Source organism: Acinetobacter sp. GSS19 (assembly GCF_028621895.1).
Classification (GTDB): Bacteria; Pseudomonadota; Gammaproteobacteria; order Pseudomonadales; family Moraxellaceae; genus Acinetobacter.
Map to the genome: position 1 here is coordinate 807402 of NZ_CP117520.1, position 57671 is coordinate 865072.

Consider the following 57671-nt stretch of genomic DNA (forward strand, 5'->3'; position numbering starts at 1 on the left):
GAACGTTATGTCTTGGCGATCCGTCCGGAATCTTTGGAACTATTTGAATCGATCTGTGCCCGTGAACGTTGTCCGTTTGCGGTGTTGGGTGAGGCGACTGAAGCTCGTCAATTAACCGTAAAAGATCCGTTGTTTAATAACAACCCGGTGGATATCCCGATGCAGGTGATGCTCGGTGGTACGCCACGCATGCAGCGTTCGTATGAAACCCAGCCACGTCAAGGCAATGACTTTGATGCAGCACAAGTGGATTTGAAAGATGCGATCTTCCGCGTGTTGAAAAACCCGACGGTTGCATCAAAATCCTTCCTGATCACCATTGGTGACCGTTCGATTACCGGTATGGTCGCACGTGACCAGTTTGTGGGCCGTTGGCAGGTGCCGGTTGCCGATGCTGCTGTGACCACAACGAGCTTGCAAGGTTTCACTGGTGAAGCCATGGCGATGGGTGAACGTCCACCAGTCGCTTTGTTGAATCCAGCTGCATCTGCACGTTTAGCCGTGGCAGAAGCCATTTCCAACATCATGTGTGCCAACATTGAACAGATCAGTGACATCAAATTGTCGGCGAACTGGATGGCCGCTGCAGGTCAGAAAGGTGAAGATCAGGCCTTGTTTGAAGGGGTAAAAGCCATCGGTATGGAAATGTGTCCAGCATTAGGTATCGCAATTCCAGTCGGTAAAGACTCCTTATCCATGCGTACCACCTGGAATGACAATGGTGAAGACAAATCTGTGACTTCGCCAATGACAGGTGTGATCACTGCATTTGCACCAGTCAACGACGTTCGTAAGACATTGACGCCTGAATTAAAAGCAGGCCAAGATTCAGTACTGGTCCGTATTGATCTATCGCGCGGTCAGTTCCGTTTGGGTGGTTCGATCCTGGCGCAAGTATATAAAGCGATCGGTACGACCACTCCGGATGTCGATAGCTTTGACGAATTCAAAGCGTTCTTTGCTTTAGTTCAAGACTGGAACAACCGTGGTCTGATCCAGGCCTATCATGACATCGGTGATGGTGGTTTGCTGGCGACTGTGGCGGAAATGATGTTTGCTTCCCGTCTAGGTGTAGCGCTTGAAGATCAATCTGTTGCTGGCCTGTTTGCTGAAGAAATTGGCGCCGTGTTGCAAATCAAGGCAGCCGACTGGGATGCGTTACAAGCTGAAATTGCAGCGTCTGCACTTAATGGTGCAATTGCAGTCGTAGGTCGTGTGAATGACACAGATCAATTGTCTGTGAATGGTTTAGTGCTTGAGCGTGCTGAATTGCAACAAGCTTGGGCTGAAGTGTCGCACCAGATCCAGCGTTTACGTGATAACGTGGAAACTGCTGATCAAGAATTCGCTCTAATTGCAGACAAAAACCATAAAGGTCTGATCGCACAGCCAACTTTCGATTTGAATGAAGAAATCGAAGCGCCATATCTAAATCTGCGCCGTCCAAATATGGCAGTATTGCGTGAACAGGGTATTAACGGTCATGTCGAAATGGCAGCGGCTTTTGATAAAGTCGGCTTCAATACCGTCGATGTGCATATGAGCGATTTGCTTGCTGGCCGTGTCAGCCTGGATGATTTCCAAGGTCTGGTAACCTGTGGTGGTTTCTCGTATGGTGACGTACTCGGTGCAGGCGGTGGCTGGGCGAAATCGGTGCTGTTTAATGCCAAATTGCGTGACCAGTTTGAAAAATTCTTCAACCGTGAAGAAACTTTCTCTCTCGGTGTATGTAATGGTTGTCAAATGTTGTCACAGCTTGCACCGCTGATTCCAGGTGCTGAAGCATGGCCACGTTTCCATCGTAATACTTCAGAAGTATTCGAAGCGCGTGCTGTGAACGTCCGTGTTGAGAAATCAGTCTCGATCATGCTTGAAGGTATGGAAGGTTCGATTCTACCAATCGCCGTGGCGCATGGTGAAGGTCGTGTGGTTGCGCCAGAAGCTAATTTGGCGAGTTTGAACGCTGCGAACCAAGTGGTATTACGTTATGTGGATAGCCATGGCAATCCGACTCAACATTATCCGTTGAATCCGAATGGTTCTCCAGATGCGATAACTGGCGTGACGTCAAAAGATGGTCGTGCAACGATTATGATGCCACACCCTGAGCGTAACTTCCGCGCGATCCAGCATTCATGGAAACCAGAAGATTGGGATCAAGATGGTGCTTGGTTACGTATGTTCCGTAACGCACGTAAATTTATCGGATAATTGTCCTGATAAAAAACAGAAAGCCACCTGCGGGTGGCTTTTTTGCTTTTAACATATCGAAGCAAGGATTAATTTTCTGTTACGGTTGGTGTGGTTCTTGCTTCGAACTTCATCATATTTTAAGCAAAGGTAAATTGGTAAACGCTAGAAGTCAGCGTATATTGGTTTCGTTGTAACTGTGAACAAAAGCAAAAATTTCAATCAAGATAATAACAATGAGAGGACTGGAGTATGAAAAATAACAAGATATCCGATCAGCCCACGCGACGCTCCACAGGTTGGCTTTGGTTTGCTGGCGTGATCAGTGTGCAGGTTCTGTTGATCGTTATGGGCTATTTGTTGAAATTTACCTGATCTTGATCGTTCTGACTGGTATTGAACTAGATTCTCCGTTATAGAACAGGGAAGATGATCATGGAAAAAACGAGATGTTGAAGCTGATTTACTATGTACCAGAATCTCATCTGGAGTCGACCAAACAGGCGATTTTTACTGCAGGTGCGGGCGGAATTGGCAATTATGAACAATGCGCCTGGCAGGTGATGGGTGTGGGACAATTCAAACCGGTCAAGGGTGCCAATCCATTTATTGGTGAGTTAAATGCCTTAGAGCAAGTGCCGGAATGGCGTGTGGAAACCATCGTGCCTGAAGAGCATGCTGCATCTGTGGCAAAAGCACTCAAGGCAAGCCATCCTTATGAAGAGCCTGCCTTTGAATTTATCCAGTTGCTGAGCGTAGATTGAGTGACCGATTTTAAATTTTCTGGATAAATAACTCACGTTCAAAACGGTACTGCGGATAGAACACACCATCCGCAGCACGTTCACCGGCTGCAATTACCATCACTGGATATTGCTGGTCATTTAAGCCGATAATTTTACGCAACAGTGGTTCATCAAAACCTTCCATCATGCAGCTGTCAAAACCATAAGCGCGTAATGCTAAAACCAGGTTTTCACAGGCGAGGGCAGTGCTCTTGCTTGCCCAGAGTTTGGCATCAGCCGGGCTAAATGCTGAAACGGGCAGTTGTTTATCCAAGGTACGTGCTACAGAAAAGGCGACTTTCTTAAAGTGACCAAAACTGTTCAGGTAGCCGGTTTTATAGTTATATGGGATCAGGCGGTAATATTTTTTTACGGCAGCCGGTGCTTCGGGAAAAGGGAATTCACTGATGTTCTTTTTCGCCATTTCATCAATGCGGTCGGTACGTGCCACACAAACAATGAGTTCTGCTGCTGTTTGTGCTGCCAATTGGCTCAGGCAGGCTTTGACCAATTGCTTTTTCTTGTGCGCTGATTGCACCACATAAAAGGTCCATGGTTGTAAATTGGATGAATTCGGTGCAAGCAGGGCTAAATTCAGACATTCATCCAAAATGTGCTCAGGAATCGGTTTTTCAGTAAATTTACGTACCGAACGACGGCTCTGGATCACTTTTTTAAAGTTATCGACATCGATATCTTGTGGGGCAGCTTCGTAATAACGTTCTTTAGCGGTATCGGAATTTGACATGGTAATCGACGTAAAATAGAAAGGATCAGTGATCTTAGCATCAAACCGGATTTCGATGGATGACTGAGATGGATGTTAATCATCCAGTCATCCTGTGGATTCTTCATTTAGTTAAATTGGCTGAAATCCGGCTTACGTTTTTGCATAAAGGCTTGTACGGCTTCTCTCATTTCTGGCGATGAAACCCGTTGCATAAAAATCTCAGCTTCATGATCAATACAGGTCAAAATCTCCGCTAAATCGTGTTTCATCAGCGCTTTGGTCTGTTTGAGTGATGCCAAGGGGAGTGAGGCCAGCTTCTGTGCTTGCATTTGTGCATAAGCGTAGACATCGCTTTCAATCGAATTGATTAGGCCGATTTGCATTGCCTTGGTGCTGTTAAATTTTTCTGCGGTAAACAGCAATTCGGCAGCTTGATGGTAACCGGCACGCTGTACCAGCAATTTGCTTGAAGCACCTTCCGGAGAGAGTCCCAAGCTGACAAAAGGTAGCTGGAACAAGGCACTTTCATCACTATAAGCCAAGTCTGTATGTAATAAAATGGTGACACCAATGCCAATCGCCACGCCTCGTACGGCAGCAATGAGCGGTTTAGAAAAACGAGCAGCAGCTTTGAGCAACACAAAGGGAGGAGCATCTCCAGCTTTGCCTTGTAGCGGGGACTGAACGAATTTCATAAAGTCCTGCATATCATTGCCTGCGGTAAAATCAGCCGTTGCACCGCGCAAAATGACCACGCGAACCTCTTGGGATTGGTCAGCTTCATCAAGCGCCTGGGCAATCCATAAATACAGTTCGCCATACAGAGCATTTTTGCTTTCCGGCCGCTGGATGGCTAAAGTCAGAACCCCGTGAGCTAATTCCGCATGTAAATGTGGATGGGGCTGTTGAATACAGCGCAGTGTCATCGTACTATCCTTGCTTTCATCTATTGTTCAAATTATGCGACTCATTATGGCGTAGAATAAAAAATTCTGTAGTAACTGATGAGTTCATAAAAATTTTTCTAGCACTATGAAGCCAGCATTTGACTATCTCGTTTTTATTGGACGTTTTCAACCGTTCCATCTTGCTCATCTGCAAACGGTCCATTTGGCCTTGCAGCAAAGTCAGCAGGTGATTTTGGCTTTGGGTTCGGCTCAGGCTGAACGCAATATCAAGAATCCATTTTCTGCCTCTGAACGTGAACAGATGATTCTGTCCAATTTCCCGATTGATGAACAGGAGCGGATCCGTTTTGTCCACGTCATTGATGTCTACAATGACGAAAAATGGGTAAAACAGGTGAAAGATCTGGTGGCCGGTATAGTAGAAACGGATGCCAAAATAGGCCTGATTGGTCATTTTAAGGATGAATCTTCGTATTATCTCAATCTTTTTCCTGAATGGACCATGGTAGAACTCGACAGTTTGCATGGAGCAATTTCAGCCACGCCGATGCGGGAAGCCTATTACCGTGGTGAGATTCAAACGGAAGCATTTCCTGCAGGCACGATTCGGTTTTTACAGAATTTTCAAAAAACACCCATTTACCACCAATTGCAGCACAAATACCTGACGCAAGATAAAAGCAATCTTGCTGAATCCTGAGTATGCTCATTAGTCGAGGCAAGATCTCTTGCACTGACTGGGGCTTGAATGGGATGAAGCTCAGAATGAGATTAGCCATTACTTGCATGCTCAGTGTATTTAGCCTAAGCATCATGATACAGACGAATGCCCAAGCATGGACGCTGACCCCGAAAACTCAGGTAGGATTTAATATTCGCGCTATGGGGTTTTCTCTGGTAAAAGGCCAGTTTACCTAGTTTCAGTCGAATATGAAATTTGATCCTACCACGCCACAAAATGCCTCGGCTCAGTTGGTGCTGCAGATGAATAGCGTTCGCGTGAATAAATCGGGACTGAAAGATCTGTTGTTGGGCGAGCGGTTCTTTTTTGTAGAACAGTATCCAACAGCGAGGTTCAACAGCCGTGAATTTATTGCCTTAGGCAATCATCAATATGATATTAAAGGCGATCTCACTTTGCGAGGAATCACCCAACCGGTAATGCTGAAGACAAGGTTAAAACCTAATAGTAATGATCCACGACTGCTGGATGTGGAAGCGAAAACTGTGGTGAAGCGTGAGGATTTCGGGATGAAAAAAGCCTTTGCAGGGATGGGGGAAAAAGTGATGATTGAAGTGTCTGGACAGTGGCAGGCTAAATAAGTCCTACTGGCTATTCTATCGCTAGAATGTTTATCGCTATAAAGTCAATAAAAAAGTAGGCACGTAAATATGATCTACCTGCCTATCTTTTCATTTTTGCAATGATTAATTTAGCTGGTTTTCAGCGCTTTTAGATCTGCCAGAACTTGTTCGGCATGGCCAGCCGCTTTCACTTTATGATAGCTTTTGACCAGTTCACCTTTGTGGAAAATAAAGGTCGAACGTTCGATGCCCATGACCTGTTTGCCATACATATTTTTTTCTTTAATTACATCAAAGTGTTTACATAACACTTCTTCTTTGTCGCTGATCAAATTAATACTGAGTGCCTGCTTTTCGGTAAAGTTCTGATGAGATTTCACCGAGTCACGTGATACCCCAATGATGGTAGCACCTAAAGCTGTAAACTGCTCTTTCATGCTCGTAAAATCAAGCGCCTGTGTAGTGCAGCCCGGAGTGGAGTCTTTAGGATAAAAGTAGACAATCAGCCAGTCTGAGGCAATGTCATTTAAGTTGATTTCGCCGTTGGTTGCTGGAAAAATCTGATCCAGTAAGGTGATGTGTTCAGTCATCTGTTTGATCCTTTATGCGCCGACAGAATCGTTAAGTTCAAGAGGTAAAAAAGCATATTCGCCATGATACAGAATTTCACCTGAACGTACAGGAATCGAATTTTTAAATATTGGCCCATCAATCACCGTGGTGTGAAATTCACCTCCTTCACCACAAGGATCAATGCCGCGCTGTTCTAGTTGCAGGATATATTCATACGTCAGGATTTTCCCTAGATCATCTGCGGTCATGCCTAGGTCTAAATTCACTGTGACAATCACGCTTTTGAAACCGAGTTGAATAAATTCATCAATCACTTCACGATGTGGCCGTTGCCAGAGCGGCATACTGAGTTTAAGGCCCGCTTGTTGAGCCACACGCTCATGCCAGCAACCATGTTCAGGCATATCTAAATCGCCTGTGACTAAAACGTCTGCATCTTGTGTTTTGGCTTGAGCCAGTAAATCCAGAAATTTGGCTTCATAATCATTCCAGCTCGATGATGCACTAATTATTGGAAGACCGAGGGCATCAGCCTGTGCTTGAATAATCGCTCTGCTCATGGCATGTGAGCGTGAACGTTGACCATTTTCTTCCAGCATAATGATTAGGCCGATTGCTTCACCAACCTGCAGGGCGTGATATAGAGCCAATGTGCTGTCTTTGCCACCACTGAACGACACAACGAATTTGTGCTGTTCAGCGTTAGTTTTCCATTCATGTTGCATGGTTGTTCAACTTTATAAATAAAAAGCCTGCAAATGCAGGCTTTATGGCATAAAAAAGGATTATTTTTTTGCTTGCGCCGATTTCATGGCTTCTTCGCTTAAGGTTTTTAATTTACCAGTCAGCTGTGGACCAAAGCAGGCTTGTAAGTCACGGTTTTGTTTTTGCACAAATGCGAGTGTTGCCGGGCTTTTTTTCTGGTTGATGGTGCTTTGAATTTCCCATTTTTGTGCATTGGTCAATTTACCATCTGCTTCAACTGCACAGCTACAGTATTTGCTGGCTTCTGCAGCAGTCAGTTTTTTACCTTTGGCAGTTTCTTCTTTACAGACATTAATCAGTGCCGCTTTGACATTGGTACTTTTGTACGCTTCCTGAATTTTGTTGGTTTCTGCGTGGGTTGTACCTGCCATGAGTGCGGCAGCAGAAACCAGTGTGGATAGAATAATTTTTGCTTTTAACTGTTTCATAATGAAGTACCTGGTTATTGCGGTCTATAACGTGTCGGGTCCGGCACACCTGCATCTAGAAAACCTTGTTTACGTAGACGGCAGCTATCACACTTGCCACAAGCACGTCCTTGCTCGTCTGCCTGATAGCAGGAGACAGTTTGACTGTAGTCTACGCCATGTTCAATGCCTAAACGTATAATATTCGCTTTGGATAAATGTAACAAAGGTGTTTCAAATTTAAGTGGTTTGCCTTCTACACCGGCTTTAGTGGCCAACTGTGCCATACGGGCAAAGGCCTCAATAAATTCCGGACGACAATCGGGATAACCTGAATAATCCACCGCGTTAATGCCAATCACAATCGCTTCAGCATCAAACACTTCTGCAGCTGCCAAGGCATAAGATAAGAAAATGGTATTGCGTGCTGGTACATAAGTGACCGGGATGCCTTCCTGTTCTTGTTCAGGCACATCAATATTATGATCGGTCAGAGCAGAACCGCCTAAATTGCCCAAGTCAATATTAATAATGCGATGTTCAACACCTGCACGCTGCGTGAGGGCTTTTGCTGCATCCAGCTCGGTGGTGGAACGTTGACTATACATAAAACTGAGGGCAATACACTCATAACGTGCTTGCGCCCAAGCTAAACAGGTGGTTGAGTCTAAGCCGCCAGATAACAGAACAATGGCACGAGGGCGCATACGATACTCCAATGTTATAAGTGATGAAGGATTAACGACCGGTTTCGTCATTCCACAATAATTTATGCAATTGTAGCTGGAAGCGAACAGGGAGATGGTCTTGTAAAATCCACTGAGCCAGATCACGTGCGAGTGCAGGCAGTTTTACCGCATTTTTCTCTACCGCAAAGGCAGGGGAGAACCATACCGTGGACACTTTATCCTGTAATTGGTAGTTCTGTACCTGCTGTTTCGACCATTCATAATCTTCGCGGTTACAGATTACGAATTTGATCTGGTCATGAGCGGTCAAATATTCAAGGTTACTGAGCAGATTGCGCTGTTGTTCACCGGAGGTCGGAGTTTTTAAATCCAGGACTTTGTATACACGCGGATCAACTTTTGATACATCCAGTGCCCCGCTGGTTTCGAGCGAAACTTGGCAACCCAGATCGCACAAGCGGCTTAACAATGGCAAACAGTTGGGCTGTGCTAAAGGTTCACCGCCTGTCACACAAATATACGGGGTCTGATAAGACAAAGCTGTTTGAATAATGTCTTTCAAGGATTGCCGTTCACCACCTTCAAAGGAATAGGTGGTATCACAATAACTACAGCGGAGTGGACAACCGGTTAAACGGATAAAGACCGTCGGTAAGCCTGCAGTATTTGCTTCGCCTTGCAGAGAATAAAAAATCTCGGTAATACGCAAGCCCGCAGCCGGATCAGAAACAGGAATGGCACTAGAGCGTAAAGAAGTCATCATTCAAATACCGCAGAGTTAAAAAACAAAAATCCCTACGGTCATGACAACCGTAGAGACAAGGAGCGATTGAAGCTCCGAGGAACGATAAAGTTCCGCAACAGAATAAATTAGTCGTCGCGAAGCAAATCGTTCAAGCTGGTTTTAGCACGGGTTTGCGCATCTACTTTTTTCACGATGATCGCAGCATACAGGCTGTAAGTACCACATTTAGACGGAAGGCTACCCGCAACCACAACAGAACCCGCAGGTACACGGCCGTAATGGATTTCACCCGTAGCGCGGTCATAAATCTTGGTCGATTGACCAATGAACACGCCCATTGAAATCACAGAACCTTCTTCAACAATCACGCCTTCCACGATTTCAGAACGTGCACCGATGAAGCAGTTGTCTTCAATAATGGTTGGGTTGGCTTGAAGTGGTTCAAGAACACCACCAATACCTACACCACCAGACAGGTGTACATTTTTACCGATTTGTGCACATGAACCGACAGTTGCCCAGGTATCCACCATGGTGCCTTCATCTACATAAGCACCGATGTTGACATAAGATGGCATCAACACCACGTTTTTCGCCTGGTAGCTACCTTTACGTGCAACAGCGGGTGGTACAACACGCACACCAGCTGCTTTGAATTGTTCTTCAGTCCAGCCAGAGAATTTAGTGTCTACTTTGTCATAGAAGCGAAGGTCGCATGACTCGATTGGTTTGTTATCGTTCAGTTTGAAAGATAATAAAACTGCTTTTTTCAACCACTGGTGAACAACCCATTCACCATCGATTTTTTCAGCTACACGAAGCGTGCCATTGTCTAAACCAGCGATTGCTTGCTCAACTGCTTCACGGATTTCTGCAGGACAGTCTGCTGCAGTAAAATTAGCGCGGTCTTCAAATGCTTGCTCAATAATAGTCGAAAGCTGAGACATGATGTTCCTTCCAGAAAAATTTCTAAGATTTTACACTATTTGAATCGGGATAGACCGAAAAAAACCGAAGACTTTATTAAAATTAAGTCAGCTGAACAGGAGAGTGTATTTTACGGGCTGATCGGTTTTACAAAAACTTCTGTACAGACAAGAAAAGTTAAAAGGTGTAGCAAAAAATAACATAAAGCGCCTGATTTCGTTCTAAAAACCATGAAAAAGCTGCTTTAGCATGACGTTTATACAATATGGAACTGAAAACGAAAAAATCATTTTTCGAGGAGAGTGAACATGAATGTTTTACGATTAGTTGCACTATCGACTGCCTTAGGCACCATGGCCATGACAGCCAATGCTGCTGATGAAGAGATTATCAAAGAAGACGGCTCTCAATTTTCATTTTTTAAGCCTGCTTCTGTACGTGCTGAAGTTGGGACCACTGGCTATGGTGGTGCCATTACCTATAATGCCAATCCTTATGTCGGGGTGACACTGGGTTATAACGGTGGTGATATCTCTTGGGATGACGATGTTGAATATGATGATGTCAACTATGATGTCGATATGGACAACAACCTGACCTACTTAAATGCTGAAATCCGTCCGTGGGCCAATGCCTTTTATATGGCTGCCGGTGTAGGTTATGTGGATCAGGAGTATGGTTTGCGTGCCCGTTCCGATGGTAATCCGATTAAAATTGATGGACAGACGACGACTTATAACTCGCTTTCTGCTGATGTCAGTTATGACAATCAAATCGCACCGTATCTAGGTTTGGGTTATTCACCAGCGCTCAATGATCGCTGGGGGGTATTTGGGGAAATCGGGGCTTACTATACGGGTAACCCAAGTGTGACCAATGTAAAAACCAATGGTACAAGTTATGCAGGTGGCGATCCGGTACTAGATAACCATTTAGATGAAATCCGAAATGATGACAAATATGAATGGTTGCCCGTAGCTAAACTCGGCATTAACTACCGTTTTTAAACTTGTGAATTAAAAAAGGGCCAGTGAATGGCCCTTTTGTGATGGGGGGAGTTGAATTAGTCTTCTGGATAAGCGACTTTTTTCAGTGCCTTGATATCAGCTTCTGGTGAGCATAAGGAAATAAACTCGTAGCCATAACCGCGTAACAAATGCCCTTTGCGCACCGCAATCCAGGTGGTATTAACGCCGAAAATATCGGTTTTGATTTGCTTTAAACGGTAATCACGTTCCGGATCATAGGCGACATCATTGACAATCCCTACGCCCATACCCAGTTCGACATAGGTCTTGATCACATCAGCATCCAATGCAGACATCACCAGATCCACATCAATTCCAGCATCTTCAAAGGCCTTGTCGATTTTCGAACGACCGGTGAAACCACCATGATAGGTAATAATCGGATAATGGGCCAAATCTTCTAAGGTAATGTTTGGTACTTGGGTCAGGGGATGACTCTGCGGAACAATAATACTATGTTGCCAGTTATAGTAAGGCACGCTGGCCAGATTTTCTTCCGTCGTTAAAGATTCAGTGGCAATACCAATATCCGCTTCGCCCTGCAGCAACATTTCTGCGATTTCAACCGGGCTGGCCTGTTGCAGGACTAAATGCACTTTAGGAAAGGCTTTCTTGAACTGGTTGACAATCGGCGGTAACACATAACGTGCCTGCGTATGCGTGGTGGCAATCGTTAAAGTCCCTTCATCCACCTTGTTGAAATCATCTGCCAGACGTTTGATGTTATCGGCATCAACCAGCATGCGCTCAACGATGCTGAGCAGGGCCTGGCCGGGTTCCGTCAGACCTAAAAGACGTTTACCTTTGCGGATAAACAGTTGTACCCCCAACTCATCCTCTAGATCTTTGATGTGTTTACTCACACCCGACTGAGAGGTATACAGTGCCGCGGAAGCTTCGGTTAAATTAAAGTTTTGTCGAACCGTTTCTCGGATAATTCTGAGTTGTTGAAAATTCATAATAAAGCATACCTTCTAAGTGGACAGGAAGCGTCCTGTCCATAACTGCACTTAAGCGGCTTGATCCGCAAAGAGGTGCAGTGTAATTGCACTGACCCAGACTGTTTGGTTAGGTTTAAATTGGTGTAATTTTGCTTCTTCTGGGCTTAAAGAAATCTCAATTAAACGACCTTCACGATCCTGTAATTCTGCCACAACTTTTCCAGCAATCCACAATTCACGCAAGAATGTTGCTTGAATCGCATTCTGTTGTGGTTGTGCATGTAGATGTAATTCATCCGGACGGGCAAATGCAATGATCTTGCCTTGTGGAGCGTTTGCTTCCGTGGCGAACTGAATCCGGTCTTGCCCGAGCTGAAGCACCCCTTGATAATGTTCACCTTCAAAGCGATTGGCTTGTCCCAAAAAGTCAAAAACAAAGGGGGTCGCCGGTTTTTCATAGACTTCACGTGGCGAACCGATTTGTTCAATATTACCTTTATTCATCACCACGATCTGGTCAGCTACTTCGAGTGCTTCTTCCTGATCATGGGTGACAAAAATTGAGGTAATGTGCAGTTCATCATGCAAGGTACGTAACCAGCGGCGTAATTCCTTACGCACTTTGGCATCTAATGCACCAAAGGGTTCATCTAGCAATAATACGCGAGGTTCAACTGCGAGGGCACGCGCTAAGGCGATCCGCTGGCGTTGACCACCGGACAGTTGTGCTGGATAACGATCAGCCAGAAAACCGAGTTGTACTAGATCAAGCAGGCGTGTGACACGTTTCTTGATTTCTGCTTCTGAAGGACGGGTACTGCGTGGACGTACCCGTAGGCCAAAAGCCACATTGTCAAATACGGTCATGTGGCGGAACAGGGCATAGTGCTGAAAGACGAAACCGACTTGACGTTCGCGTACATGAACATCAGTAGCATCCTGACCTTCGAGCAGAACCTGGCCGCCATCTGCGGATTCCAAACCAGCAATAATTCGCAGTAGGGTGGTCTTTCCACAACCTGAAGGACCGAGTAAGGCAACCAGTTGGCCTTCCGGAAAATCCAGCGAAATGTTGTTAAGTGCATGGAATGCACCAAAGTGTTTTTCAATATTTTGAACTTGAATACTCATCAGGTCATTCCTTAAGAAACAGGGTTGTCATCGCTGCGTGGTGCTTGTCGATCCTGACGCAATTCCACCCAGGTTTTCAGAATCAGGGTAACAATCGCCAGTAAAGCCAGCAGGGAGGACACGGCAAAGGCCGCACTAAAGGTATATTCGTTGTAAAGAATTTCGACATGCAGCGGCAGGGTATTGGTTTCACCACGGATATGGCCGGAAACGACCGACACTGCACCGAACTCGCCCATGGCACGGGCATTACACAGGATCACGCCGTAAATCAGGCCCCACTTGATGTTTGGCAAGGTGACTTTCCAGAAGGTTTGCCAGCCTGAAGCTCCTAGTACAATCGCAGCTTCTTCCTCTTCAGTGCCTTGTGCCTCCATGAGCGGAATCAATTCACGTGCCACAAACGGTACAGTGATAAAAATAGTGGCCAGCACAATCGCAGGAACGGCATACAACACTTTGATGTCGTGATCCATGAACCATTCACCAAACCAGCCTTGTGTACCAAAGATCAGTACAATCATCAGGCCTGCAATGACTGGTGAAACCGAAAACGGCATGTCAATAATGGTGGTAAGAAGGGATTTGCCTCTAAAGTTGAATTTGGCCACACACCATGCTGCTGCCACACCAAACACTACGTTAAGGGGAACGGCAATTGCTGCTGTTAGTAAGGTCAGTTTGACGGCGGAGAGGGTATCCGGGTGAACCAGAGCTTGCAGATACACGCCCATCCCTTGTTTAAAGGCCTCTACAAATACTAGAATCAACGGCAGAATCAGGCAGCTCAGGAAGAAAATCAGTGCAATGCTGAGCAGGCTATATCGTACCCAGTTTGGTTCACGGGTCGCGTCGCGTGATTGCAGTTTGTCTGCCAGCGCATTGCTGTCGGTAGTGAAACTCATCGTGCAGTTCTCCCGGTACGGCGGCTTGCCCAAGCTTGCAGCAGGTTAATCAACAATAAAATGCCAAAGGAAAGCACGAGCATCACCACGGCAATCGTAGTTGCACCGGCATAGTCATATTCTTCCAGACGGGAAATGATCATCAGTGGTGCAATCTCGGTTTCAAAGGGCTGGTTGCCGGCAATAAAAATCACTGAACCATATTCACCAACCCCGCGGGCAAAAGCCAAGGCAAAGCCGGTCAACAAGGCAGGAAACAGGATGGGCAAAATAATCTTGCTGATAATCTGCAGGCGGTTGGCACCGAGCGCTGATGCGGCTTCTTCTAGTTCGGTTTCAATGTCACTCAGCACCGGTTGTACGGTGCGCACAACAAACGGCAGACCAATAAAGATCAAGGCCAAGGTAATCCCGATGGGGGTATAGGCCACCTGAATGCCCAGTGGTTCCAGATATTGACCGACCCATCCTGTTGGCGCATACAGGGAGGTCAAGGCGATACCGGCAACCGCAGTAGGTAGGGCAAAAGGTAAATCCACCAATGCATCGACCAGACGTTTACCTGGAAACCGGTAACGAACTAGACACCAGGCCAGTAACAGTCCAAACACCACGTTAATTACCGCTGCAATTAAGGCAGAACTAAAACTGAGCTGTAAGGATTTTAAAATTCGTTCAGAGCTAAGAATGTCCCATAAGCCGCTCCAGCCGATGCCAAGCGATTTGATCAATAAGGCAGATAACGGTAACAGGACAAGCAGGGATAAATACGCAAGGGTAAAGCCTAGAGAAAGACCAAATCCTGGCAGCACTCGGGATCGCTGCGACATGATGATTCCTCAATAAAAAGCACTGACCTCGCTAAAGGGTCAGTCAAATAAAACAGTGGGGCTTACAACAACTTAGACTGCAAATTTCAACAGGGGAGAGTTATCTTCTGTTTCTCTCCAATGCGGCAGCGTTTCGGGTAATAAATAGTCAAAAATCTGTGGGAAAGGTCCAAATCCTGAAGCTACATTAATGTGACCCACAGCCCCTAAATTGATAGGGTTGAGCTGCCAGACCTGAGCTAGACGTTGTGCATCTGTAAAGCTCAGCCAAGGATCGTTTTCACTGATCAGCATTTGGGTGGGAACATTAATATCTAATCGCTGGAACAAGGCTGAATAATCTTGCTGGCTGTCACGTGCAAAACCGGCTTCACCAAAACGGGCAGGATTGGCGGGGGCAACCAAAATTAGACGTTTCACTTTTGCCTGCAGTTCAGGATGCCAAGCCAGCGCAGCAACACTGGTCAAACAGCCAAAACTGTGGGCGATAATTTGCAGCGGTTGCTGGATCTGTTCCACCGTTGCGACCCAGCGGGCCACCCAGTTGTTTAACACAGGCTGGTTCCAGTCCTGTTGCTGAACACGGGAGCAGGAGGTCATTTGGCGTTGCAACCAAGATTGCCAGTGTTGATATTCACTGCCGCCAACGCCCGGAACGATCAAGTTATGAATCATGTCGCTACTCCCATATTCAGCATGTTTAACTTTTAACGGGTGTTGTTGGCTTTGACGATCTGGTCAAAGACACCACCAGTTTCGAAATGGACTTTTTGTACTTTCGACCAGCCACCAAATTCCTGGTTGACGGTCACCAATTTCAGCGGTTTAAAGGTGTTGCTGTATTTTTTCAGGATTGCAGCATTACGTGGACGGTAATAGTTACGTGCCACAGCTTCTTGTCCCTGAGGTGAATACAAGAAGTTCAGATAGCCTTTCGCCACGGCCAGATTACCTTTTTTCGCTGCATTCTTTTCAACAATTGCCACCGGTGGTTCTGCCAGAATTGACAGGCTTGGTGTTACGATTTCAAACTTACCTGGCTGTTCACGCACCGCGAGAAAGGCTTCATTTTCCCAAGCAAGCAAGACGTCACCGATGCCACGTTCAGCAAAAGTGGTAGTTGCACCCCGTGCACCTGAGTCGAGAACCTTGGTTTGTTTGTAAATCTGACGTACGAATTCACGTGCTTTGGCATCACTACCGCCATTACGGTGTTTCGCCCATGCCCAGGCTGCCAGATAGTTCCAGCGCGCGCCACCTGAAGTTTTCGGGTTTGGAGTAATAATTTCTACGCCCGGTTTCACCAGATCACCCCAATCCTTAATCTGTTTTGGGTTGCCTTTACGCACCAAAAACACAATGGTTGAGGTATATGGTGTGGCATTTTGTGGTAATTTCTTTTGCCAGTTTGCTGGGAGCAGTTTGGCTTTTTCGGCAATCACATCAATATCTGCCGCCAATGCCAAAGTCACCACATCGGCATCCAGACCGTCAATCACGGCACGGGCTTGTTTGCCTGAACCACCATGTGACTGACGGAAATTGATTTGTTCACCGGTTCGTTTCTGCCAGTAAGCACCGAACTGTTTGTTGACGTCATCATACAGTTCACGGGTAGGGTCATAAGAGACGTTTAAGAAGTCTTTAGCTGCAAAAGAAAATGATGAAACAGAAACTAGAGCAGTCAGTAAGGCGATTTTCAATTTGGAAGTGTGCATCTGCTTTTTCCCTAAAATTTATGCGGTTTGGAAATATGGATGCAGCATAACCGCTGTCTTTATGCACAAAAAATAAGAAAAAATGCATTTTATATCTGCAAAAAAGAAATAATCTGCCAGATTTGCTTTTACACTAGCAACATCATCACCGCCTGAACCGAGTATGCAAGTTTTTCAAAATGCCCAGGAAATCCATGCTGTTTCTGTGCTGGATCGAGCCTTTCATTATGGAGATGGCTGTTTTACCACGGCTAGGATTCGGGCCAATCAGATCGAGTTACGGACACGTCATTGGTCGCGCTTGCAACAGGCCTGCCAGCAGTTGCTGCTGCAGGCTGACCTCAGTTTAATCGAACAAAGTCTAGCGCTGTTGCAACAACAGCACACAGCGTTGAACGGTACATTAAAAATCATGATTAGTCGGGGTGAGGGACAGCGTGGCTATGCTTTTCCTGATCATCCGGCTGATGTTTATGTATTTTATTATCCGCATGCCGTTGCTCATTTTCAGCCGGAATCTTTGCGGAGCGGAATCTTACAGCAGCGTATCGGTTTAACCATGCCAGCTTTGCTGGGGGTGAAAACCTTGAACCGGTTGGAGCAGGTCATGCTGAAGCATGAAGCACAACAACAGGGCTGGCCAGAGGCTCTGGTGTTTGATGTGCAGGATCGTCTGGTGGAGGGCGTAAGCAGTAATTGTTTTGTATGGCAAAACAATCGCTGGATCACGCCAGAACTTCGTTATAATGGCATCCACGGCGTGATGCGTGCCGAAATTTTGGCCCGTATGCAGGCGCGGGGTATTGCATGTGAACAACGCAGCGTTACCCTAGATGAGCTGTCACAGACCCAAAGCCTGTTTTTCTGTAATGCGCTTGGCCCGATGAAAATGGTGACCCAGTTGAATGACCGTTCTCTGGACCTTCAACCGTGTCTGGAACTTTTTCAGATTTTACAACTTGATCAGATTGATTAATTTATGCCTGTGTCTAAATCGAAAAAAAACGCAAAAAAAACACCTGCTATCCAGTTGAAAGCACCTTTACTGATTGTGGCTGCATTTGTGACCGTGATATTGATTGTGCTGTGGAGCAGTTTATTTAAATCCTACCCGGTTCAGGGTCAAAAACAGATGCTGGCGATTGCACAGGGAGATACTTATTCCGGGCTGATTGATCGTCTGAACAAGGAAAATAAAGTTCATTTTCCAATCCTACTCAAGCTGTACCAAAAGCTGGTCATTCGCGACACCCTTAAAGCCGGTGTCTATGAAATCCGTCAAGGCATGAGCTTCCGTCAGGTTTTAAGCCTGATTTCGAATGCAGAAAATGCACAAATGAACCGAATTCTGGTGATTGAAGGAACCACCTTCAAACAGCTCATCCATAGCCTGAAAAAAGATCCGTTGGTGAAAAACACCTTACTGGATTTACCTTATCCTGAAATGCTGAAAGAACTGGGAATTCCTTATACACATCCGGAAGGTCTATTTGCTCCAGATACCTATTTCTTTAGCAAAGGGGAAACGGATCGCAAGATCCTGACGGATCTGTATCAGCGTCAAATGAAAGCCCTAGATCAGGCATGGCAGAACCGTGCAGCAGACCTGCCGTATCAGGATAAATATCAAGCTCTGATCATGGCCTCGATCATTGAAAAAGAAACCAGTCTGGACAGTGAATTGCAACAGGTGTCTGGGGTATTTGTACGCCGTCTACAGCAGGGTATGCGTTTGCAAACCGATCCAACCGTGATTTATGGCATGGGCGATAAATATCAGGGCAATATCAGCCGTGAAGACCTGCGTACACCGACACCTTACAATACCTATACTCAAGCAGGTTTACCGCCGACACCGATTGCTTTGCCCGGTAAAAAAGCCATTGAGGCGGCCATGCATCCAGACAACTCCACTAATATTTATTTCGTAGCCACTGGCAATGGTGGGCATAAATTCAGTGCGACGCTGGAGCAGCATAACCGTGCTGTGCAGGAATATTTATCCGTGTTAAAAAATCGCTAGGAGCCAGTATGTTTATTAGTTTTGAAGGCACGGAAGGGGTCGGTAAAACCACTTTAATTCAAAAAATGTATCAGCATTTTTTAGCTCAGGGCCGGCAGGTGATTTTAACCCGAGAACCTGGGGGTACAGGACTGGCCGAGCAAATCCGTTCGCTGTTGTTAACGGTCAATGAGGCTGAAAAAATGTGTCCGGATACTGAGCTTTTGCTGATGTATGCGGCACGGGCACAACATATACAGCAGGTCATTTTACCTGCATTGACAGCCGGCCAGATCGTTTTATGCGACCGCTTTACGGACGCCAGTTATGCCTATCAGTGTGCAGGGCGTGGTTTAAGCAAGGCTAAGCTGAATTTGCTGAACAGCAACTTTGTTGCGCAAATGCCGGATCTGACATTCTGGTTGGATGCCCCGATTGAAATGGGTATGGCCCGTGCGCGTGCACGCGGTGAGCTGGACCGTTTTGAACAGGAAAAAGTCAGTTTCTTTGAACGGGTACGTGCCGGTTATGCCGAGCTTCATCAACAAGATCCCATGCGTATTCAGAAGCTTGATGCGACGCAGCCACCTGATGCAGTGTTTGCTCAGGCATTGTCTGGCCTGAAAGAAAAGGCTTAACCGAAGTTAAGCCATTTGTGTTTTTAGGGGGTGTTCACGAGTGGTTGATCCACTTTAAAGTCGGGTGGAGTCAACACCGTCTTACGGATTTCCGGTGCCAGATCCGGGTAATCTAACGTGTAATGCAAGCCGCGCGATTCCTTGCGGCTCATGGCACAGCGTACAATCATTTCTGACACCAGTACCAGATTACGTAACTCAATCAGATTTTTGCTGACCTGATAATCCTGATAATACTCGTTGATTTCACGCTTCAACATTTCAATGCGGTGCAGGGCACGTTCCAGACGTTTAGTGGTCCGTACGATACCGACATAGTTCCACATGGTCGCGCGTAGCTCATCCCAGTTTTGCAGAATGACCACATCTTCATCCGGATTGGTCACTTGAGAATCGTCCCAGGCAGGTACGCTTGGGCAGTCAAAAGTCGGGTTGAATTTGCGTTGGATATCCTGTGCTGCACTCATCCCATAGACAAAACATTCTAGCAGCGAGTTGCTGGCCATACGGTTGGCACCGTGCAGACCGGTATATGAGGTCTCACCAATCGCATATAACCCTGGAATATCGGTCTGGCTGTTTTCATCAACCACCACGCCACCACAGGTGTAGTGCGCCGCAGGAACCACCGGAATCATGTCTTTGGTAATATCGATACCGAGTTCAAGCAGGCGGGCATATAAGGTCGGGAAATGCTCGGTGATGAACTCTGCTGGTTTGTGGGTGATGTCCAGCCATACGTGGCGAATCCCCAGACGTTTGATTTCATAGTCGATGGCGCGTGCCACGATATCACGCGGTGCCAGTTCTGCACGCTCATCAAAACGCAGCATAAAGCGTTCGCCATCTGGCAGGCGTAAATAGGCTCCTTCACCACGCATCGCTTCCGTGATCAGGAAGGAACGTGCCTGCGGATGATAGAGACAGGTCGGGTGGAACTGGTTAAATTCCATATTGGCCACGCGGCAACCTGCACGCCATGCCATGGCAATCCCATCACCTGTGGCGATGTCTGGATTTGACGTGTAAAGATAGGCTTTCATGGCACCACCGCAAGCCAAGGCGGTAAATGGTGCGAGGAAAGTCTCGACTTCGCCATAATTTTCGTTCAGGGCATATAAACCCACGGCACGGTTTGCCTGATCTTTGAGACCTAGTTTATGTGTGGTAATCAGGTCAATTGCAATATAGTTTTCAAAAATGGTGATGTTTTTCTGTTCACGTGCGCGTTGTACCAGCGTCGTTGAAATGGCTTTGCCGGTTGCATCCGCAGAGTGGATGATGCGGCGTTGCGAGTGACCCCCTTCGCGGGTGAGATGCAGTTGTGCATCTTCATCTAGCGTGAATTCCACACCATTTTGCAGTAAAAAGTCGACTGAAGGTTTACCACCTTCCACCGTGTGTCTGACGGCATCAAGTTCACACAGTTGTGCGCCTGCAATCATTGTGTCATCAATATGCTGTTGAATAGAGTCCGTTTCATCTAGAACCGCGGCTACACCACCTTGCGCATAAAACGTACTGGCTTCCGTCAGAGGAGCTTTGGCCAAAACGGCAATGTTGTAATGTTGAGGTAACGATAAAGCGAGGCTTAAACCTGCACCGCCACTTCCCACAATGATCACGTCAAAGTGATGCGTAGTGCTTAGATTAGACATATCCATCAGCTAGTTTGAAAAAAGTTTGATAATGACACCCCTTTTTGCCTAAAAAGGCAAGAGTAAATGTAGCGAGAAGTCCATCGGAATTTCTGTTTATTATGATTTTTGTAACGATTTTATTAACATCTTGTTTTGTAGAAAATAATAAAACATAGTCATTACTATTCACAGAATAGCTGCTGAACAGTCTATTTTTTCCTCAAGTGAGATGAATATAGGTTTGGGCGAAATGAAACATCGGTATTTACAACAAGGTCTTTATGCGGTTGCGTTGACGATGGGCACCGTGCATACACAGGCAGCCAGTCCAGTTGATTTTTCCAATCTGGTGGAGCAGGTCAGTCCTGCTGTGGTCAGTGTCAATGTCGTGAAAAAAATGTCGCAGGAAGAATTATTGCAACAGCAGGTTCCTGAAATACTGCGCCGTTTTTTTGGTAATCAGGTGATCATTCCGCAGCAGCCGATGCCTCAGGAAAAAACCGCTTACGGCAGTGCTTTTTTTATCAGTAAAGATGGTTACCTGCTGACCAATCACCACGTGGTCGAAGATGCGTCCCGTATCAGTATCATGCTGAATGACCGTCGGGAAATTGATGCCAAAGTTGTGGGGAGTGACCAGCGTACCGATGTGGCTTTACTCAAAGTCGAAGGCAATAATTTCCCGGAACTGCGTACGGGCGATGTCAATAAATTAAAAGTGGGTGAGCCAGTCTTGGCGATTGGTTCCCCGTTTGGTTTTGACTATTCGGCGTCGGCCGGCATTGTCAGTGCTAAATCCCGCAATATGTCGGGTGAAACCACCGTACCGTTTATTCAGACGGATGTAGCCCTGAATCCGGGTAATTCAGGAGGGCCGCTCTTTAATCAGCGTGGGGAAGTGGTCGGGGTGAATTCCCGTATTTTTAGTGGCACGGGCGGCTATATGGGCTTGTCATTTTCCATCCCGATTGATGTGGCAATGGATGTAGCCGAGCAGCTAAAAACCAAAGGCAAAGTGACGCGTTCCTACTTGGGGGTGAATCTGCAGGACATTGACCGTAATTTGGCAGAAGCTTATAAACTTTCCAAACCTGAAGGTTCGCTTATTACGCAGGTGACACCAAATTCCCCAGCCGCACAAGCGGGATTAAGAGCAGGAGACGTGATCTTAAAATACAATGGTAACCCTATTTCACGGACCTCAGAGCTGCTCAATTACTTGAACCGTTCAGTTCCGAAACAAAGCATCAGTCTGGAAATTTTACGTGATGATAAAATTCGCCAGCTATCGGCCACTTTGACTTCGGCACCTGATGAAACCCCAGCGACTGCAGGTTCAGCCAGCCAGAAACAGGGACCAGTCCTTGGGATGACCATTCGCACGTTAAGCGAAGCCGAGCGGGCACAATTGGAAGTTGAAGGGGGAATTTTGGTTCAGGAGGTGAGCCGAGGGGGATTGGCTGCGTTGTCTAGAATCATGCCGGGCGATGTCATCACCCATGTGAACGGTACAGCCGTACGCAATGTCCAAGAATTTGCCCGAATGGTTTCTGCACTGAACAAAAACACTGTGGCGCGTGTTTCTTTGATCCGACAGGGCTCTCGTGCGATTTTAGGCTTGCGCATGCAATAAGCCTGAATGAATTATAAAAAACCACTCATTGAGAGTGGTTTTTTCTTTTAATACTAGGGTTTCTCTATTTTTTTACATACACTGTAGAGTCGAATCGGCGGCTGTTTTATTTGGGCTGTGAGATCTGTTCTTTCTACATCAGGGAAATGTGAGTGTGAGTACGATTTTTGATCTCCAAATCACCGTGCAACCAGAACATATCGATGCTTTAGGGCATGTGAATAATGTGGTGTATATGCAGTGGATGCAGCAAGTGGCTGGAGCGCATATCAATCAGCTGGGTTTGGGGTTGAAACAGTATCTGGAATTAAAACATGCAATGGTGGCTGTGGAACATCATGTGCAGTACCGTAAGCCTGCTTTTGTTGGAGAGCGGTTGATTCTGCGAACCTGGCTGAGTGATTTAAATGCCTTATATTCAACTCGGCAGTATGTTTTTTATCGCCCGCAGGATCAGGCAGTTGTGTTTGTAGGGAATACCAAATGGGCCTGTGTCGAGATTGCGAGTGGACGTTCCAAACGTATGTCCCCCACCTTTACTCAGGCTTATCAGCCGCTTGTAGCTGAGCTAAACCCAATGGATTTTTCCCAATGCTATCTGGCTGAAGCCAAATAAGCTGATGCTTTGCTATGTTTTTAAAAATCCGGCAGAAACACCCAACACTACGATTATTTTGGATACTTTAAAAAAACCATCTGCTATAATCGCAGCCAATTTCTTTGTCAGCTTTTGCTATGTAGCAGTCCAGTTCTGCATAGCGCACGATATTCTTTAAGGTAGCCCATGGCGCAAGCTAAAAAATCTGTTGATATCAAAAATATACGTAACTTCTCGATCATTGCGCATATCGACCATGGAAAGTCGACACTTGCTGACCGCTTTATTCAAACCTGTGGTGGCTTGCAAGCTCGTGAGATGCAGGCACAGGTTCTGGACTCCATGGAGCTTGAACGCGAACGCGGCATTACCATTAAAGCCGCTTCTGTGACTTTGTATTATCAGCACCCGAATGGTCAGGAATATCAGCTGAACTTCATTGATACACCGGGACACGTAGACTTTTCCTATGAAGTTTCACGTTCATTAGCTGCTTGTGAAGGGGCTTTGCTCGTAGTCGATGCTGCGCAGGGTGTAGAAGCACAATCAGTGGCTAACTGCTATACCGCGATTGAGCAGGGACTTGAAGTTCTTCCTGTGCTCAACAAGATTGACTTGCCACAGGCAGAACCGGAACGTGTCATTCATGAGATTGAAGAAATCATCGGGATAGAAGCAACACATGCACCGACCTGTTCGGCAAAAACAGGTTTGGGTATTGATACCGTACTGGAAACGTTGGTGGATGTGATTCCTGCACCAGAAGGTGACCGTGAGGCTCCGTTGCAAGCCCTGATTGTAGATTCATGGTTTGATAACTACCTAGGGGTCGTCTCACTGGTACGGATCAAGCAGGGTCGTATCCGTAAGGGTGACAAGATGCTGGTGAAATCAACCGGTCAAACCCATTTGGTGACATCGGTAGGTATCTTTAATCCAAAACATACTGAAACTGACTTGCTCGAAGCTGGTGAAGTAGGCTTTGTGATTGCCGGTATTAAAGACATCTTTGGTGCGCCAGTCGGTGATACCATTACCTTGTCCACCACACCTGAAGTTGCGACATTGCCTGGTTTTAAAAAGGTTAAGCCGCAGGTCTATGCAGGCTTATTCCCAATTGATGCCAGTGATTTTGAACCGTTCCGTGAAGCGCTACAAAAACTGCAAATCAACGACTCGGCCTTGTTTTTTGAACCGGAAAGCTCTGATGCACTAGGCTTTGGCTTCCGTTGTGGTTTCTTGGGCATGTTGCACATGGAAATCGTTCAGGAACGTCTAGAGCGTGAATATGATCTGGATCTGATTACCTCAGCACCTACGGTTGTGTATGAAGCACTGACCAAAGCGGGTGAAACCATTTATATCGACAGTCCATCGAAAATGCCGGAAGGTGGTACGGTCGAAGATTTACGTGAACCGATTGCCGAGTGTCATATTCTGGTGCCGCAGGAATATTTAGGTAACGTGATGACCTTATGTATCGAGCGTCGTGGCGTACAGAAGGACATGAAGTTCTTGGGTAACCAGGTTTCGATTACCTTTGAAATTCCAATGGCAGAAGTGGTCATGGATTTCTTCGATCGCTTGAAATCTTGTTCACGTGGTTTTGCTTCACTGGATTATAACTTTGTGCGTTTTGAAAGTTCGAATCTGGTGAAGGTGGATGTCTTGATCAATGGCGACAAAGTGGATGCCTTGGCGATGATCTGTCACCGCAATGATGCGCGTCACCGTGGTATTGCATTGGTTGAAAAAATGAAAGACCTTATTCCACGTCAGATGTTCGATGTGGCGATTCAGGCGGCGATTGGGGCACAAATTATTGCCCGTTCAACCGTAAAAGCGATGCGTAAAAACGTTCTGGCGAAATGTTATGGTGGGGACGTATCACGTAAGAAAAAACTGCTTTCGAAGCAGAAAGAAGGTAAGAAACGCATGAAACAGGTGGGTAGTGTTGAAATCCCACAAGAAGCGTTCCTGGCTGTGTTGAAAGTAGAACGATAATAAATAGAGGTCATTTCGCCCATGGATTTTGATTTTAATTTAATCCTCGTACCGGCCACATTGCTGTTTTTCTTGTTGTGGTTGCTGGATAAGCTGGTGTTGAAACAGCGTAAAACCCGCGGACGAGGCAACGAGAATTTTATCATTACCTGGGCCTATGATTTCTGGCCGGTGCTAGCGGTCGTACTGGTGCTGCGCTCATTTTTCTATGAGCCGTTTAATATCCCATCAGATTCCATGGTTCCCACCTTGGAAACCGGTGATTTTATTTTGGTGAATAAATATAATTACGGGATTCGTTTGCCGATCGTAAATACCAAGGTGATTGAAGTGGGCGCTCCGGAGCGTGGTGATGTGGTGGTGTTCCGTTATCCACCGCAACCGAGCATTAGTTACATCAAGCGTATTGTGGGTTTGCCCGGGGATCATATTGTTTATGATCATGGTCAGTTGAGCATTAATGGCCAGAAAGTGCCTAAAGTGTCCGTTGAGTTTAGCCGTGTTAAAGATGCTTTGGATACACCAACCTCAATTTATCATAAAGAAACTTTAGGTCGGCACACCTTTACCATGCGTGAACTAGAAGGGGTAAATGTGGCGCAACAGGCACCTTTCCTGAACACCATTGAAAATGGTAAATATTCCAGTGAAAATGGCTTATATTGGGAAGTCAAGGTTCCGGCAGGCCACTATTTTGCTATGGGCGATAACCGTGACCAGAGTGCGGATAGCCGTTTCTGGGGATTTGTACCGGAACAAAATCTTACCGGTCGTGCCGTTTATATCTGGATGCATAAGGAACCAGGTTTTAAACTGCCGTCATTTAGCCGTAATGGCCAGATTGATTAAACTACGATGGATAATAAAAAATGCGTAAAGCTCAACAAGGTGTATCAGTTATAGGGGTTTTATTGGCGGTCATCCTGTTTGCTATTGTTGCTAAGGCAGCTTTAGCCATTTGGCCTGCTTATTGGGACGATCGGGTGATCAATAAAGAAATTGAGGATGTATTGAAAAATAATCCGATTACCATGAAATCTTTTGAATTCGAGTCTAAAATGGATCAGCAATTAAGCATGAATAATATCCGTGACTTGAAGATTAAAGACATAACCCAAGTACAAAATGCGGGTGGTCTGGAAGTGAAGAAAAAGTACGAAGTAAGAAAGCCTTTCTTGCTGAATATCGATTTAGTGTTAACGTTCGAGAAAGATTTTGATCAAAGGTTCGTCCAAAGTCAGAGTAAGTGATCCGCGCTTACCCAGCCGTATCGGTTATCAATTCAAGCAACCCGAGCTGCTCCAGCTTGCCCTGACACACCGATCGGTCAGTCACAAACACAACTATGAGCGCCTAGAGTTTCTAGGCGATTCATTATTAGGCATGATCATTGCCAATCACCTTTACCATGCTTATCCGCATGAAAATGAAGGGCGTCTGACCCGTATGCGGGCAACGCTTGTACGGCAAGAAACTCTGGGTAAAATTGCAACCGATTTGAAACTTGGGCCGTGTTTAATACTCAGTACCGGTGAGTTGAAATCAGGTGGCCACCATCGTGAATCAATTCTCGCCGATACCGTGGAAGCAATTATTGGGGCCATTTATCTTGATTGTTATGATTTAAGTAGCTTGCAAAAAATTGTTCTAAAATGGTATGAGCCCTATTTAGAACATATTGAACCCACTGATCAATTGAAAGATCCAAAATCACGCTTGCAGGAATATCTGCAGGCACGTAAAAAGCCATTACCGATCTATGAAGTGGTTGATATTCAAGGTGATGCACCGAATCAACACTTTAAAGTTGAATGTCGAGTCGAAGGGCTTTCCGTATTCAATGGTGAAGGTTCCAGCCGTCGATTTGCTGAACAGACAGCAGCGGCGGAAATTTTAAAACTTTTGGAGCAGTAGTCTGCCATGTCAAATCATTCCGATCACATCGATGCTGATCACGAGCCGTCTAATGACAGCAATAACCTGATTAACCAGTTCTTTAGTGAACAGGGTACAGAAATCCCATCTGACTTTCGCAGTGGTTTCGTTGCGATTGTGGGACGTCCGAACGTAGGCAAGTCTACGTTAATGAACCACTTGTTGGGACAAAAACTTTCTATTACTTCACGTAAGCCTCAAACCACTCGACATAAAATTGTCGGGATTGATTCGCGTGAAAAGTCTCAGGCGGTATTTGTTGATACCCCAGGGATGCACAAAAAAGAAGTGCGTGCCATCAATAAAATGATGAACCGTGCAGCACACTCCGCACTGCGTGATGTCAATCTGGTTCTGTTTGTTGTGGATGCACAAAAGTGGACGCAGAATGATGAGCTGGTACTGGAAAAACTGCGTAATGCGGAAATGCCGGTGATTCTGGTCATTAACAAACTGGATACCCTTGAAAATAAAAATATGGCACTACCTTTGATCCAGGAACGTGCCAAGCTCATGAACTTCGCTGAGATCGTTCCGGTTTCTGCTTTGCGCGGTGCCAATCTCGAACATTTACGCGACACGATTGAGCGTTATTTGCCATTCCAGCCACCGTTGTATTCATTTGACCAGATTACAGATCGCTCAGAGCGTTTCCTTGCCTCAGAAATCATCCGTGAAAAGATCATGCGTCAATTGGGTGAAGAGCTGCCTTATGATTTAACGGTACAAATCGAATCGTTTAAAACTGAAGAGGCAGTGTTAAATGAAAAAACCGGTCGCATGAAAGCACCCTGTACCTATATTGACGCCACTATTTTTGTGGATCGTCCAGGTCAGAAAGCGATTGTCATTGGTGAGAAGGGCGCGAAACTGAAACGTATCGGGATGGATGCACGTGCGGACATGGAAAAAATGTTCGAGCAGAAAATCATGCTGACACTCTGGGTGAAAGTCAAAGGTGGCTGGTCGGATGACGAGCGTGCCTTGAAAAGTTTAGGTTATAGTGATATCTAAACCTTAACAGAGTGGTGATCACATGATTATATTCAAAATCATGACTGTGCTCAGTTGTGTGATGCTGTTGCAGGGATGTATTTATAAAGTGGTCACCGTTCCAGTCGGAATTGCCTATAAAACCACCAAAGGTGTAGTCAAAGGGACTGCAATCGTGGTGGGTGCTGTCATCCCTGACGGGGAGGATGACGATGGAAAAAACAAAGATGATGAAGATGCTCAGCAGGATGACTAAACGCAGATGATGCGCAATCAGAGCTTGCATGGTTATCTGATCCATTCCCGTAAATATCGTGAACGCAGTTACATTGTGCATCTGTTTACCCAGGAATATGGGCGAATCGATGGTGTACTCAGGCAGACACCTCCACCGCAATATCAACCTATCCGGGTACAAGCCAGTGGTAAAAGTGAGCTGAAGAACTTTAGCCAGCTGGAAACCATGCATCAGCCAGTTTTTTTTGCGGGTGATGCCTTTTTTGCCGGATTTTATCTGAATGAACTTCTACTGCGTTTGTGTCCTCTAGAAGAACCCATGCCGGAAACATTTGCGCAATATCATGTTGCGGTCTCTCAGCTGCAACAATTGTCTGCTCATATTCAACCGGATATTTTTTTACGTCAGATTCTGCGGCGTTTTGAGCATGTGCTGTTACAAGAGCTCGGATATGCACTCGATTTTCAATATGATGCGCAGCGGGAACTGATCCAGCCTGAACGGCATTATCAATTTCATCTGAGTGAAGGCTTTGTACCAGTTCATGCTCAGACACATGCTGCACTCTCGGGGCATTTAATCCAATCCATGCAAGATGCAGTATCTGAGCCGGAATTTAACGCGCAGCAGCTGCAATTATTGGGTAAACTTTACCGGCAAATGATCACGTCACTTTTAGGCGACCGGCCTCTTAAAAGTCGACAGTTGTGGATTCAACATCTTCCTACTCAATCGTAACTGAGGAAATTTTTATGGCTGCATTGCTTGGTGTAAACATTGACCATGTTGCTACGCTTAGACAAGCACGAGGCACTTGTTATCCGGATCCTGTACAGGCAGCACTGGTTTGTGAGCAGGCCGGTGCACAAGGAATTACCTTACACTTGCGTGAAGACCGTCGCCATATCCAGGATGATGATGTACGCCGTATGCGTCCCGTCTTGAAGACCCGTATGAATCTGGAATTGGCCGTGACGGATGAGATGGTGGCTTTTGCAAAAGAAATTCAGCCTCAGCATGTGTGTTTTGTACCAGAACGCCGCCAGGAAGTGACGACCGAAGGTGGTTTGGATGTTCTGACCCATTTCGAAAAAGTGCAAGCTGCAACACAGGCATTGACGGCAATCGGTTGTGATGTGTCTTTGTTTATTGATGCGGATCTTGCACAGATTGATGCTGCAGTTGCCTGTCGTGCACCAACGATTGAGATTCATACTGGTGCCTATGCTGATGCAGAAACACCGGAGGCACAACAGGCTGAGTTGCAGCGCATTATTCGTGGTGCTGAATACGCTGCGAGCAAAGGTCTAGTAGTGAATGCTGGACATGGTTTGAATCTGGACAATGTTGCACCGATTGCAGCGATTTCACAAATTCACGAATTAAATATTGGTCACTCCATTATTGCCGATGCGGTATTTGTCGGGCTGGAGCAGGCAGTTAAACGTATGAAAGCGGCGATTGAAGCGGTGAGATAATTTGATGTCCACGATTGATTATGATGAATTGATGCAGCCGGTGATCGCTTTTTTAGGCTGTGAAACACCAAAAGCCTGGCTGGATGAAGCCCTGAATAATCTGGATTTGTTGATGCAGGACCATGCCAACTGCGAGAAAAAAGCCGCAGGCACAGCGATGAATTTGATGTTCCGTTATAGCTTCTTTACCGATTTGCAGGTTAAATTGGCGCAACTGGTTCGTGAAGAAATGCTGCATTATGAGCAGGTTCTGGAATTCATGGCGAAACGCGGTCAGGAGTGGAAAGGTTTAAGTGCAGGACGTTATGCGGGTGGCTTGCGTAAAGAAATCCGCACCTATGAACCGGAAGCATTAATTGATGTGCTGATTATTGGTGCTTTTGTTGAAGCGCGTTCCTGTGAGCGTTTTTATGCCTTGGCACCCTTAGTGGATGAGGAGCTTGGACGCTATTATCGTTATTTGCTCAAGTCTGAATCACGTCATTATGAAGATTATCTGGCGCTTGCAATGGATGTCGCGAAGACGGCGAAACTAAAAAATCCGGAAGAGGATATTCAGCAACGTATCGCGCATATCCGTGAAGTGGAAAAGCAGTTGATCTTATCTGAAGATGATACGTTCCGTTTTCATAGTGGCGTACCCGCTCAGGCGGCATAAACGACAGAATCCTCTTAAAACTCAATCCTCTATTCACTAGGGGATTTTTTATATCTGTAAAAAAGACAGAAAATAAAAAAGCCCGCTTTAATGCTGCGGGCTTTCTTGAATTTGGCTCTCCCACCTGGGCTCGAACCAGGGACCTGCGGATTAACAGTCCGTCGCTCTACCGACTGAGCTATGGGAGAATCTGCATGCGATTATAAGCAGATTTTGCCTAGGGTCAAGTGATTCTGCATAGATTTCAGAAAATTGATGACTGTCTGATTCTTATTTAAACAAATGGGGCGAATTAGATTGAAAGCCTTGCCTGAAATGCACTGAAAGGCTAGATTAACTTGAATAAAGTGTTTGAATTTGATTCAAACCGTGTGGATTTAACCAACTTGCCAGCACTGAAATGGCTAAAATGGAGACAGCGTATGCAAACGCTTACGATTGCTGAAATCTTTTCTGATTTTTCTTTTTATCAAGATCATTATCTTTCGATTATCGCTCAGCCCGAGCAATATTTTACTCCAGTACAGGGAGCATTTATTCAAGTGTGGCCTGTGGGTAGACAGCCGTTGTATTTAGGTGATCTGTTACAGTTGTGGTTTTCCGAAAAGTGGCTGATCCAGTCACCTTGCCAATTATTACTTGAAGCCCGTAGCAATGGACGTAAACAGCCGCTACAGCGTGAAAAGGATCTGTACTTATATGAACTGAGTGGTAGTGCCTTATCTGGGCGTAATCACTGCAAAGTCTGGTCGCGTTCCGAGCAGAAAACCTTGTCCGTCTCTCTGGACAGCGTCTTTAAATATTATTGCCTGTATCGGGGCACGTCACGTCCAGAAGTTCCTGAGCGAAATTTGCGAGATGCGTTAAAGTCATCACTTTGATCACATCAGTCTATTGACTGTTTTCAGACCTATTGCTGCGGTAATCTTGCTAATGATCACCTGGCTCTGGATTTATAGATCTCATCCTTCGTTGGTTTTGATAACAGAAATTTTGATTTGCTAAATCGAAGATAAGTACTGGTATTTTATGTGCAATTTTGGATATGGTGCTAGATACGGGTTATTGAAAATGGACGTTCAAGCATGTTCTGGAAAATTGCACTGGCCATGCTCGCATTTGCTGCGAATTCAGTGCTGTGCCGCCTAGCCTTAGTCGGGCAGCATATCGATCCCATGAGTTTCACCAGCCTTCGGGTGAGCAGTGGAGCTGTGGTTTTAATGCTGCTATTTTTGAGCAGGTCGCATCGCCATAAAATTGAATGGAATTGGCTGCATGCTGTTTTCCTCGCGGTATATATGCTGGCGTTTTCGATTGCCTATCTGAAAATAGATGCAGGTGTGGGCGCTTTATTGTTGTTTGGAACAGTACAACTCAGCATGGTGCTTTATGCAGTCTGGCGAGGGGAGCGGGTCAGCCTGCCCCGTGGAATCGGATTGGTATTGGCCTTTGCCGGGATCGTGTTTTTGCTCTTGCCCGGTGCTCAGGCACCTGATTTGAAGTATTCCCTAGTGATGATTCTCTCTGGTTTAGCCTGGGGAGCCTATAGTGTTGTGGGACAACGTAATCAGGATCCACTGAGCAGTAGTCTGGCAAATTTCCTGCTTGCAGTACCCTTGGTGCTGATCAGTACTGTTTTATTGAATATGGACCGTTATTTTGACGTCCAGGGTATTGTGCTGGCTATCCTGTCGGGTGGTTTGGCATCGAGTGGTGCTTATGTGCTGTGGTATGCGATTGTGAAAAAAATTGACCGGGTGACAGCGAGCACTGTGCAGCTGAGTGTACCTTGTCTGGCGATTTTGGGTGGAACCTGGTTGATTGGAGAGTCAGTGAACCTCAGGATGATCGTGGCAACCCTGATGGTGTTATTGGGTATTTGGTTGGTGATTCTCACTCTTGCTAAGCCTACTCGGGTTTGATGAGAGAGGAGGGTATTGAAGCCGCAATAAAAAAACCGCCAACGAATGGCGGTTTTTTTAAAGCAATATGTATAAATTATTTTGCCGCTTTTTCTGCTTCGATTGAAGCAATCGCTGCGTCTACGCCTTCGATCGAATCAGCCGCTTTCTTGATACGAGCAAGCGCATCAACCAAAACTTCGTCAGCAGTTGCATAAGAAATACGCATAAATCCGCCTAGACCGAATGCATCACCAGGAACAACCGCAACACCCGTTTCTTCCAATAACCATTCAGAGAATTCTGTGCAAGATTTTAAACCTTTGGCACGGATTAATGGACGGATGTTGGCATAGGCATAGAAAGCACCATCTGCAGGTAAGCAAGAGATACCTTTGATGTCGTTCAAGCCATTGACAACCAAGTCATGACGGCGTTTGAAGGCTTCGATCATTGGTTGAAGTACGTCTTGTGGACCATTCAATGCCGCTTCAGCAGCCACTTGTGAGATCGAAGTCGGGTTCGAAGTCGATTGCGACTGGATTTTTTTCATCGCGCCAATCAGTTTTGCAGGGCCTGCTGCATAGCCGATACGCCAGCCAGTCATTGCATAGGCTTTAGATACACCATTTAACACGATGGTGCGGTCATAAAGATCTGGTGCAACAGTCGCGATGTTGTAGAACTCATCTTCCCAACGGATTGGTTCATACATGTCGTCAGAAGCGATGAGAACTTCTGGGTATTTACGAAGCACTTCAGCCAAAGCAAGAAGCTCTTCTTTGGTATAGATCATGCCTGTTGGGTTTGATGGGCTGTTTAATACCAAAAGACGTGTTTTATCGGTGATTGCTGCTTCCAATTGTGCAGGTGTGATTTTGAAGCGTTGTTCTTCACCACATTTTACGATTACTGGAACGCCTTCAGCGATGATCACCATATCTGGATAGCTTACCCAGTAAGGTGCAGGAATAATTACTTCGTCACCTTTGTTTAATAACGCAAGTGCCAAGTTAAAGAATGACTGTTTACCACCACAAGAAACCAAAATCTGGTTTGGTTGGTAGTCAAGGTTATTATCGCGTTTGAATTTTGCAATAATTGCTTTTTTTAAGCTTGGAGTACCATCGACAGCAGTGTATTTGGTGAAGCCTTTGTTAATCGCTTCAATTGCTGCATCTTTGATGTGTTGAGGCGTGTCAAAATCAGGTTCGCCTGCACCCAAACCAATTACGTTTTTACCTGCCGCTTTTAATTCAGCAGCTTTGTTAGTAACAGCAAGTGTTGGGGACGGTTTGATGGCATTTACACGATCAGAGAGACGTACGTCCACGGCGGTATTCCTTCTTATAGGGATAAAAAAATAAAAAGCAGATTATTTTAGCCTAAAAATGACAGCTTGTTGGGTGAATATCACAACAAATTAATAAAAAAACAGCAATTCCCAGCAGCTTTAGTCGAATGGACGGCACTGGATTCCTTTGAGTCACTGCTCGCAGCTCAAGGCAAAATCCCGTACAATACGCTGAAGCGTGTTAGAGTCAGTATTATGAGTACTTCGAATTCCCCAGCAAAGAAGCCATTAGTTAAGCTTCCTTTTCCGATCAAACAAGAACAGGAAGCCAATGCTGACAGTACTTTAGAAGACGTGCGTCCTAAACCTCAGCGCTATGCTGATCGAACCTGGATGCCTCCGCGTGGTACCCGTAGATCGATGGGTAAACGTTAATTAAAAAAATCGCAAGACAACCGCTTGCGATTTTTTTATGTCTGAGAGCTTAGCTTGATCATTCCTCTGCAGAGGCTTTAAGTCACGAGTCATAGCTTGAGCCGATCAAGTATTCAGATGACCAGTATTTTACCTACCATTAAAAATGCACCCCTTCGGGTGCATTCCTGTAAGTTAACAGTGTTCAACGATAAGCGGGATGTACAATTTCGCGCTGGCCTTGCCACAATTCAATAAATTCCTGCTCATCAAATTCATACAATTCCATCAGCGCGATAATAGTACCGACAAAGATCATCGGACCTTCTGAATTGTCCTGAAAATGAAAAATCTTGGATAAATGGTTCATGGTGTCACTGATTTCAAACTCACGACCACGTCCATAACGATCTTCAGGATACATCGGTTCTTGTAGAACCTGCAGAGTGATCTGTTTTTGTGCTTTAGTTAGACGGGTGTCCTCCAGCGCTTGTTCATAACTGCTATAGCCATAATTGGGATAGAAAATAATTTTGTCTTGTAAAAATGCCTTGACCCAATCCTGGCGTAGGGTTGGAAATAGCTGTTTGGCCTTTTGTTCCACATAGGGTTGAAAGGATTGCGGCAAAATGACGTTAGCACTGATCCCTTTAAAAAACGGAGCAATATCCTTGATTTGGTAACCGGCAATTCCACAGCCGATTGGGGTTAAAAAGTATTTCATTTTTGGATGATTTTTGGCATAGACCTTAAAATCTTCCACATAATGTTCAATTTGTGACAACGGCATTTGTTGCAAATGCTCATTTAACGTGGGGATCGCAAAACTTTGTCCTGCCCAGCCGCGACCCACACCCATCACTGCGCCAAAATATTTATGCGCTGTGCGTGCGGCTCCTCCAGCATGCTGGCCGGCAAGGTTACTGCCAAATACAAAAACGGTGTCTTCCGGTAAACTGGTGATGATGCTTTCATCATGATATTGGTAAGGCATGGCATTATATTTTTCATAGAGTTTCTTGCATGTTGCAATTGATTTGCATAAGGGTCAAGTGAAAACTATGTCGGCTTTTGATGCTTAAGATGGGGCGTGGGGTTCGGCTGGAAAAAGGATGGAGTTGTTGTTATTTCATGCAAGATAAAACTCTTTTTGACTTGGATTTTACTTCTATTATCTCCATATTGATTAACCTAATTTGATTCTGACTGATGGATGAGGAATAGATCAGTCATGCATCAGGATGAATCTCCATTGCAGAGGGCCGCAAAGCACGTGAACGACGCACAACCGTTTCAATTGGTGACCAGTTATCAGCCAGCAGGGGATCAGCCTCAGGCGATTGAAAAATTAGTCGATGGGATCGAGCAGGGTTACCGTAACCAGTTACTGCTTGGAGTGACAGGATCGGGTAAAACCTACACCATGGCCAATGTCATTGCACAATTACAACGTCCAACCATTGTCATGGCGCATAACAAAACCTTGGCCGCCCAGCTTTATGGTGAATTCAAAGCCTTTTTCCCGAACAATGCGGTCGAGTATTTTGTCAGTTATTATGACTATTACCAGCCGGAAGCTTATGTGCCATCGTCGGACACCTTTATTGAAAAAGATGCGGCGATCAATGATCACATTGACCAGATGCGTCTTTCGGCGACGCGTGCCTTGTTGGAGCGTCGTGATGCAATTATTGTTGCGTCTGTTTCAGCGATTTACGGTCTGGGTGATCCTGAAGCCTATATGAAAATGCTCCTGCATGTGGTGCAGGGAGATCGGATCAATCGTGATGAGCTGATTCGTCGTTTGGTCGAAATGCAATACACTCGCAATGAGCTGGAATTCCTGCGTGGTACTTATCGTATTCGTGGTGAAATTCTGGATGTTTTCCCGGCGGAATCAGATCAGTATGCGATCCGGATCGAACTGTTTGATGATGAAGTTGATTCCATTCGCTGGTTTGATCCGTTGACTGGGAAAATGTTGCGTAAAGTGCCACGGGTAACAATTTATCCGAAAAGTCACTATGTGACGCCTAAAGACCATTTGCAGAAAGCCATTGGCACGATTAAAGAAGAGCTGGCCGAACGTCTGGAATTTTTCCGAGCCAATGACAAACTGCTTGAAGCACAGCGCATTGAACAGCGTACCCGTTATGATCTGGAAATGATGCAGCAACTCGGCTACACCAACGGCATTGAAAACTACTCGCGCCATTTATCGGGTCGTCCGGCAGGTGAAGCACCACCGACCTTGTTTGATTATGTCCCGGAAGATGCCTTACTGATTATTGATGAGTCGCATGTGACCGTGCCGCAGATCGGTGCAATGTATAAAGGGGACCGTTCACGTAAAGAAAATCTGGTGAATTACGGTTTCCGTTTGCCGAGTGCATTGGATAACCGGCCGATGAAATTTGAAGAGTGGGAACGGATTGTCCCGACCACCATTTATGTCAGTGCGACACCGGCCAAGTATGAACTGGAAAAATCGGAACAGATCGTTGAGCAGGTCGTGCGTCCGACCGGTCTGATTGACCCTGAAATTGAAGTCCGCCCGGTACTGACCCAAGTAGATGATGTGCTGTCGGAAATCAACCTGCGTAAAAATCTGAATGAGCGGGTACTGGTCACCACCTTAACCAAACGAATGGCTGAAGATCTCACGGCCTATCTCAAGGAATATGGTATCAAGGTGGCGTACCTGCATTCGGATATTGATACTGTGGAGCGAGTTAAGATTATCCATGAATTGCGTACCGGGGTATTTGATGTGCTGGTCGGGATTAACCTGTTGCGTGAGGGGCTGGATATGCCGGAAGTTTCCCTCGTTGCCATTCTGGATGCTGATAAAGAAGGCTTCTTGCGTTCGGAACGCTCTCTGATTCAGACCATTGGTCGTGCTGCCCGTAACTTGAAAGGTAAGGCGATTTTATATGCGGATCGCATCACCGATTCGATGCAAAAAGCCATGGATGAAACCAGCCGCCGTCGTCAGAAGCAGATCGAGTTCAACCAGTTACATGGCATTATCCCCCGTAGTGCTGTGCGTCAGGTGATCAAAGAAATCGATACCGGTGAGGTGCTCAGTGATGAACAGATCGAGGATAAACTGACAGAACAGGCGTTGGCTTTAACTGCGGATGAACAACATCTGTTATCTGATCCAAAATTGCTGGCTAAGCATATGGCGAAACTGGAAAAAGAAATGCTGAAAGCCTCTAAAGAGCTGCAATTTGAACAGGCTGCGCGTTTGAGAGATGAAATCCTGCGCTTAAAAGCACAGATGTTGCAGTGAAAGGGGTGGGGTTCACGCAGCTTTCACAGTTGATGCGCTACATAATGCTACACACAATAGGTGATTTTCCATTAAGGTAACAGAATCAATGGAATCGGTAGCGCAAAATTTCAGGAGTATGGTGATGAAGATAAAGAAGTCGATCCCACAAGCTGGCTGGAAAATGACAAAACTTGCCGTGGGTGGCGTGCTATTGGCGGGATTGGCCATCGGAACACTAGCATATGCTAAACCTCAACCTTTAACTTCGGTGGAAAAGGTTGAGCTGGATAAATATCTGGGGGTTTGGTATGAGGTGGCACGTAAGCCCTTGTATTTCCAAAATCAGTGTGATCACAATGTCAGTGCAACCTATACTCTAAATGAAAATGGCAATATCAATGTAGATAACCGCTGCTATAAAAAAGATGGCAGTTTACAGCAGGCACTTGGGGAGGCCTTTATCAGTAATCCCCCTTTTAACAGTCAATTAAAGGTGAGCTTTTTACCGGAAGCGATTCGCTGGATTCCCGTGGCACGTGGCGACTATTGGATTTTAAAACTGGATGAGGATTATCAAACGGTGTTGGTCGGTGAACCGCAACGTAAATATCTCTGGGTCTTGTCGCGCAGCCAGCATCCAGATGAAGCCGTGGTGCAAGAATATCTGGATTATGCTAAGTCTGTAGGGTACAACCTGAATGATGTGATCCGGACCAAGCAAGTGAAAAAATAACTTTATTCAGTCTTCACACTTCAAAGAACCATGCTGATCAGCATGGTTTTGTTTTTTGGGATATGGATGAAGTTGTGTGACTCGATTCGTGCGGTCAAGCTTCTCTTTTAATGACGAGCTTGGTGGTATGCTTTTAAAACATAATTTTCCATCTTGAGTTTAAAATTTATTGAATGAAATCATGATTCAATCGATCAAACTCACGGTAATGAGGTCGATTTTATAACTCACTGAGCCCAAACTGTAAAATCACGCAAAAAATTGATGGTATTTTGTAAGGTTATAATGAATATTTAGGAAATTATCCGCTCCCTTCACAGCTTTTGATTCAATCTTCAGAATAATTCCATTACAATTGACGGGTTTTAAAATTCACGCCTAGATAGAATTAATTAGAGGACGTATCTGTGAGCAAAGACACTATCATCGCCCTACATGCAGAACACCAAGGTCGTTGGAAAAACCGTGAAGAAATCGCGGAACGTATGATTGCTTTGATCGGTCAGTTATACCGTGAAAAAAATATTGTGACTTCTGTTTACGGTCGTTCTTTAGTCAATCGTTCAGTCATCCAGATTTTGAAAGCTCACCGTCGTACCCGTATGATGGATGTGGAACTTTCAGTTGTTCACACTTTCCCAATTCTTGAGGCGTTGGCAAAAGTTGAAAACATCGGTTCTGCTGAAATCGATTTGGGTAAACTTGCAGTTGAATATAAAGAACAAGGCGGTGATGTAGACGCGTTTGTTGCAAAAGCGGTTGAATCGCTAAAAGGCAATGCGACTGCTGTTGAGCCTAAAGATGTCGTACTTTACGGTTTTGGCCGCATCGGTCGTATCTTGGCACGTTTGATCATTGGTCAATCTGGTTTGGGCCGTGGCTTAAGCTTGAAAGCGATTGTTGTTCGTAAAACTGCCGATGGCGATTTGGAAAAGCGTGCATCGCTGCTTCGTCGTGACTCGATCCATGGTCCATTTGCCGGCACGATTTCTGTTGATGAAGAAAATGAAGCCATCATTGCCAATGGTAACTTTATCAAAGTGATCTATGCATCTAACCCTGCAGAAGTTGATTACACCGCTTATGGTATCAACAATGCATTGGTGATCGACAACACTGGTAAATGGCGTGATGCTGAAGGTCTTGCGCAACACCTGAAATGCCCAGGCGCTGCACGTGTGATTTTGACTGCACCAGGCAAAGGTGAAATGAAAAACGTGGTGTATGGCGTAAATAATGCAGACATCCTTGATGAAGATACCATCATTTCTGCTGCAAGCTGTACCACCAATGCGATTACCCCAGTATTGAAAGTATTGGATGACAAATACAAAGTGATCAACGGTCACGTTGAAACTGTTCACTCATTCACCAATGACCAGAACCTGATCGATAATTACCACAAAGCGGACCGTCGTGGCCGTGCTGCGACCTTGAACATGGTCATCACTGAAACAGGTGCAGCGAAAGCAGTTGCGAAAGCACTTCCTGCCTTGAAAGGTAAATTGACAGGTAACTCTGTACGTGTTCCTACACCAAACGTTTCTCTTGCAATCTTGAATTTGACGCTTGAGAAAGACGTAGACCGTGAAGAAGTGAACGAATATATCCGTCAAATTTCGATCCACTCAAACCTACAAGGTCAAATCGGTTATACCAACTCAAGTGAAGTGGTATCTTCTGACTTTATCGGTTCGCGTACTGCGGGTGTATTCGATGCACAGGCAACGATTACTTCTGGCAACCGTTTAACTGCTTATGTTTGGTACGATAACGAAGTGGGTTATAGCTGCCAAGTATTGCGTATCGCTGAACAAATGGGCGGCGTAAGCTATCCAAAAGTTCCTGCTGAAACAAATGCATAATTTGTAATTCAGCGACAAAAAGCCCGGTTCCAACCGGGCTTTTTTATTTTTATCGTTTCATTGGTTCTCATCAGCAGAAATGTTTTTTTACTTATATTTATAGAGAATTTTCTTGAGAGATGGCTGGAAAACTTACCATCATGAACAGCAATCATCTGCTAATGAATTTTTCTATTCGTGCATTTCGTTAAAATATGGCAGAATAGACGGTTTTAAAGATTCTAGAGGATTGGCAGATGCGCTTTGTTGATGAAGCAGTCATTACCGTAGAGGCGGGCGACGGTGGCAATGGCGTAGCCAGTTTTCGCCGTGAAAAATTTGTACCCTTCGGTGGTCCGGATGGGGGCGACGGTGGTCGTGGCGGCAGCATTTATATTCAGGCTGACGACGATACCAGTACCCTTGTCGATTACCGTTATACCCGTAAATTTCGCGCTGAACGTGGTAAAAATGGTGCAGGCGCAAACTGTGCAGGCCGTGGCGGTCAAGATGTGATCTTGAAAGTTCCAGTAGGCACAACCATCGTAGATACTGAATCAGGCGATATTATTGGTGACTTGGTGACCGATGGGCAACGCGTTATGGTTGCTGCAGGTGGTGATGGTGGTTTGGGTAATACTCACTTTAAATCATCCACTAACCGTGCACCACGTAAATGTACTCACGGCATTAAAGGCGAGTTCCGTGAAATTCGTCTTGAGCTGAAAGTACTGGCTGATGTTGGTTTGTTGGGTATGCCAAATGCTGGTAAATCGACTTTCATCCGTGCTGTTTCTGCGGCAAAACCAAAGGTTGCCGATTATCCATTTACCACCATGGTACCGAACCTGGGCGTGGTCGATGCCGACCGTCACCGCTCATTCGTCATGGCTGATATTCCTGGATTGATCGAAGGTGCTGCGGAAGGTGCTGGTCTGGGCATACGCTTCCTGAAGCATTTGGCACGTACCCGTATTTTGTTGCATATCGTGGATGTACAGCCAATTGATGGTTCAGACCCGGTACATAATGCCAAAGCGATTATGGGTGAGTTGAAAAAATTCTCACCAACCTTGGCGAAATTACCGATTGTATTGGTATTGAACAAGCTGGATCAGCTGGAAGACGAAGCACGTGATGAATGGTGCCAACATATTCTGGATGAGTTGCAATGGACAGGTCCAGTCTTTAAAACCTCTGGCTTGATGGCCGAAGGCACAAAAGAAGTCGTGTATTACCTGATGGATCAGATCGAACAGCAACGTGAACGCGAAGTTGAAGATCCTGAATATGCACGTGAAATGAAAGCCTTCCGTGATCAGCTGGAAGAAGAGACACGCGAGCAAACCATCGCTGCGAAAGAAGCCTACCGTGCTGCACGTAAGGCACAGCGTCTTGCAAGCCTTGAAGAAGGTGAGGATGACGACTTCGATGACGACGAAGATGATGATAACGATGTGGAAGTGATCTACGTACGTTAAGTAGAACCGAGGACAAGATGATAGAAGTGGTAAATGGGCAACGTCAGCTCACAGCGTGTAAACGGATCGTTGTAAAGATTGGATCATCTCTACTCACCGCAAATGGGCAAGGTTTGGATTTGGACGCGATTTCGCATTGGGCGAATCAGATTGCCAATCTACACAATGCCGGACATGAAATTATTTTGGTGTCCTCTGGTGCGGTGGCTGAAGGGATGGTTCGCATGAAACTGGCGAGCCGACCCACCGATTTACCGAGTCTGCAAGCTTGTGCCGCGATTGGTCAAATGGGTTTGATTCAAACCTGGTCGAGCGTGCTCGATCAGCATGATATCAAAACTGCCCAGATTCTACTGACCCATGATGATCTTGCGGATCGTCGTCGTTATCTCAACTCCTGTGATGCCCTGCAACATCTGATTGAGTGGCGCGTGATTCCTGTCATTAACGAGAATGACACGGTTTCAACCGATGAAATTCGCTTTGGTGATAATGATACTTTGGCGGCTATGGTAGCGGGTCAGGTACATGCGGATTTACTGATTATTCTGACTGATCAGCAAGGCATGTTTGATGCTGATCCACGTTCAAATCCGAATGCCAAACTGTTGACCAGTGTCCGTGCCTTGGATGATGAACTGTTTGAGATGGCGGGCGGCGGCGGCGTGTTGGGTCGGGGTGGTATGGTAACCAAAGTCCGTGCTGCACGTCTGGCCGCAAAATCAGGCTGTCCAACGCTGATCGCCAGTGGTGAGAGTGACAACGTCTTATCACGTCTGATGGCCGGTGAAATGTTGGGCACTTTGTTTACAACGGACAATGACCGTATTACCGCACACCAGCAATGGTTAGCGGCACATTTGCAAACTGCAGGCCGTCTGGTATTGGATGATGGTGCAGTCGCAGCCATCAAGGAACAGCACCGCAGTTTATTACCTGTGGGCGTGAAAACCGTCGAAGGGCATTTTGAGCGCGGTGATGTGGTGGAATGTGTCGATACACAAGGCAAGCGCATTGCAGTAGGACGAGTGAATTTCAGTTCGCGTTCAGCAGAACGGGTGAAAGGTCTGTCTTCGGATAAAGTTTTGCAGGTATTAGGTGAGGCCCGTTCTCTGGAAATGATTCACCGTGACCACATGGCAATTTATTAATTCAGTGCTGCTCTGTTATCAAAAGCTCGCTTAGGCGAGCTTTTTTATGTTTACTAGTGGCGGAAGTTGCTGATCGACACCGACCATAAAACACTGCTGTGCTAGGCTTAACATTTCTAGGTCTTCATGACTATTGCCATAAGCATAGACCTGTGCAAATTCCTCAAGTCGATATTGTTGTAACACCCGGCGTTTTTTCTCGGCACAGCTACAGTCTGCACTCAGGTAATTTCCAGTAAAACGCTGGTTCTGCACTTCAGTTGCGCTACAAATCAAGTCAATCGCCAAAGCATCACATAGGGGTTTTAAATATACGTCAACTGACGCAGAAACCAAGACCACACGGTCTCCAAGTTGCTGATGCTGTTGCAACCGTTCCAGCAATTGCGGATCTAAATCATCCAGTAACAGCTCAGCATAATCTTGAGCCAGTTTTTCTAGCTCAGTCGCAGAGGTATCTTTGAACATGGCCGCAAATAGTTTTGGACGCATGGCATGGGCAGGGTAGAGCTTTAAATAATAGGCTTGGATCCAGGGAAGAATTTTTAAACCTTGCCGCAAAATATGTCGTTTAGACAAGGCAAAGAAAATGAACCCGGTGAAACTGTCACGCTTACACAGGGTTCCATCAAAATCAAACAGGGCGAGATTTATATTTTGACGCGTTTGGCGCGTTGCATACATGAGGTATATCGTCCATTTACACGTGTTGCAAACCAGTTGGTATTGTAGTCCCGGCTCAGTTTCGGGCCGGAAATCACCACTTCAGGCATGATGGCATAAATGGGTTGTTTGCCTGTTTTGGCTTGGTACAGTTTTTTCACTGCAATGTAAGTTTGGGTTTCTTCAAAATCTTTTTCTTTTTCCTTACTGAGATCCGCACGGATCTGGCGAGGGGTGACCAGTACATTGTTAGCGGCAAAGACGGCAATCAGCTCACGTTCGGACTGGCTTTGGGTAGAACGTACATCACCATCTTTGGTATATAACAGCAAGTCGCCATCGAGATCGAGTTCTTCTTCAGTCAGGTCATTCAACATGCTTTGGAACGCTGCATTACGGCTAGAGTACATGCCTGAATTATAGTCTGCAAAACGGTACAATGGTTTTTCATAGTCTGCCGGATACATCATCAGACGATGGATCCCGTAGTACAGACCGCCGTACTGCGTGTATAAATCGCTGCGCAATTCGGCTATATTCATGCTGGAACGTTTATGTTCCTTGGCGTAGCTGATATGGACCTGCATGGAACCCAACGTTGTAATTGGGTTCATTTTTTCTCCCATATCCTGTCCCACCAGTTTGGCGGCACCAGTTAAGGCACTGACATGGTAATGCTTGGTCATGTAGTCAAAAATTTCCTGATACAACAGGTCGAGTTCTTGCTCGGTTTTGACCTTACGCATTTGACTTAAATAATTGTTATCAGGACTAGGTTGATTCTTTAAGACATCTTCAAAATAACCGGCAATCGTTCCACCCAGCTTGTCGCCGAATTTTTCTTTAAATTTTTCTTCCAGACGTGTACTGACTTCCTTGACGGCTTTAGACCCGAGTCCCGGCACTTGAGGATCTGCAACAAAGTTGGATTCCTGATCTACGACCGCAATGACGCTACAGACATTTTGTTTATTTCGTGGAATCCCGAGCTGTTGCATGATGTCATGGATGTCTTTGGCCCAGGATGCTTTGTTTTGCACACGGCCTGGAATCAGACGGGCAATATGTTGATCCTCGAGTTCGGGTTCATCATTTTTAGACCACCATGAACTGTCGCCACAAGCAGCAAGACCAAGTGTCAAGGTAATGAGAGTGGTAGCTTTCAACAAGCGGGAAGGTTGAGACGATTTATTCATGCTGATGCAAACACATTCAGAAAAGGATGAGCCGACAGGGCGGATGCAGTATACTATGCGGGTTGCAAAAAGTATGAATATATATGTATATCGGTCCTTATCAGCTGTCAAATAATTTAATCGTTGCGCCTATGGCTGGCGTGACGGATCGCCCGTTCCGGACGTTATGCAAGTACTTTGGTGCTGGGCATGCGGTGAGTGAAATGATGACAGCCGACAAGACCTTACGTATGAGTAAAAAAAGTCTCTACCGGGCGAATTTTGATGGGGAGCTGGCTCCGATTTCCGCGCAGATAGCAGGTTCTGATCCTGAACAACTGGCTGAAGCAGCACGTTATCAGGTGGCGAATGGTGCACAAATTGTTGATATCAACATGGGCTGTCCGGCTAAAAAAGTCTGCAATAAACTGGCAGGTTCCGCCTTGTTGCAAGATGAAGATCTGGTGGCACGTATTCTGGACACTGTGGTGGCTGCGGTCGATGTGCCCGTGACTTTAAAAACCCGTTTGGGTTATTTAAATGGACAGGAAAATATTTTGCGTGTCGCACAACGGGCTGAACAGGCGGGGATAGCTGCTTTGGCATTGCATGGACGAACCCGTGAAGACATGTATTTAAATACTGCGCGTTATGAGCTGATCAAAGAAGTCAAACAACTGCTAACAATTCCTGTCATCGCGAATGGTGATATCGACAGTCCGGAAAAGGCCAAATATGTGCTGGATTATACCGGTGCAGATGCGGTGATGATTGGCCGCGCCGCGCAGGGGCGTCCGTGGATTTTTCGTGAGATCGCGCATTATCTGCAAACTGGGGAACATTTGGCTGCACCCGCGATTGCCGAGGTAAAAGCCGTCTTGCTCGGACATCTGGCCGAACTCTATGAATTCTATGGCGAATATTCAGGTTGCCGAATCGCACGCAAGCATATCGCTTGGTATACCAAAGGTCTGCATTCGAGTAATGAATTCCGCCAGCAGATGTATCAGGTGGAAAGCACTGCACAACAAGCGCAAGTAGTCGAGCAGTATTTTAATCAGTTGCTCGCGCAGGGTGAAACCCTCAATGACGTACAGACGGAAAATGTGAATCTGCTTGTAATGCATTAAGCATCATAAAACCCTTGAGGCAACTGAACCACAGTTGCCCCGGCGTGAATTAATGACCTTGTTTTATTTCTAAAACCAGCTGGTTGATCAGATCGGTTGCTTCAAGCTCACGTATTTGTGCGACATTACTGCCAGCCCAGAAAGCCCCATAACCTTGATCGCCTTGTGCGCTGGCGACAGCATGCAGTTGTTTCGCCAGATCATAAGTATAAGGATAGCCTGGAACTTCAGGACGGTGTGGCTGTTCAATCTGCATGTGCCAGCGGTTGATCAGACCACGAGCCGGGCGACCGGAAATGCTGCTGGTGATTTGGGTGAGCGGCTGGTTGAATAAAGCCTGGCGATAGGCTGTATTGGCATTTGAACTGCGGCACTGTACAAAGGCAGTCCCCAGTTGAACGGCCTCTGCCCCGAGTTTTAACATCAATCTGGCCTGTTGACCATTCATGATGCCGCCCGCTGCAACAATCGGACGTTGACAGTGTTTGTGAATAAGCTGGACCAAGTCAGCGGTCTTAATAGAGGCATCAATCGCAGGATTAAAAATACCACGATGGCCACCGGCTTCAATGCCTTGGGCGATAATGATATCAATTCCGGCTGCTTCGATCGCTTGAGCTTCCGCTAGATTGGTCGCAGAAACCATCGTGATAATACCAGCCTGTTTCAGGGCCTGAATCTGTTTAGGATGTGGGATACCAAAGTGAAAACTGACCGCTTTGGGACGCGTGTCCAGTACCAGATTTAACAATTCATTATTATCACGAAAACTAGGGTAAATACATTGCAAGCTTTCTGGTGGTGTGGCACCAAATTCAGCAAAAGCTGGACGTAGATATTTAATCCAGCGAGCAGCGGTTTCTGGATTCAGTGCTTCAGTTTCATGGCAGAAAAAGTTGAGCTGAAAAGGTTGCTCAGTCAGGGCGCGGGTCGCTTCAATTTGCTGGCGGGCGGATGCAATGGAACTTGCGCCTAAACCTAAACTGCCGAATGCTCCAGAATTGGAAACTTCAGCTGCCAGTTCAGGAGTAGACACGCCTGCCATTGGAGCAAGCAAAATTGGATGCTTAATGGATAATTGTTCTAGAATTGACATAAGTAACTGCTCCAGTTCATACAGATAACTTAGTCGAAATCATTTTTCTAAAGCAAACAATATTCAGTATTTTATACAAAAATATTGCATCAAATTGATCAGAAGGATTCAATTTTAAAGCATGTGTATACAATGATACGGATATGTCGAAATACACTTCTATATTCCTGATATAAGTGATTTACCAGCCAGTGTTAATGATGACCCCATGCCGAAAAATTGTCCCGTTAAAAAGAAAAAAGCCCTTCTGGGCTTTTTTCTGTAGGCAAAGACTTAAAGACGATTAATTCTTCGCGTCTTCTTTCACGTTGCGAGCCCCTTTTTCCACACTATCTGCCGCCGTAGCTGTGGCATCACGTGCGGCTCGTTCTGCTTCTTGAGCTGCTTCACGAGTTTCTTCCGCAGCTTCTTCAGCAGCCGCTTCAGTTTTAGCTGCTGCATTGCGTGCAGCATCATTCACATCATGTGCAGCTTGTTCAGAGGCTTTTTCTAAATGTTCACCTGTGGTGGCACCGGTCTCTGGTTTCTCTTCTTTATTACAGCCGACCAGTGCAACTGTTGTAGCAAGACCCAAAGCAATCAGTAGTTTATTCATTGTTGATTTTCCTTTTTTCGTTGTGATTCCAGCAGAATCTAAACACAAAAAAAGTCATGTGAATAAATGCAATTTGTTTATTCTGTTGCGAGACTGTTAAACAATGCTAAAAAAGCTGAGATCTGTTCACAGATCTCAGCTGAAAAGTATCAAAAATAAGAGACCGTTACATTTATTGCCCATTACGGATAATGTAATCAAAGGCAGAGAGAGAAGCCTTCGCACCTTCACCGGTCGCAATGATAATCTGTTTGTATGGCACTGTGGTACAGTCACCTGCGGCAAACACCCCTTTTACATTGGTCTCATTGCGTTCATTAATCACAATCTCACCACGGCTATTCAGTTCCACCACTTCTTTCAGGAATTCAGTGTTTGGTAATAATCCGATCTGAACGAAAATCCCGGCCAAGGCAATTTCATGTTCTGTCCCCGTCGTACGGTCCTGATAACGGAGTGCCGTCGCCTGGCTGCCATCACCGACGACTTCCGTGGTCAAGGCTGATTTGATTACGCTGGTATTTGGCAAGCTGTTTAATTTGTTCTGCAATACTTGATCGGCACGCAAAGTATCCGAGAATTCAAGCAGGGTGACATGTTCTACAATCCCGGCCAAATCAATTGCCGCTTCTACGCCTGAATTCCCCCCACCAATCACTGCAACACGTTTGCCTTTAAACAGTGGACCATCACAGTGTGGACAGTAAGCCACACCACGAGTACGGTATTCCGCTTCACCCGGAACATTCATTTCTCTCCAGCGCGCACCGGTTGAGAGAATAACGGTTTTCGATTCAAGTTTTGCACCATTTTCCAGCTCCACTTGCACCAGACCATTCGCGGTTTTGTCTGCACCGACCAAATGTTTCACTCTTTGCAGACTCATGATGTCCACACCATATTCACGAACGTGTTCTTCCATCGCCGCAGCAAATTTAGGTCCCTGGGTTTTCTGTACGGAAGTGAAGTTTTCAATATCCATGGTGTCCATGACCTGACCACCCAAACGCTCCGCCACAATGCCGGTTTTGATGCCTTTACGTGCGGCATAAATCGCAGCGGTATTGCCTGCAGGGCCACCACCAATCACCAGCACATCAAAGGCCGCTTTGGCATTGAGTTTTTCTGCATCTTTCGCGGCTGAGTTGCTGTCCAATTTGGCGATGATTTCTTCCAGCGTCATTCGACCTTGACCGATATGCTGGTTGTCCTGGAATACCATGGGAACCGCCATGATTTTGCGTTCTTCAACCTCTTCCTGGAAGAAAGCTCCATCAATCATGGTCGCTGTGGTGCCCGGGTTGTAAATGGCGATCAGGTTTAGTGCCTGCACCACGTCCGGACAGTTATGACAGCTAAGCGACACAAATACATCAAAGTCAGCGGTCAGGTTCAGCCCCTTAATCTGGGCTAGAACTTCGTCAGACACTTTTGGTGCATAACCGGAAACTTGTAATAAGGCCAGAATCAATGAGGTGAACTCGTGTCCCATCGGCAAACCGGCAAAGTTCACGCGGGGTTGTTCACCAGTTTTCGCAATGCCAAAACTTGGACGACGGCTGTTTTGACCGTCAAAGCGAGCGGTGACTTTGTCAGACAATACGGCAATTTCTTCCACCAGTTCTTTGATTTTGACGGCTTTGTCAGAGTCATCGAGAGACGCCACCAGTTCGATTGGGCCTTGTAAACGTTGTAATAAAGTTTTCAGTTGTGCTGTAGTGTTCTGATCTAACACGGCTTATGCTCCCAATATAGTGTCTCTTTTCAATGGATTTATCATACGATAGCTTTCTTGATTGGTGAAATGTTTTATTTTTATAAAAACGATCGTTTTTTTAAATTAATGATTGGGTTTTTAAATTTTTAGGGCAGGCACTTTATTTTTCATCAAAAAATACTTTTATTTTTTACGGTAAATTTGCATGATAACGCTGCATATTGGAGATGGAGAGGTCAGCAATGCAGTTGGCTCGAGGGATTTATCAGCATTATAAAGGACAGCTTTATCAGGTCTTTCACGTGGCACGGCATAGTGAAACAGGAGAAGCACTCGTGGTTTATCAATGTCTGTATGGCGATTATTCGATGTGGGTTCGTCCATTGAGTATGTTTGTTGAACAGGTTGAAATTGATGGACACTGGCAGGCGCGTTTTCAATTGCTACAAGCCTTGGATTAAATGAAAAAAAGACGTGAAGAATGGGCTTCACGTCTGAAAGCGTTAAGCAATTGATAACTTGCTAAAATGTAAATCATATTGCAGATATTTTTCTACAAAAGCCGCTTTATTCTCAGAGCGCAGTAAATTGTTATAAATAAATTCCGGAACCGGATGGTACAGTTCCCCCGTACCATTACTATAAAAAATCTTTAAGTAGCGAGATGCAGGGCTATATTTCCAGTGGATGACCACAAGCACTTTTTCCATACGCGTCCCTCCTTGTTATTTTTGTATATGTTAAAACGTCCTGTTTTTTTTAAAGGCTAATGTCTTTATTGGTCTTGTTTGATTTGAATGTACTCCTGTTTCTGCAACCTGGGTAGAGGGATTGCATGAAAACCTTAAAATAAATCACAGACAATAAAAAACCACTCACAGAGGAGTGGTTTTTAGTTGAAATCTATTCTTTACAGATTAGATTTTACCAACTAGGTCGATTGAAGGAGCAAGTGTTGCATCGCCTTCTTTCCATTTAGCAGGGCAAACTTCACCTGGGTGAGCGTGAACGTATTGCGCTGCTTTTACTTTGCGAAGAAGTTCTTGCGCATCACGGCCGATACCGCCTGCATTGATTTCAACGATTTGGATTTTGCCTTCTGGATCGATAACGAAAGTACCACGATCAGCAAGGCCAGCACCTTCAATTAATACTTCGAAGTTTTTAGCCAAAGTCCAAGTTGGGTCGCCAACCATTGGGTATTCGATTTTCTTGATTTCAGCAGAGCTGTCGTGCCAAGCTTTGTGAGTGAAGTGAGTATCAGTCGATACTGCATAGATTTCAACACCTAGCTTTTTGAATTCAGCGTAGTTGTCAGCAAGGTCACCCAATTCAGTTGGGCAAACGAAAGTGAAGTCTGCTGGATAGAAGAAGAATACAGACCATTTGCCTTTAAGATCAGCTTCAGTAAGGTCGATGAATTGGCCGTTATGGAAAGCAGTTGCTTTAAATGGTTTAACTTCAGTATTAATTAAGCTCATCATTGTCTCCATGATTGAGATGATTATTGGATTTCGAGGTTTATCTTAAATAACTTTGTGTTATTGGTGAAATAGTATTTTTTTATTGAAGGAATCGGAAAAATGAATTTTATCCGTTTCCCGGTGCTATTTCATCACACGCGCTGTTTTGTCTATTGAACTGGAATCAGATGATATCCATATGACAACTACATCGCGATTCTAGCGCTTTCAAATTTATGGGGACGAATGATCTTAATTCAAGGCCAGATATTTCAAAAAAGAAAAAATATATCCCTGGTGGTTTGCTTTCTCTAGTCGGCATTCCCACGTAAAATAGGCGACCAACCTAGATTTTGTATATACAAGGATATGAGCCCGGTGTTGAGTCATTTAAATGTAGATCAATTTGTCATGGCGCGTGACCGACATCGTTTAAATCGACTGCGTAAAGGTAAAGAAGCCCATCCAGAAGAATATCAGGAACTGTTTGAACGTTCCAACCATAAAGTCCGTGAACGTCTGGCTCGCATTCCACAGATCAAGCTGAACCAGGAACTGCCGGTGACCCAGTATGCGGATCGGCTGATTCAGGCGATTCAGCAGCATCAGGTGATCATTGTGGCTGGTGAAACCGGTTCTGGTAAAACCACCCAGTTACCACAGATTGCCATGTTGGCCGGTCGTGGCCTTACTGGCCTGATCGGTCATACCCAGCCGCGTCGTCTGGCGGCACGCAGTGTATCGCAGCGGATTGCCGAAGAAGTCGGGCAGCAATTGGGCGAAGCCATCAGTTTCAAAATCCGCTTTAATGAACAGGGTTCACAAGACTCAATTGTCCGTTTGATGACGGACGGGATTTTGCTAGCAGAACTGGCCAATGACAAATATCTGAGTAAATATGACACCATTATCATCGATGAAGCGCATGAACGTTCATTAAATATCGATTTCATTATGGGTTATTTGAAGCAATTGTTGCCAAAACGCCCTGATCTGAAAATCATTGTGACTTCAGCGACTTTAGACGTAAATCGTTTCAGCCAATATTTCAATAATGCCCCGATTTTTGAAGTCGAAGGCCGTAGTTATCCGGTTGAAGTGCGCTATCGTCCGATTTCTGAACTGACCATTGGCGGAAGTGACGATGATGACTTTGATGATTTCGAAGAAAATCTGCCGCGAGCGGTGGTGCAAGCTGTGGAAGAGTGTTTTCAGGATGCCGAAGAAAAAGGCCATCCGGAACATGCTGATATTCTGATTTTTGCCAGTACCGAGCAGGAAATTCGTGAACTGCAGGAAACCCTGCAGAAATACGGCCCACGCCATACCGAAATTTTACCGCTCTTTGCCCGTCTGGCCATTGCCGAGCAGCAAAAGATTTTCAGCCCGAGTGGTAAAGGGCGACGGATTATTATTGCCACCAACGTAGCAGAAACCGCGTTGACTGTACCCAATATACGCTATGTGATTGATAGTGGTTTTGCCCGCATCTCGCGTTATAACTATCGTTCTCGTGTACAGCGTCTGCCAATTGAAGCCATTTCACAGGCAGCAGCCAACCAGCGTAAAGGCCGTTGTGGCCGTATTGCGCCGGGTGTTTGTATTCGTCTGTATAGTGAGGAAGATTTTCTCAGTCGTCCGGAATTTACCGAACCGGAAATCAAACGCACCAACCTGGCTTCAGTGATTCTGCAAATGCAGAGTCTAGGTCTGGGCTCACTGGAACAGTTTGACTTTATTGAGCCACCGGATCATCGTTTGGTCAATGATGGACGTAAGCTGCTGGTTGAACTTGGCGCACTGAATGAAAATAAAGGTGAACTGACCAAAGTTGGACAGATGATGGCGCGGATGCCAATTGACCCGCGTCTGGCCCGAATGATTCTGGGCGGTGCACATTTTGGTGTGCTGAAAGAAGCCTTGATCGTCGTGTCTGCGCTGGCGGTACAAGATCCACGTGAACGTCCGGCCGATAAACAGATGCAAGCAGATCAAAAACATGCCTTGTTTAAAGAAGCGGATTCCGACTTCCTGTTTTATTTAAAACTCTGGGATACGCTCAGCAACAATCAAGATATTCAAAGTGAAAACAAACGGCGTACTATTGCCCGTCAGCATTTTTTAAGCTGGTTACGCCTGCGTGAATGGAAGCAGACCCATCGGCAACTGGCCGAACTGGCTGAAGGTTTAAAGTTGTCGTTTAACGAAAAACCGGCCAGTTATGAGAATCTGCATCGTGCCTTGTTAACCGGTTTATTATCGTTTATTGCCAATAAAACTGATGAACGCAATGTGTTTATGGCGGTACGCCAGCAGAAAGCACGGATTTTCCCGGCTTCGACTTTGCACAAGACCAATACACCTTGGGTGATGGCCTTCGAAATGGTAGAAACCTCACAGGTGTATTTGCGCACCTTGGCCAAAATTGAACCGGAATGGATTCTGCTGGCGGCACGTGACCTGCTGAAATATCACTATTTTGAGCCGCACTGGTCGAAGAAGGCTGGAGTCGTACATGCTTATGCACAAATCTCGCTGTTTGGTCTGATCATCCAGCCGAAACAGCAAGTCAATTTTGAAAAAGTTGATCAGGCCGCCGCGCATGAAATTTTCCTGCGTGATGCACTCACTACTGGCAATCTTGGCATTATGCCGCCATTCTTGCAGCATAATTTGCTCAAACTGGAAGAGGTGGAACGGGTTGAGGATAAATTGCGCCGTCGTGATCTGGTGGTGGATGAGGAAACTATTTACCAGTTTTATGCTGAGCGAGTTCCGGCTGAAGTGGCGAGCCGACGCTCATTTGAAGACTGGCGTGCCACAGTTGAGCCGAAAAATCCGCGTTATTTATTTGTCGAAGATGATGCGCTGTGGCTCAATGACCGGCCGACTACACAACAGTTCCCAGATTATTTACGTAATGGTGAGTTAAAGCTGGCGACCAGTTACCGCTTTGATCCAAGCCATGACGAAGATGGTGCGACCGTGAAAATTCCGTTACAGGCTTTGCCGCAAGTGGATGAAAACATCTGGTCGTGGGGCATTCCTGGTTGGCGTCAGGATTTGATTGAGGCCTTACTGAAAGCCTTGCCCAAGGACAAACGCCGCAATCTAGTGCCAATTCCGGATACTGCACGCAAGCTGCTACAAAAAATCGATGCGGTGCATTTGCGTGAACATCTGTTTAAGTTTCTAGCGTTCCAATTACGCGGTGAGCAGATCGCGGAAAAAGACTTTTCGTTTGAACGGGTCGAGCCCTATTTATTGCCTTTGATCAAGGTCGTGGATGAAAAAGGCCGGGTGATCGAGCAGGGACGTGATCTGAGTGAATTAAAAGCCCGTTGCCGTGTCGAAACTCATCGTCCTGTGAAGCAACTAAAAGGGGAGTTTAAAACCTTCCCGGAGAGTTTTGTTTTTGAAGCCAGCCAGAAAGTGACCGGGGTGGTGGTCAAGCAGTATCAGGCTTTGGTTGCTGCCAAAGCATTTGCAGAATTGGAGGCTAAGGATGAATCCGGTGTGGTGATTCATACCTTTAATGATCAGGCCGAAGCGATCCGCCAGCACCGTGAAGGGGTGATCCGTCTGATTCATTTGCAGTTGGGTGATTTAATCCGTCAGTTGAAAAAGCAGATTGCCAAACCGTTGGCACTTGCCTATTCGCCATTGGGGGATAAAGCGCAACTGGAACAGATGCTGGTCTATGCCACCTTGCAATTGGCCATGGCGGATTTGCCGATCAATGCGGTTGAATTTCATCAGACCTTGGATACAGTGAAAAAGAGCTTCTTGTCGCAAGGACAGGAGGCACTGAAAATCTTGAGCGAAATTTATATCCAATGGCAAGAGATTCGACGCAAACTGTTAATGCTGGATGCTGATATTTTTGGCCGTAGTATCGATGATGTTGAGGATCAGCTGGATTTAATGAGTCTGAAAGATTTTGTTTACTGTAAACAGGCCCGGACTTGGGTTGAATATCCACGCTATTTGAAAGCCTTGCTGATCCGTCTAGAGCGCTTGCCAAATAACTTACAGCGTGATGAACAGGCGATTATGCAAGTGGATCCCTGGATGGATAAGTTATTCAACTTTAAAAATGAGGAACGTCTGCAAGATGAGTTGTACCCAATGGTGGAAGAACTGCGGATTTCCCTATTTTCACAGCCGATGAAAACCAAAATGCCAGTATCCCCAACACGTCTGCAAAAGATCTGGCAACAACTTGCGCTTTAAGTAGCAAATAGAGCAAATCTATAGTGTGAAGATGAAGCAGTCGTCTGAATGAAATATGCAGCGACTGCTTCGCCTTGCTATTTGCACATAAGGGTATGTGGAATAAAAGCAGTATTGTGAGCAATATTTAAAACGCGCAAATGATTCTATATCTTCTCTATGAAATATCGGATCACAATTAAAAGGATCGATGCCTTTGTATGAGGTTTTGAGATGAGTCAGCCGAATGATTCTGATGATCGCTCACATTGCGATATCAGGGTCACTCGAATTAAGCCATCACAATCCGATAGATCAGAATGATGAAAGTCGCAACGAGGACAATGAGAGACAGAATAATCAAGATATTATTAGAGGAAAATTTCATCAGCAATGTTCTAGTTATTATTTAATATTTTATATAACAAAAACTTAACAAAAGAACAATCCGGTAGCTCTCTTTTTATATTGATTCAATTCGCCGAAGGATAAAAAAATTATCAGCGTGATTGATTGAGCGCCGAGCAAAATTGCGCATATGATAAGCCCTGAAAAATCTGAACACAGAATCAAATCATGTTATTGAATTATGACTTGCAGCCAGCAGCTGATACTGTAATTTCCGATGCCCCGACCATTGTCCTAATCCATGGACTCTTTGGCAGCATTGGCAATCTAGGTGTGATCGCGCGTGCCTTGAAGGAACGCTATCCTGTTTTACAGTTAGACATGCGTAATCATGGTTTATCACCACAATCTGAAGAAATGGACTATGCGCACATGGCTGCCGATGTCCGAGAAACATTGGATGCCCTTCGCATCGGATCCTGTATTCTGATCGGTCACTCAATGGGTGGAAAAGTGGCGATGCGGCTGGCCAATTTAATTCCAGAACGTGTAGAAAAGCTGGTTATTCTGGATATGGCACCCGTTGCTTACCAGGTACGGCAGCATGATGAAATCTTCAAAGCTTTATTTGCGGTGGAACAAGCCCGGGTCAGTTCACGCGCTGAAGCGACTCAAATTATGCGTCAATATTTGCAGCAAGACATGGTCATTCAATTTTTAATGAAATCTTTTGCTGCTGGAAAATGGCGTTTTAATATCCATGCGATCCAGGCCCATTATGCCGATATTCTGTCTTGGCAAATTCAAACCGCTTTTACAAAGCCAAGCTTGTTCATTCGAGGTGGGGTATCCCCTTATGTGCAGGAGCAGTATCTATCCGCGATTGAGGCTCAGTTTCCTTTGGCACAAGTGCAAATCATTGAACAGGCGGGACACTGGTTGCATGCAGAAAAACCAGATCAGGTAATTGATCTTATTCAGGAATTTTTGTAAGAACACAGGTAGATTATGTTGGGTAATCTACCTGAATAGATGGGGTATTTAATTGCTATTATTTTTAGTTGAATGGGAGATGTTTATATTCTTTCAGTCCTAATCCAAGGCTGCCAGCCAGGTGATCTGCTCAGGCCATAAGAGCGGATATATTCAATAAACTGGTTTTGTTCGTTGACATGCAAGGGAGCGTCGGACAATTCTAATTTCTGAAAACGAAAATGTTTACGAACCTTGCCTGCGAAGGCTGAAGAGCCGAAAGCCAAATCTTCAAAACTCCCCCACCATTCAAGAATCAACATGTCCTGGAACTGCCGGTTGATTTCTTCACGTAATTCACTGGTGAGTGTTTCATGGGTTAAATCATGCAACATGGGCCAAACTACCTGATAGAGTGCCTTTAATTGACGACGGTCTAATTGAAACATCAGCATTTCAATTTCAAGCAGGTGATCACTCAAATCTGTAGGGTTTTCAAACCATTTAAAGACGCATAAATTTTCGAGTGCAAAGGCACCCCGGGCAAAATAGCCACAACTGTTCAATGTAGGACAAAAGTCGGTAGCGACTTCTCCCATACTGACGGCAACTGAATTTTCTATCATATTTAATAATATTTAATTCGTATTAAAAATCATAAATACCTAAAAAATAATTGAATGTAAATATCTTAAATTTAAGCATTTTGTTTTAATTTTTTTGAATCGTGATCACATTTATATTTAAGTTGCCTATTAGTGATGAATATCACAATGAACTTTTTGGCGATTTATCAAATTTTGAGCAATCTACTTTTTCTTGATGATTGAGGTGCTTAGTCACAGCCGAATTGCTGAACCTAACTATAAATTGAAAGAACATTCACGGAAGTTATAAATAACTGATCTTTAAGTTTAAGCCGTAAATAAATGTGTGAGCAGTATTTTCTGTCATTACAAAAGAAACATGTGTGCTGAATCTTATGTTTTGGCCCATTTATTGAGTAGAGTTAAAAATACCCGCTTATTTGAGCGGGTATTCATGCAAGCATTTGGTGCTAGCGGTTTAATGGGATATTAGAATTTCTTTTCCAGGGTCAACCATACACTCGGGATGGAAGAGTTCACTCGGGATTCATAGAGCGTACCATCGGATTTTTGGGTCAAAAATTCCTTGTAATCTGTTGCCAGAATATTGCGAGCCGTCAAAGTTGTGCCCCAACCCTGTCCGAGTTTTTTGCTTACACTGAGATCCAGGTTTATACGTTGATTGGTGGTACGTTCATAAGGTTGATTGTTCAAGGCACGAGTAAATTTTGGTGTGTAATTCAGATTGAAACTGGTGGAGAGCTGCCAAGGCTGGTAGCTATAAGATAGACCCATGCTGGCAGTGTACGGTGCAACATCGCTCGCCAGACGTTCACCGGTCGTATCATTGTCAATTTTAGCGCGAATGCTGGAAAGTTGCCCATTCAGCATTAAAGGGTGACCTGTAGCCGTTTGTTTGATGGCATAACGCCCAGAAATTTCAACCCCATAAGCGGTTGCTTTGCTCTGGTTTTGAGGGCGCTGCACGTAACGGTCACCTTCGAGAGTAATCACGTTTTCGATATAATCCACAATGTTGCGCTGGAAAGCTGTCATATTCATACCACCTGATGAGGTGTTATAGCCTAAAGTGGTTTCAAGTGCAGTGATTTTTTCCGGTTTTAAAGCAGGATTTCCGCCGCGATCGGGGTTGTTCAGGCTACCGGCATCGCTATCTGTGGAGATGCTGATCGTGGGTGCTAAACGACTGCTTTGCGGACTTTG

The 57671-nt window shown here is 45.5% G+C and carries 58 protein-coding genes and 1 tRNA gene (2 of these 59 cut by a window edge); 32 read left to right on the forward strand and 27 right to left on the reverse strand.

Annotated elements, in window-relative coordinates; translation table 11 throughout:
* The 3 genes from purL to PGW99_RS03905 form a co-directional block, all read left to right on the forward strand.
* Window positions 1-2211, forward strand: partial view of a phosphoribosylformylglycinamidine synthase gene (purL, locus tag PGW99_RS03895; protein WP_273778826.1) — the 3' portion only. The gene continues 1623 nt to the left of window position 1, outside the view; 2211 of the gene's 3834 nt are visible here — the last part of the coding sequence; its start codon lies off the left edge, out of view; it ends in the stop codon at window positions 2209-2211.
* A gap of 231 nt (window positions 2212-2442) precedes the next feature.
* Window positions 2443-2565, forward strand: coding sequence for a KGW motif small protein (locus tag PGW99_RS03900; protein WP_273778827.1), 123 nt, complete (start codon window positions 2443-2445; stop codon window positions 2563-2565).
* A gap of 74 nt (window positions 2566-2639) precedes the next feature.
* The gene (locus PGW99_RS03905) at window positions 2640-2954 is read left to right on the forward strand and encodes an NGG1p interacting factor NIF3 (RefSeq protein ID WP_273778828.1); all 315 of its coding nucleotides are present in this window, start codon (window positions 2640-2642) and stop codon (window positions 2952-2954) included.
* A gap of 10 nt (window positions 2955-2964) precedes the next feature.
* Here PGW99_RS03905 and PGW99_RS03910 read toward each other — a convergent pair whose 3' ends face one another.
* Window positions 2965-3723: a nitroreductase family protein gene (locus PGW99_RS03910; RefSeq protein ID WP_273778830.1), complete on the reverse strand. Its 759-nt coding sequence runs from the start codon at window positions 3721-3723 to the stop codon at window positions 2965-2967.
* A 107-nt stretch (window positions 3724-3830) separates the two neighbouring features.
* Window positions 3831-4631, reverse strand: a complete 801-nt coding sequence (locus PGW99_RS03915) for an enoyl-CoA hydratase (RefSeq protein ID WP_273778831.1) — start codon at window positions 4629-4631, stop codon at window positions 3831-3833.
* Between the two features lie 106 nt (window positions 4632-4737).
* Between PGW99_RS03915 and PGW99_RS03920 the strand changes: the two genes are divergently transcribed.
* Together PGW99_RS03920 and PGW99_RS03925 are read left to right on the forward strand one after the other, a co-directional pair.
* On the forward strand, window positions 4738-5313 hold the full coding sequence (locus PGW99_RS03920) for a nicotinate-nicotinamide nucleotide adenylyltransferase (protein ID WP_273778832.1): 576 nt from the start codon (window positions 4738-4740) through the stop codon (window positions 5311-5313).
* A 230-nt stretch (window positions 5314-5543) separates the two neighbouring features.
* The gene (locus PGW99_RS03925; protein WP_273778834.1) at window positions 5544-5936 is read left to right on the forward strand and encodes a YceI family protein; all 393 of its coding nucleotides are present in this window, start codon (window positions 5544-5546) and stop codon (window positions 5934-5936) included.
* A 110-nt stretch (window positions 5937-6046) separates the two neighbouring features.
* Here PGW99_RS03925 and PGW99_RS03930 read toward each other — a convergent pair whose 3' ends face one another.
* The 6 genes from PGW99_RS03930 to dapD form a co-directional block, all read right to left on the reverse strand.
* Window positions 6047-6508, reverse strand: coding sequence for a peroxiredoxin (locus tag PGW99_RS03930; protein WP_273778836.1), 462 nt, complete (start codon window positions 6506-6508; stop codon window positions 6047-6049).
* A gap of 12 nt (window positions 6509-6520) precedes the next feature.
* Window positions 6521-7216 carry a diphthine--ammonia ligase gene (locus tag PGW99_RS03935; protein ID WP_273778837.1) on the reverse strand — a complete coding sequence of 232 codons (696 nt, stop codon included), beginning with the start codon at window positions 7214-7216 and terminating at the stop codon, window positions 6521-6523.
* A 60-nt stretch (window positions 7217-7276) separates the two neighbouring features.
* Window positions 7277-7684 carry a hypothetical protein gene (locus PGW99_RS03940; protein WP_273778839.1) on the reverse strand — a complete coding sequence of 136 codons (408 nt, stop codon included), beginning with the start codon at window positions 7682-7684 and terminating at the stop codon, window positions 7277-7279.
* A 14-nt stretch (window positions 7685-7698) separates the two neighbouring features.
* Complete coding sequence (gene queC / locus PGW99_RS03945; RefSeq protein WP_273778840.1) at window positions 7699-8370, reverse strand: 7-cyano-7-deazaguanine synthase QueC; 672 nt, start codon at window positions 8368-8370, stop codon at window positions 7699-7701.
* Window positions 8371-8401: 31 nt separating this feature from the next.
* Window positions 8402-9112: a 7-carboxy-7-deazaguanine synthase QueE gene (queE, locus tag PGW99_RS03950; RefSeq protein WP_273779425.1), complete on the reverse strand. Its 711-nt coding sequence runs from the start codon at window positions 9110-9112 to the stop codon at window positions 8402-8404.
* A 110-nt stretch (window positions 9113-9222) separates the two neighbouring features.
* On the reverse strand, window positions 9223-10044 hold the full coding sequence (dapD, locus tag PGW99_RS03955; RefSeq protein ID WP_273778841.1) for a 2,3,4,5-tetrahydropyridine-2,6-dicarboxylate N-succinyltransferase: 822 nt from the start codon (window positions 10042-10044) through the stop codon (window positions 9223-9225).
* Between the two features lie 288 nt (window positions 10045-10332).
* On the opposite strand from dapD, the gene carO reads away from it, so the two are divergent.
* Entirely contained in the window at window positions 10333-11031 is a 699-nt protein-coding gene (carO, locus tag PGW99_RS03960) for an ornithine uptake porin CarO (protein ID WP_273778842.1), read from the forward strand.
* Between the two features lie 56 nt (window positions 11032-11087).
* Here the strand turns inward: carO and PGW99_RS03965 are convergent, their stop codons facing one another.
* From PGW99_RS03965 to PGW99_RS03990, 6 genes are all read right to left on the reverse strand, one after another.
* On the reverse strand, window positions 11088-12011 hold the full coding sequence (locus PGW99_RS03965) for a CysB family HTH-type transcriptional regulator (protein WP_273778843.1): 924 nt from the start codon (window positions 12009-12011) through the stop codon (window positions 11088-11090).
* A 51-nt stretch (window positions 12012-12062) separates the two neighbouring features.
* Window positions 12063-13124 (reverse strand): sulfate/molybdate ABC transporter ATP-binding protein, encoded by a 1062-nt coding sequence (locus PGW99_RS03970; RefSeq protein ID WP_273778844.1) that lies wholly within the window; start codon window positions 13122-13124, stop codon window positions 12063-12065.
* An 11-nt stretch (window positions 13125-13135) separates the two neighbouring features.
* Entirely contained in the window at window positions 13136-14029 is an 894-nt protein-coding gene (cysW, locus tag PGW99_RS03975) for a sulfate ABC transporter permease subunit CysW (RefSeq protein ID WP_273778845.1), read from the reverse strand.
* Entirely contained in the window at window positions 14026-14859 is an 834-nt protein-coding gene (gene cysT, locus PGW99_RS03980) for a sulfate ABC transporter permease subunit CysT (RefSeq protein WP_273778846.1), read from the reverse strand. Before cysT ends, cysW begins: the two co-directional genes overlap by 4 nt.
* A gap of 72 nt (window positions 14860-14931) precedes the next feature.
* Window positions 14932-15534 (reverse strand): alpha/beta hydrolase, encoded by a 603-nt coding sequence (locus PGW99_RS03985; protein WP_273778847.1) that lies wholly within the window; start codon window positions 15532-15534, stop codon window positions 14932-14934.
* 32 nt (window positions 15535-15566) lie between these two features.
* On the reverse strand, window positions 15567-16577 hold the full coding sequence (locus PGW99_RS03990) for a sulfate ABC transporter substrate-binding protein (protein ID WP_273778848.1): 1011 nt from the start codon (window positions 16575-16577) through the stop codon (window positions 15567-15569).
* Between the two features lie 163 nt (window positions 16578-16740).
* Between PGW99_RS03990 and pabC the strand changes: the two genes are divergently transcribed.
* The 3 genes from pabC to tmk are packed head-to-tail and all read left to right on the forward strand — an operon-like array spanning window position 16741 to window position 19217.
* Entirely contained in the window at window positions 16741-17553 is an 813-nt protein-coding gene (pabC, locus tag PGW99_RS03995) for an aminodeoxychorismate lyase (protein ID WP_273778849.1), read from the forward strand.
* Window positions 17554-17556: 3 nt separating this feature from the next.
* A complete protein-coding gene (gene mltG / locus PGW99_RS04000) occupies window positions 17557-18600 on the forward strand; it encodes an endolytic transglycosylase MltG (RefSeq protein WP_273778850.1) in 1044 nt (347 codons plus the stop codon).
* An 8-nt stretch (window positions 18601-18608) separates the two neighbouring features.
* Window positions 18609-19217: a dTMP kinase gene (gene tmk / locus PGW99_RS04005; RefSeq protein WP_273778851.1), complete on the forward strand. Its 609-nt coding sequence runs from the start codon at window positions 18609-18611 to the stop codon at window positions 19215-19217.
* Window positions 19218-19240: 23 nt separating this feature from the next.
* On the opposite strand, the gene nadB is transcribed toward tmk, so the two are convergent.
* The gene (gene nadB / locus PGW99_RS04010) at window positions 19241-20881 is read right to left on the reverse strand and encodes an L-aspartate oxidase (protein WP_273778852.1); all 1641 of its coding nucleotides are present in this window, start codon (window positions 20879-20881) and stop codon (window positions 19241-19243) included.
* 226 nt (window positions 20882-21107) lie between these two features.
* Here nadB and PGW99_RS04015 point away from each other — a divergent pair, with 226 nt between their 5' ends.
* The 11 genes from PGW99_RS04015 (at window position 21108) to PGW99_RS04065 (ending at window position 30394) form a co-directional block, all read left to right on the forward strand.
* Complete coding sequence (locus PGW99_RS04015) at window positions 21108-22490, forward strand: Do family serine endopeptidase (protein WP_273778853.1); 1383 nt, start codon at window positions 21108-21110, stop codon at window positions 22488-22490.
* 154 nt (window positions 22491-22644) lie between these two features.
* On the forward strand, window positions 22645-23106 hold the full coding sequence (locus tag PGW99_RS04020; RefSeq protein ID WP_273778854.1) for an acyl-CoA thioesterase: 462 nt from the start codon (window positions 22645-22647) through the stop codon (window positions 23104-23106).
* 168 nt (window positions 23107-23274) lie between these two features.
* Complete coding sequence (gene lepA / locus PGW99_RS04025) at window positions 23275-25092, forward strand: translation elongation factor 4 (protein WP_273778856.1); 1818 nt, start codon at window positions 23275-23277, stop codon at window positions 25090-25092.
* 21 nt (window positions 25093-25113) lie between these two features.
* The gene (lepB, locus tag PGW99_RS04030; RefSeq protein WP_273778857.1) at window positions 25114-25941 is read left to right on the forward strand and encodes a signal peptidase I; all 828 of its coding nucleotides are present in this window, start codon (window positions 25114-25116) and stop codon (window positions 25939-25941) included.
* A 20-nt stretch (window positions 25942-25961) separates the two neighbouring features.
* The gene (locus PGW99_RS04035) at window positions 25962-26342 is read left to right on the forward strand and encodes a DUF4845 domain-containing protein (protein ID WP_273778859.1); all 381 of its coding nucleotides are present in this window, start codon (window positions 25962-25964) and stop codon (window positions 26340-26342) included.
* Window positions 26308-27006, forward strand: coding sequence for a ribonuclease III (gene rnc, locus PGW99_RS04040; protein WP_273778860.1), 699 nt, complete (start codon window positions 26308-26310; stop codon window positions 27004-27006). Before PGW99_RS04035 ends, rnc begins: the two co-directional genes overlap by 35 nt.
* Window positions 27007-27012: 6 nt before the next feature.
* Complete coding sequence (era, locus tag PGW99_RS04045) at window positions 27013-28041, forward strand: GTPase Era (protein ID WP_273778862.1); 1029 nt, start codon at window positions 27013-27015, stop codon at window positions 28039-28041.
* 22 nt (window positions 28042-28063) lie between these two features.
* The gene (locus tag PGW99_RS04050) at window positions 28064-28276 is read left to right on the forward strand and encodes an NF038104 family lipoprotein (RefSeq protein WP_273778864.1); all 213 of its coding nucleotides are present in this window, start codon (window positions 28064-28066) and stop codon (window positions 28274-28276) included.
* Window positions 28277-28282: 6 nt separating this feature from the next.
* Window positions 28283-28996 carry a DNA repair protein RecO gene (recO, locus tag PGW99_RS04055; protein ID WP_273778865.1) on the forward strand — a complete coding sequence of 238 codons (714 nt, stop codon included), beginning with the start codon at window positions 28283-28285 and terminating at the stop codon, window positions 28994-28996.
* Window positions 28997-29010: 14 nt separating this feature from the next.
* Window positions 29011-29736, forward strand: a complete 726-nt coding sequence (gene pdxJ, locus PGW99_RS04060; RefSeq protein WP_273778866.1) for a pyridoxine 5'-phosphate synthase — start codon at window positions 29011-29013, stop codon at window positions 29734-29736.
* A 4-nt stretch (window positions 29737-29740) separates the two neighbouring features.
* On the forward strand, window positions 29741-30394 hold the full coding sequence (locus tag PGW99_RS04065) for a tRNA-(ms[2]io[6]A)-hydroxylase (RefSeq protein WP_273778867.1): 654 nt from the start codon (window positions 29741-29743) through the stop codon (window positions 30392-30394).
* 112 nt (window positions 30395-30506) lie between these two features.
* On the opposite strand, the gene PGW99_RS04070 is transcribed toward PGW99_RS04065, so the two are convergent.
* A tRNA-Asn gene (locus PGW99_RS04070) sits at window positions 30507-30582 on the reverse strand.
* A 234-nt stretch (window positions 30583-30816) separates the two neighbouring features.
* On the opposite strand from PGW99_RS04070, the gene PGW99_RS04075 reads away from it, so the two are divergent.
* Together PGW99_RS04075 and PGW99_RS04080 are read left to right on the forward strand one after the other, a co-directional pair.
* Window positions 30817-31275 carry a hypothetical protein gene (locus PGW99_RS04075; protein WP_273779426.1) on the forward strand — a complete coding sequence of 153 codons (459 nt, stop codon included), beginning with the start codon at window positions 30817-30819 and terminating at the stop codon, window positions 31273-31275.
* Between the two features lie 204 nt (window positions 31276-31479).
* Window positions 31480-32316, forward strand: a complete 837-nt coding sequence (locus tag PGW99_RS04080; protein WP_273778869.1) for a DMT family transporter — start codon at window positions 31480-31482, stop codon at window positions 32314-32316.
* A 76-nt stretch (window positions 32317-32392) separates the two neighbouring features.
* Here PGW99_RS04080 and PGW99_RS04085 read toward each other — a convergent pair whose 3' ends face one another.
* Window positions 32393-33628, reverse strand: a complete 1236-nt coding sequence (locus PGW99_RS04085) for a pyridoxal phosphate-dependent aminotransferase (RefSeq protein ID WP_273778870.1) — start codon at window positions 33626-33628, stop codon at window positions 32393-32395.
* A 216-nt stretch (window positions 33629-33844) separates the two neighbouring features.
* On the opposite strand from PGW99_RS04085, the gene PGW99_RS04090 reads away from it, so the two are divergent.
* Window positions 33845-34024: a hypothetical protein gene (locus PGW99_RS04090; RefSeq protein ID WP_273778871.1), complete on the forward strand. Its 180-nt coding sequence runs from the start codon at window positions 33845-33847 to the stop codon at window positions 34022-34024.
* A 184-nt stretch (window positions 34025-34208) separates the two neighbouring features.
* On the opposite strand, the gene PGW99_RS04095 is transcribed toward PGW99_RS04090, so the two are convergent.
* Entirely contained in the window at window positions 34209-34997 is a 789-nt protein-coding gene (locus PGW99_RS04095; RefSeq protein WP_273778872.1) for an A1S_2505 family phage non-structural protein, read from the reverse strand.
* Window positions 34998-35276: 279 nt separating this feature from the next.
* Between PGW99_RS04095 and uvrB the strand changes: the two genes are divergently transcribed.
* The 5 genes from uvrB (at window position 35277) to proB (ending at window position 42489) form a co-directional block, all read left to right on the forward strand.
* Window positions 35277-37298 carry an excinuclease ABC subunit UvrB gene (gene uvrB, locus PGW99_RS04100; protein WP_273778873.1) on the forward strand — a complete coding sequence of 674 codons (2022 nt, stop codon included), beginning with the start codon at window positions 35277-35279 and terminating at the stop codon, window positions 37296-37298.
* Window positions 37299-37422: 124 nt separating this feature from the next.
* Window positions 37423-38013, forward strand: coding sequence for a lipocalin family protein (locus PGW99_RS04105; protein ID WP_273778874.1), 591 nt, complete (start codon window positions 37423-37425; stop codon window positions 38011-38013).
* A 407-nt stretch (window positions 38014-38420) separates the two neighbouring features.
* The gene (locus PGW99_RS04110; protein WP_273778875.1) at window positions 38421-39878 is read left to right on the forward strand and encodes a glyceraldehyde-3-phosphate dehydrogenase; all 1458 of its coding nucleotides are present in this window, start codon (window positions 38421-38423) and stop codon (window positions 39876-39878) included.
* A gap of 236 nt (window positions 39879-40114) precedes the next feature.
* Window positions 40115-41338 (forward strand): Obg family GTPase CgtA, encoded by a 1224-nt coding sequence (gene cgtA, locus PGW99_RS04115; protein WP_273778876.1) that lies wholly within the window; start codon window positions 40115-40117, stop codon window positions 41336-41338.
* A gap of 17 nt (window positions 41339-41355) precedes the next feature.
* Entirely contained in the window at window positions 41356-42489 is a 1134-nt protein-coding gene (gene proB, locus PGW99_RS04120) for a glutamate 5-kinase (RefSeq protein ID WP_273778877.1), read from the forward strand.
* Between the two features lie 30 nt (window positions 42490-42519).
* Here proB and PGW99_RS04125 read toward each other — a convergent pair whose 3' ends face one another.
* Window positions 42520-43173 carry an HAD-IB family hydrolase gene (locus tag PGW99_RS04125; RefSeq protein ID WP_273778879.1) on the reverse strand — a complete coding sequence of 218 codons (654 nt, stop codon included), beginning with the start codon at window positions 43171-43173 and terminating at the stop codon, window positions 42520-42522.
* Entirely contained in the window at window positions 43140-44348 is a 1209-nt protein-coding gene (locus PGW99_RS04130) for a DUF1615 family protein (RefSeq protein WP_273778880.1), read from the reverse strand. Before PGW99_RS04130 ends, PGW99_RS04125 begins: the two co-directional genes overlap by 34 nt.
* Before the next feature lie 83 nt (window positions 44349-44431).
* Here PGW99_RS04130 and dusB point away from each other — a divergent pair, with 83 nt between their 5' ends.
* Complete coding sequence (dusB, locus tag PGW99_RS04135; RefSeq protein ID WP_273778881.1) at window positions 44432-45457, forward strand: tRNA dihydrouridine synthase DusB; 1026 nt, start codon at window positions 44432-44434, stop codon at window positions 45455-45457.
* Between the two features lie 49 nt (window positions 45458-45506).
* Here the strand turns inward: dusB and PGW99_RS04140 are convergent, their stop codons facing one another.
* From PGW99_RS04140 to ahpF, 3 genes are all read right to left on the reverse strand, one after another.
* Entirely contained in the window at window positions 45507-46553 is a 1047-nt protein-coding gene (locus PGW99_RS04140) for an NAD(P)H-dependent flavin oxidoreductase (protein ID WP_273778882.1), read from the reverse strand.
* 283 nt (window positions 46554-46836) lie between these two features.
* A complete protein-coding gene (locus PGW99_RS04145; RefSeq protein WP_273778883.1) occupies window positions 46837-47148 on the reverse strand; it encodes a hypothetical protein in 312 nt (103 codons plus the stop codon).
* A gap of 172 nt (window positions 47149-47320) precedes the next feature.
* Complete coding sequence (ahpF, locus tag PGW99_RS04150) at window positions 47321-48883, reverse strand: alkyl hydroperoxide reductase subunit F (RefSeq protein WP_273778884.1); 1563 nt, start codon at window positions 48881-48883, stop codon at window positions 47321-47323.
* 224 nt (window positions 48884-49107) lie between these two features.
* Between ahpF and PGW99_RS04155 the strand changes: the two genes are divergently transcribed.
* The gene (locus PGW99_RS04155) at window positions 49108-49326 is read left to right on the forward strand and encodes a DUF1653 domain-containing protein (protein WP_273778885.1); all 219 of its coding nucleotides are present in this window, start codon (window positions 49108-49110) and stop codon (window positions 49324-49326) included.
* A gap of 42 nt (window positions 49327-49368) precedes the next feature.
* Here PGW99_RS04155 and PGW99_RS04160 read toward each other — a convergent pair whose 3' ends face one another.
* Window positions 49369-49575 carry a KTSC domain-containing protein gene (locus tag PGW99_RS04160; RefSeq protein ID WP_273778886.1) on the reverse strand — a complete coding sequence of 69 codons (207 nt, stop codon included), beginning with the start codon at window positions 49573-49575 and terminating at the stop codon, window positions 49369-49371.
* Window positions 49576-49782: 207 nt separating this feature from the next.
* Window positions 49783-50346, reverse strand: a complete 564-nt coding sequence (gene ahpC / locus PGW99_RS04165) for an alkyl hydroperoxide reductase subunit C (protein WP_273778887.1) — start codon at window positions 50344-50346, stop codon at window positions 49783-49785.
* A gap of 351 nt (window positions 50347-50697) precedes the next feature.
* Between ahpC and hrpA the strand changes: the two genes are divergently transcribed.
* On the forward strand, window positions 50698-54561 hold the full coding sequence (gene hrpA / locus PGW99_RS04170) for an ATP-dependent RNA helicase HrpA (RefSeq protein ID WP_443098208.1): 3864 nt from the start codon (window positions 50698-50700) through the stop codon (window positions 54559-54561).
* 555 nt (window positions 54562-55116) lie between these two features.
* Window positions 55117-55881 carry an alpha/beta fold hydrolase gene (locus tag PGW99_RS04175; protein WP_273778889.1) on the forward strand — a complete coding sequence of 255 codons (765 nt, stop codon included), beginning with the start codon at window positions 55117-55119 and terminating at the stop codon, window positions 55879-55881.
* An 83-nt stretch (window positions 55882-55964) separates the two neighbouring features.
* On the opposite strand, the gene PGW99_RS04180 is transcribed toward PGW99_RS04175, so the two are convergent.
* Both PGW99_RS04180 and PGW99_RS04185 read right to left on the reverse strand, forming a co-directional pair.
* A complete protein-coding gene (locus tag PGW99_RS04180) occupies window positions 55965-56486 on the reverse strand; it encodes a hypothetical protein (protein ID WP_273778890.1) in 522 nt (173 codons plus the stop codon).
* A 450-nt stretch (window positions 56487-56936) separates the two neighbouring features.
* On the reverse strand, window positions 56937-57671 hold the 3' portion of the coding sequence (locus PGW99_RS04185) for a TonB-dependent receptor plug domain-containing protein (protein WP_273778891.1). It continues 1326 nt past the right edge of the window; 735 of the gene's 2061 nt are visible here — the last part of the coding sequence; its start codon lies off the right edge, out of view — the gene reads right to left on this strand; the stop codon is at window positions 56937-56939.

Bases quoted from the DNA above. Each gene is read 5' to 3' on its own strand.
- PGW99_RS03900 (WP_273778827.1), top strand. From the start codon at position 2,443: ATGAAAAATAACAAGATATCCGATCAGCCCACGCGACGCTCCACAGGT.
- PGW99_RS03905 (WP_273778828.1), top strand. From the start codon at position 2,640: ATGTTGAAGCTGATTTACTATGTACCAGAATCTCATCTGGAGTCGACC.
- PGW99_RS03910 (WP_273778830.1), bottom strand. From the start codon at position 3,723: ATGTCAAATTCCGATACCGCTAAAGAACGTTATTACGAAGCTGCCCCA.
- PGW99_RS03915 (WP_273778831.1), bottom strand. From the start codon at position 4,631: ATGACACTGCGCTGTATTCAACAGCCCCATCCACATTTACATGCGGAA.
- PGW99_RS03920 (WP_273778832.1), top strand. From the start codon at position 4,738: ATGAAGCCAGCATTTGACTATCTCGTTTTTATTGGACGTTTTCAACCG.
- PGW99_RS03925 (WP_273778834.1), top strand. From the start codon at position 5,544: ATGAAATTTGATCCTACCACGCCACAAAATGCCTCGGCTCAGTTGGTG.
- PGW99_RS03930 (WP_273778836.1), bottom strand. From the start codon at position 6,508: ATGACTGAACACATCACCTTACTGGATCAGATTTTTCCAGCAACCAAC.
- PGW99_RS03935 (WP_273778837.1), bottom strand. From the start codon at position 7,216: ATGCAACATGAATGGAAAACTAACGCTGAACAGCACAAATTCGTTGTG.
- PGW99_RS03940 (WP_273778839.1), bottom strand. From the start codon at position 7,684: ATGAAACAGTTAAAAGCAAAAATTATTCTATCCACACTGGTTTCTGCT.
- queC (WP_273778840.1), bottom strand. From the start codon at position 8,370: ATGCGCCCTCGTGCCATTGTTCTGTTATCTGGCGGCTTAGACTCAACC.
- queE (WP_273779425.1), bottom strand. From the start codon at position 9,112: ATGACTTCTTTACGCTCTAGTGCCATTCCTGTTTCTGATCCGGCTGCG.
- dapD (WP_273778841.1), bottom strand. From the start codon at position 10,044: ATGTCTCAGCTTTCGACTATTATTGAGCAAGCATTTGAAGACCGCGCT.
- carO (WP_273778842.1), top strand. From the start codon at position 10,333: ATGAATGTTTTACGATTAGTTGCACTATCGACTGCCTTAGGCACCATG.
- PGW99_RS03965 (WP_273778843.1), bottom strand. From the start codon at position 12,011: ATGAATTTTCAACAACTCAGAATTATCCGAGAAACGGTTCGACAAAAC.
- PGW99_RS03970 (WP_273778844.1), bottom strand. From the start codon at position 13,124: ATGAGTATTCAAGTTCAAAATATTGAAAAACACTTTGGTGCATTCCAT.
- cysW (WP_273778845.1), bottom strand. From the start codon at position 14,029: ATGAGTTTCACTACCGACAGCAATGCGCTGGCAGACAAACTGCAATCA.
- cysT (WP_273778846.1), bottom strand. From the start codon at position 14,859: ATGTCGCAGCGATCCCGAGTGCTGCCAGGATTTGGTCTTTCTCTAGGC.
- PGW99_RS03985 (WP_273778847.1), bottom strand. From the start codon at position 15,534: ATGATTCATAACTTGATCGTTCCGGGCGTTGGCGGCAGTGAATATCAA.
- PGW99_RS03990 (WP_273778848.1), bottom strand. From the start codon at position 16,577: ATGCACACTTCCAAATTGAAAATCGCCTTACTGACTGCTCTAGTTTCT.
- pabC (WP_273778849.1), top strand. From the start codon at position 16,741: ATGCAAGTTTTTCAAAATGCCCAGGAAATCCATGCTGTTTCTGTGCTG.
- mltG (WP_273778850.1), top strand. From the start codon at position 17,557: ATGCCTGTGTCTAAATCGAAAAAAAACGCAAAAAAAACACCTGCTATC.
- tmk (WP_273778851.1), top strand. From the start codon at position 18,609: ATGTTTATTAGTTTTGAAGGCACGGAAGGGGTCGGTAAAACCACTTTA.
- nadB (WP_273778852.1), bottom strand. From the start codon at position 20,881: ATGGATATGTCTAATCTAAGCACTACGCATCACTTTGACGTGATCATT.
- PGW99_RS04015 (WP_273778853.1), top strand. From the start codon at position 21,108: ATGAAACATCGGTATTTACAACAAGGTCTTTATGCGGTTGCGTTGACG.
- lepA (WP_273778856.1), top strand. From the start codon at position 23,275: ATGGCGCAAGCTAAAAAATCTGTTGATATCAAAAATATACGTAACTTC.
- lepB (WP_273778857.1), top strand. From the start codon at position 25,114: ATGGATTTTGATTTTAATTTAATCCTCGTACCGGCCACATTGCTGTTT.
- PGW99_RS04035 (WP_273778859.1), top strand. From the start codon at position 25,962: ATGCGTAAAGCTCAACAAGGTGTATCAGTTATAGGGGTTTTATTGGCG.
- era (WP_273778862.1), top strand. From the start codon at position 27,013: ATGTCAAATCATTCCGATCACATCGATGCTGATCACGAGCCGTCTAAT.
- PGW99_RS04050 (WP_273778864.1), top strand. From the start codon at position 28,064: ATGATTATATTCAAAATCATGACTGTGCTCAGTTGTGTGATGCTGTTG.
- recO (WP_273778865.1), top strand. From the start codon at position 28,283: ATGATGCGCAATCAGAGCTTGCATGGTTATCTGATCCATTCCCGTAAA.
- pdxJ (WP_273778866.1), top strand. From the start codon at position 29,011: ATGGCTGCATTGCTTGGTGTAAACATTGACCATGTTGCTACGCTTAGA.
- PGW99_RS04065 (WP_273778867.1), top strand. From the start codon at position 29,741: ATGTCCACGATTGATTATGATGAATTGATGCAGCCGGTGATCGCTTTT.
- PGW99_RS04075 (WP_273779426.1), top strand. From the start codon at position 30,817: ATGCAAACGCTTACGATTGCTGAAATCTTTTCTGATTTTTCTTTTTAT.
- PGW99_RS04080 (WP_273778869.1), top strand. From the start codon at position 31,480: ATGTTCTGGAAAATTGCACTGGCCATGCTCGCATTTGCTGCGAATTCA.
- PGW99_RS04090 (WP_273778871.1), top strand. From the start codon at position 33,845: ATGAGTACTTCGAATTCCCCAGCAAAGAAGCCATTAGTTAAGCTTCCT.
- PGW99_RS04095 (WP_273778872.1), bottom strand. From the start codon at position 34,997: ATGCCTTACCAATATCATGATGAAAGCATCATCACCAGTTTACCGGAA.
- PGW99_RS04105 (WP_273778874.1), top strand. From the start codon at position 37,423: ATGAAGATAAAGAAGTCGATCCCACAAGCTGGCTGGAAAATGACAAAA.
- cgtA (WP_273778876.1), top strand. From the start codon at position 40,115: ATGCGCTTTGTTGATGAAGCAGTCATTACCGTAGAGGCGGGCGACGGT.
- proB (WP_273778877.1), top strand. From the start codon at position 41,356: ATGATAGAAGTGGTAAATGGGCAACGTCAGCTCACAGCGTGTAAACGG.
- PGW99_RS04125 (WP_273778879.1), bottom strand. From the start codon at position 43,173: ATGTATGCAACGCGCCAAACGCGTCAAAATATAAATCTCGCCCTGTTT.
- PGW99_RS04130 (WP_273778880.1), bottom strand. From the start codon at position 44,348: ATGAATAAATCGTCTCAACCTTCCCGCTTGTTGAAAGCTACCACTCTC.
- dusB (WP_273778881.1), top strand. From the start codon at position 44,432: ATGTATATCGGTCCTTATCAGCTGTCAAATAATTTAATCGTTGCGCCT.
- PGW99_RS04140 (WP_273778882.1), bottom strand. From the start codon at position 46,553: ATGTCAATTCTAGAACAATTATCCATTAAGCATCCAATTTTGCTTGCT.
- PGW99_RS04145 (WP_273778883.1), bottom strand. From the start codon at position 47,148: ATGAATAAACTACTGATTGCTTTGGGTCTTGCTACAACAGTTGCACTG.
- PGW99_RS04155 (WP_273778885.1), top strand. From the start codon at position 49,108: ATGCAGTTGGCTCGAGGGATTTATCAGCATTATAAAGGACAGCTTTAT.
- PGW99_RS04160 (WP_273778886.1), bottom strand. From the start codon at position 49,575: ATGGAAAAAGTGCTTGTGGTCATCCACTGGAAATATAGCCCTGCATCT.
- ahpC (WP_273778887.1), bottom strand. From the start codon at position 50,346: ATGAGCTTAATTAATACTGAAGTTAAACCATTTAAAGCAACTGCTTTC.
- hrpA (WP_443098208.1), top strand. From the start codon at position 50,698: ATGAGCCCGGTGTTGAGTCATTTAAATGTAGATCAATTTGTCATGGCG.
- PGW99_RS04175 (WP_273778889.1), top strand. From the start codon at position 55,117: ATGTTATTGAATTATGACTTGCAGCCAGCAGCTGATACTGTAATTTCC.
- PGW99_RS04180 (WP_273778890.1), bottom strand. From the start codon at position 56,486: ATGATAGAAAATTCAGTTGCCGTCAGTATGGGAGAAGTCGCTACCGAC.